Genomic DNA, 53,612 nt, shown 5'->3' with positions numbered 1-53,612 from the left:
GACAGGCATATTTTTTAAAGAGGTGTTCTTTTGTATTTGGATCAAATTCCACAGGTTTAAACCAAAGATTAATTGAAAAATCATCACTATTTCCAAATACTAGCTCGTTAGGTGTTGGTATCTCTATGAAATCATCAACACCATCAAAGTCATATGCACTATTCGGATCCCCAAAACGATCAGTCGTTAATGAAACTCCTCCAAATAGATTACCATCATTGTTGAATGTACTCTCATCATTTGCGTTTCCATTAAATGGATACCATGCAATGAGTCCGTTTGAAGGTACATTAGGAGGGAGGGTCTGACTATAAGCGAAAGAGCTGTTCAAGACAAATAAAAGTGAAAAAAGTAGCTTTAGTTTGGGCATAGCTTGGATATTACCTCCAAAACTAATGATTTGATATGTTTTATTGAAATTTATGCTTGTTATAAAAGAAACCCTCACCCAAAAGTATTGGATGAGGGCTAATTATTAGAATAATGATTGTTCAATTATTTAAAAGCATTAATTCCGGTGATATCCATACCAGTAATTAACAGGTGAATGTCATGGGTGCCTTCATAAGTAATAACTGATTCGAGGTTGGCCATGTGGCGCATAATGGGGTATTCATTCGTGATTCCCATTCCGCCCAGAATTTGGCGAGCTTCACGGCCAATATTCAGAGCCATATCTACATTGTTTCGCTTAGCCATAGAGATTTGTCCGGGAGTTGCTCTTCCTTCATCTCTGAGTTGACCAAGACGAAAAGTCAATGTTTGTGCTTTTGAGATTTCAGTAATCATTTCAGCTAACTTTTTCTGTTGGAGCTGGAAGGATGCTATTGGCTTGCCAAACTGAGTTCGTTCTTTAGCATATTTTAAAGCCGCATCATAACAATCCATAGCTGCGCCAATTGCTCCCCAGGCTATTCCGTAGCGAGCAGAGTTTAAACAGGAGAGTGGTCCGCCAAGTCCTTTCTTACCCTGGAAAATATTTTCTTTTGGGACTTTTACATCATTGAAAATCAATTCTCCGGTTGCTGAAGCACGCAGCGAATGCTTCCCTTTCATTTCAGGCGTTTCAAAACCTTCCATGCCTCTTTCTACAACTAAACCCTGAATTTCACCTTTTTCATTTTTTGCCCATACAACTGCGATATCAGCAAAGGGAGCATTTGAAATCCACATTTTAGCTCCGTTCAAAATCACATGATCACCATCTTCTTTGAAATTAGTAATCATACTGCCCGGGTCAGATCCGTGATCGGGCTCTGTGAGTCCAAAACAGCCAATCATTTCACCACTAGCAAGCTTTGGTAAATACTTCTTTTTTTGTTCTTCAGATCCGTACTTCCAAATTGGGAACATTACCAGTGAAGATTGAACTGAAGCCGTAGATCTAACTCCGGAATCAACACGTTCGAGTTCCTGCATGAGTAATCCGTAAGTGACCTGACTCAATCCGGGGCCTCCATATTCCTCAGGAATGTATGGACCAAAACAACCATGATCAGCAAGACCCTTTAGTATTTGATTTGGAAACTCTGATTTTTCGTAATAATCTTCAATGATTGGTGATACCTCTTGCTTTAACCAGGTTCTAAGTGAATCGCGCATGAGTTTTTGTTCATCGCTCAAAAACTCATCCATCATAAAATAGTCATGCGCTTCAAAATTATCAGCCATATTTTTGTTTTTTTCTTGTCTTAAAGTTGAGTTCAAAAGTATTTATTTTACCTCGTTTCATAACTTCATTGAGTTACTTTATAAATACTAAACTACTTTTGTAATGTGGTAACAAACAAAAACCCATATTGGTTGAGTCCGTCAAACGACACAGTTTTTGTTGGCATCATGCCCTGTGTTAAAAGCGGATCTGAAAATGAGCAACTTTTTCATCATACATTATCAGCCCCTAAAGATTCTGACTACAGTCATTTTTTTTCGCAGCGTACAACTTCGTTTACTGCCGATTGGATTTTCTTCCTCTTTCTTGGTATATTGTTTTTGTTGGCTTTCATGAGGCGATACAGTGGAAGGCAACTAAATGAAGTACTTACTTCTTTTTGGAATAGTCGCTTTTCAAATCAGTTGATTAGAGAAGAGGGAGCTTTTGTAGGAAATGTAAATGTTGTGTTGTTGCTCAATTCTTTTTTGCTTCTAGGTTTTTTTGGATTCAAACTCTGGCTTTTTATATATGGAGATAATCCCGGTGAACTTCCGGCTCTTGGAGTGTATGCCGTAATTTCAGCTTCTTTGGTTGTACTGTTTTTAGTCAAGTTACTCGTTCATCGGTTATTTGCAGGGCTTTTTCAGGTTGGTGATTATCTCAAAGATTACCTGTGGCATTATTTCCAGTTTTTTCAAATACTTAGTGTGGGGCTATTGCCAATAGCAATTATTAGTAGCTATACACCATCATTCACTAGCTTTACATGGTTAATTGTAGTGGTTTGCATTTTGTTAATCGTATTCATAATTAGGTTGCTAAAAACATTTTATCGATCTGTGGCTGAGTATAAAATTTCTCCTTTATACATTATTTTGTACCTTTGCGCCTTCGAAATTCTACCCTGGATTATTACTTGTAAGTGGCTATTGGAAGTCGTTTAATCTGGTAGTTGAGTAGGTAAACGCAAAAAATACGGAGGGATTCACGTTGAAAGTTAAAAGTATCTTAGTTTCACAGCCCAAGCCCGACAATGAAAGATCGCCTTATTTTGATCTGGCAGACAGGCTAAAGCTCAAGATTGATTTTAGGCCATTCATTCACGTTGAAGGTGTACCCGCGCAAGAATTCAGAAAACAAAAGGTTGGTATCCTCGAGCACTCGGCTGTAATTTTTACGAGTCGAAATGCTGTTGATCACTTCTTTAGAATGTGTGAAGAAATGCGCGTTAATGTGCCTGAGTCGATGAAATATTATTGTATTTCAGAGTCTACAGCATATTATCTTCAAAAGTATGTGGTGTACAGAAAGCGTAAAATTTTCCACGGAAAGCAACGCTTTGTCGAGTTGATGGATGTCATGAAACGCCACAAGAAGGAAAAGTTTCTTTTACCGTGTTCTGATATCCTCAAGAAAGATATTCCAAAATTGCTCGATAAAGAAGGTTATTCTTACACGAAAGCGGTTTTTTATCGCACTGTGTGTTCAGACCTCAGTGATTTGGAATCTGTAAAATACGATATGCTGGTATTCTTTAGTCCGGCTGGTATAGAATCACTCTTCAAAAACTTTCCCAACTTTGAACAGGGAGATACGCGCCTCGCAGTTTTTGGTCCCACAACGACTAAAGCTGTTGAAGATCGCGGTTTGAGAGTTGATATTCAAGCTCCAACGAAAAATGCTCCTTCCATGACAATGGCTATTGAGCAATACGTTAAAGAAAAGAATAAAAAGAAGTAAAAAGAATTACATTTACTTTTGAAGGGGTAACAGCTAGGCTCGTTACCCCTTTTTTGTATCATGGAACAAAGGCTCACAAAACAAGAACGTCTCAATAAGCAGGATGCCATTCAGGCACTCTTTAAGAAAGGCTCATCTATTAAAGAACGGCCTTTCAGGTCTTTGTTCATTATTGAAGAAAGTGAAGGTGAAATTCCTGTTCAGGTTTTGTTTGTTGTGCCCAAAAGAAAACTGAAGCTAGCTGTTGATCGTAACAGGATGAAACGGTTGATGCGGGAGGCCTACAGGAAAAATAAATCTACAGTTTATCAAACAGCTGCTTCAAATGGTAAAAAGGTTACTGTGGCTTTGATCTTTACAGGTCATAAACCCATCGGTTATTCAACAGTTGAAGATAAAATAATCCTAATTTTACAGCGTTTACAAAAAACGCTAATTAATGAAACCTCAAACGCTTGATATTCGCAAATAATAGAGCTATTTTAAAGTCATTTGAGGTAAACAAGTTTTAGATAAATGAAACGAGCGCTAAAAATTCTTTCCATTTCAATATTTTCAGCAGCACTGATCGGTAGCGGAATTCTTTTTACTGCCGGTAAATCTGCTGATAACTATTTCCAAATTGCTAAAAACATTGATATTTTCAATACGCTATACAAGCAAATCAATGTGTACTACGTGGATGAAACAAAACCGGGCAAGCTGATTAAGACAGCGATTGATGCCATGTTAGATTCACTCGATCCTTACACGGTTTTTTATCCTGAAAGTGATATTGAAGATTATAAATTCATGACCACTGGTCAGTACGGAGGAATTGGAGCATTGATCAGAACCGTGGATAATCACGTTGTAATTGCTGAACCTTACGAGAATTTTCCGGCCCAAAAAGCGGGCTTGAGAGCTGGCGACCGAATCATAACTGTTGATGGAGACACGGCTATTGGTAAAAATTCTTCTGAGATGAGTAAGGTTCTGAAAGGACAACCGGGCACGAAACTGGAAATGGTTGTTGATAGACCCGGATCTGACCAATACCTCGAAGTAGAAGTGATCAGGGAAGAAGTGAAAATCGATGAAGTCCCATACTACGGTAAAGTTAAAGAAGGGGTTGGATACATCAAGCTCAACAGCTTTACTGAAACGGCTTCTAGTAATGTGAAAAAAGCTCTTGTCGATTTGAAAGAAAACGAAGGAGTTAAATCTGTAATCCTCGATCTTCGAGGAAACGGGGGCGGACTCCTTCGCGAAGCTGTTAACATTGTAAACTTATTCGTGCCTAAAGGTACGGAGGTGGTTTACACAAAAGGAAAAAACGAAGAGTGGAACCGCAGTCACCGAACGATAAATGATCCGGTTGACCTCGAAATTCCTTTGACTGTATTGATCGATGGTTCTTCAGCATCAGCATCAGAGATTGTGGCCGGAACAATTCAGGATCTCGATCGCGGTGTGGTAATTGGGCAAAACTCTTTTGGTAAAGGACTTGTTCAGCAAACGAAAGATCTTTCTTACAACACAAAGATGAAAGTGACAGTTGCCAAGTATTATATCCCTAGTGGCAGATGCATTCAGCGACTCGATTATTCGCACAAAGATGAAGATGGAAAAGCAACTGAAGTACCTGATTCTTTGCGCAAAGAATTTGAAACTGAAAACGGCAGAACTGTTTTAGACGGAGCCGGAATTGAGCCTGATATCAAGGTTGAAAATCAAAAAGCGTCTCCTATTTTACAGGTGCTGCTTGGTAAAAGCCTCATTTTCGATTACGCCACGCATTTCAGAAATGAGAACGACACAATTCCGCAAGCTTCAACCTTCCAGTTGTCTGATAAACAATATGCCGATTTTGAAAAGTGGTTGAGCTCAAAAGAATACGAGTACACAACCCGGACAGAAAAAATGCTCGAAAAACTCGAGGAAGCAACGAAAAAAGAAAAGTACTACAATGAGATCAAAGATTCGTACGCTGAGCTCAAGCAAAAAATGCATCACAATAAAGCAAAAGACTTAAAAACTTTTCGCGATCAAATTGATAAAGTGCTGGAAAACGAAATTGCATCACGTTACTATTACCAAAAGGGAAGAATTCAGGCATCTCTCAACGAAGATGATGATGTGGCAAAAGCAATTGAGGTTCTGAACAATAACGAGAAGTACTCTGGAATCTTAACAGTTTCGGCTAAATAAGATGCTGTTTGGTTCAAAATGGCATAGAATAATAGATATCATAGCCCTTTCGCTCCTTTGCGTAGGGCTATTTTTTTCAAAAGCATTTGTCAGTATTGGCGCCATCACGTTTGCTGTCAACTGGTTTTTGAAAAAAGATTTACTGGTCAGAACCAAAAGCTTTTTTACCGATCGGCTTGCATGGATTCTCTTAATCGTATTTCTTCTCCATGTAATAGGGTTGAGCTGGACAAACGATTTTGATTACGCCCTCAAGGATTTGCGCATCAAGCTTCCATTACTTCTTTTTCCAATCGCATTTTCAACGTTCATGCGACTGTCAGATCTCGAAACAAAAATCATATTAGGTTTTTTTATTTCCAGTGCCCTGGTGAGCACCATTATCAGCTACAACCTTTATTTGACACAATATCCTGATCAGATTTCTGATATCCGCAACATCTCAAAATACATCTCTCATATTCGATTTAGCCTGCTGATCGTGATGGCGATTATTTTTATCGCTGAAGGAATTAGGCAGCGGTACATTTTAGGAAAATGGAGAATTATTGGCGCTCTTTTAATACTGTGGTTCGTTTACTTCCTAACTGTCATCAATGTGATTGGCGGATTTGTTGCTCTCGGGCTAGGAGCATTAACAGCGCTAATCTACTTTACACGAGAAGCTTCTAAAAAGCTGGCCATCTTTTTTTGGGGTGCATTTATTGTGCTGTTCATAGCAACAGGTTGGTGGATGTTCGATACGGCAAAGAACTACCTCACTGTGAAGCAGGATTTTGATTATTCGCAAGAATACACACCTTACGGTGATGTTTATGTGACAGACTTAGAAGATAAGCGAGTAGAAAACGGCTATTACATCACTCATTTTGTCGCTTACGGAGAATTGCGAAGAACATGGGAGAAACGCAGTGACGTTCCGTTCGACAGCCTCGATGCAAAAGGCCAGCGGATTGAAATGACGATGAAGCGATTCATTACATCAAAAGGACTCAAGAAAGACCGGGATGGAGTTATGGCTCTGACCGATGAAGAAATTAAAGCCATTGAAAACGGAGTGGCAAGTGTCCGTTACATGGATGCGAGCGGAATAGAACTTCGCTATCTCAAAATTTTGTTCGAGTTCAACAATTACCTGGAAGGATTTAGTCCGCAGGGAAACTCTCTCACGATGAGGCTCGAATACATGAAAACAGGTTGGCACATTTTTACTCAAAACCCACTTTTTGGAGTTGGAACTGGTGATGTTCAGGCTAGTTTTGACAAGGCTTATGATGAACTCAACTCCCCGCTAAAAGGAGATTACAGGCGCAGAGCTCACAACCAGTTTCTCACCTTCTTAATCACATTTGGAGCAATTGGTTTTGCTTTAGTGTTGTTCAGCTTTGTTGCACCTTTTTGGTCAGAACCTAACGCGCGATCATTGGTGTACATCCTTTTCTTTGTTGTTGCGATTTCTTCGATGTTGAGTGAGGATACTTTGGAAACGCAAGTAGGCGTTACATTCTTCGCGTTTTTCAACTCATTCCTGTTACAGGGTTTGCCGCGTCATTTTTCCAATAAAGATCGGTAGACTTCAAGCGTTTTTTGCGCTGTTGCTTCTTTAGTGAAGTTTTCGAGCAGTTTTGTAGCTCCCTCAATCATTTCCTTTTTCAAAGCTTCATCCTTGAGGTATCGCTCAATTTGGTCGGCAAGTTTTTCAGGGCTTTTTACCGGGGCGATTAATCCTGTTTTTTCATTTTGAACAATCTCTGGAATTCCGCCAGCTTCTGTAGCCACAACCGGAATTTCACACCCAAACGCATCGAGAATGGATGTCCCTAAACCTTCTGTTTTTGATGTGATGAGGAAAATGTCAAAATCTGATATGATTTCGAGAACATCTTTCTGGAATCCTGTCATGAAAATGTGATCAGCAATTCCTGAATTGTTGACGAGTTCTTGAACTTCACTTTTGAGCGGACCATCACCAACTATCACAAATTGGGCATCAGAGCCACGGCTAACGATTTCTTTAGCAGTTTCAATGAATGTTGGATAATCCTTGTGATCAGCTAGAGCTGCTACATTTCCGATTATTGGTTTATCTGGATTCAGCCCCAATTTTTCAATTAGAGGATGACTGATCTTGCGCTTCTCGTAGCGTGATTTATCAACTCCTGAGTAAACAGTTTTTAATAGAGACTTATCGCGAATTGAAGGAGCTGTAATCTCTTTGATCATGTCACTTACGCACAGTATGGCTCTGACCATTGGGTGATTGTACTTCCATTTTGAAAGCGGAGATTTTGAAACAGAAAAATCAACTCGCCTGCTTACGATTATAGGACAATCATTCCCAAAAAATGAAGCGGCCATTACAGCGAAAGTATGCGCGTGTGAGTCGTGAACGTGAATAATGTCGATCTTTTCTTTCCTGCAAACATGCTTTACAGCTTTTGCAAACAGTGGATTTACAGAAAAGCGTTCTTTAACCTCTGTGCATGGCCAGTTTTGACTTTTACAGCGTTTGGCCATTTCTCCATCTTTTGCGCAGAGAATGTGTTGATCAATGTCTTTTTTGAAGAGTTCTTCAGCTAGATAAGCGAGTTGTTGTTCCCCTCCACGCCACGATGTTGGCGTTGATATGTGCAATGTTTTGGGATTACGCACCACGCTGAATTTTAAGTAATTTGGAATATTTCAAATACGTAGCGTAGGCAGAATACCAGGCGATTTTGAATCCGGCTTTACCATCGAGTAGTCCGAGTCTCAATAAATATCCGCCAACAAATTTCGCAAACGGGTTGATGAACAATTTCAACCAATTTGATTTTTTACCTTTTTTGAAAGCGGCTTTGCTTGAAATATCAGTGAATTTGTGAATTTGCTTGAGATGCTGATCAAATGAATAAAAACTGTAGTGGAGTAAATGGCCGTCAAGTAACTTTTCAGAACTGCCTTTTTCTAACTCATAACGATCGTGCGGATTGAGGCCTGTCCATTTTCCCTTTCGTGAATCCCAAAGCCGCAGCTTGATATCCGGGTACCAGTTGCCGTGCCTGATCCATGAACCGCAATAGTTTGTCAGTCGCTTTACTTTGTAGCCATCAGCCGAAAAGCTTTCTTTGGCTTTAATAATGCTTTTTGTGAGCTCTTCATCTAACGCTTCATCAGCATCGAGTGAAAGAACATGCGGATATTTGGCTTGTGTAATCGCCCAGTTTTTTTGTTCAATGTGCCCATCAAATTTATGAGTGACAAAGCGAGCACCTTTTTCCTCACATATTTCTTTTGTGCGATCAGTAGAAAAGCTGTCAACCACCACAATATCATCAGCTACAGGCTTGAGCGAATCGAGGCAGCGACCTATGTTCTGCTCCTCGTTGAAGGTTATTATGACAGCACTTATCGGGGTCATTCCTGCAAATAAACACGTTTTACCCGACCTGAGACGCTTGTGAGCACTTCATACGGAATCGTTTCCATGATTTTGGCGAGTTGTTGCACTGTTTGGTTCTGACCAAAAACAATGACTTCATTACCTTCTTTTACATCGGTCAGATCCGTAATATCCAGCATGCACATATCCATGCACACATTTCCAATGATCGGAGCCGGTTGGTTGTTGATCAACATATTGGCCTTTCGGTTTCCCAGTCTACGATCGAGGCCATCAGCGTAACCGATGCTTACAGTTGCGATGCGCATTTTCTTAGAGGCTTTTTCTGCACGTCCGTAACCAACTGTTTCACCCGCTTCAATTTCGCGTATTTGTACAATCTCTGACCGAAGCGAAGAAATGTGTTTCAGCTTTGGTTGAAGTTCTTTGTCACCGGTAACTCCATAAATTCCGAGTCCGAGACGAACCATGTCGAATTGCGCATCGGGGAAACGGGAAATACCTGATGAATTGAGAATGTGTTTTTGAAAGCTGTAACCGAGTTCTTTTTTGAGCTTTTGTGCGATACGTTCAAACTTTTCGATTTGACCGAGAGTGAATTCGTTTTCATTTGGATCTTCGCTCACAGCAAGGTGCGACATCACAGAGGTTACTCTTACGCTCGGCTCTGACCGTAATTGTTCAATCAATTCATCAATTTGATGTTCCTCAAACCCGAGTCGGTTCATGCCGGTGTCAACCTTGATATGAATGGGGTAAGGGTTTTCAAATTCACTGGCTGATTTCTTCAACTTTTCAGTAAAAGCACGAAATCCTCGCAGATTGTAAATCTCCGGCTCAAGATTAAAACGGATCATCGCTTCGTAGCCGCTCTGCTCAGGACTCAAAACCATAATGGGCAACTCCACACCGGCAAGTCTCAGGTTGATGCCTTCATCCGGATAAGCGACCCCAAGATAATCGACATCATTTGCCTGGAGTAAATTTCCGATTTGCGTGATCCCACTTCCGTAAGCAGCGGCTTTCACCATGACCATCAACTTCACATTTGGCTTGAGAACACTGCGGTAAACATTGAGGTTGTGGATGAGGTTGTCGAGCGAAATATTCAATATTGTCTCGTGTGTCTTTTCCTGGAAAACGTAATCGAGTTTTTGAAAATTAGATTTTGACGATCCGGCAACTAAAATGAAATGCTCTTCAAATGTGAGCAGGTCTTCTTTTTCCAGCAACTCATCAACACCCTTATAAAATGCCTGATTCTCGTAATTGAATTGTGTTTTGTTGTTGCAAAACCCGGGACCAATTCCTATGAACCGCTCGATGATGTTTTGCTGTAAAATATTCGCGATCTCCTCAAATAGTTGTGGTTTAGGTTTTCCGGCAGGATCTGAAAGGATTACTGTTTTTTTAGCCTTTTTTCCCTGTTGCAAGAGAAAGTTCATGGATTTGCGAATATCGCTGAGATCTTCACATTTAAGGTTACTCACGAGAGTAGATCCGTAAATTCCAGACTTCATCTCCATGGCGTTTTCACGCATATCGAGAAGCTTGCTATTTTGTCGCGTTTTGAATTTCATAAAAACATTTTCGGCAAAGAGGCTGATAATCTTCTTTTTCGCCCAAATGAACGAGTGCCTCTGCTTTGCTTATACGGTTTGAGTGGTTGGCGAGGTTCCCGCATTTCACACAAACAGCATGAACTTTGGTAACGTATTCTGCAACAGCCATGAGGTTAGGGATCGGGCCAAAGGGATGACCTTTAAAATCCATGTCGAGTCCGGCTACTATAACTCTTGCACCTCTGTTAGCTAGTTGGATACAAACTTCAGTGAGTTCATCGTCAAAAAACTGGGCTTCGTCAATTCCCACAACATCAACGTTATCTGCTAAAATAGCAATGTTACCTGATGACGGAACAGGAGTTGAGCTAATCGAGTTTTCATCGTGGCTCACAACCTCTTCTTCGTGATAACGCGTGTCGATTTGTGGTTTGAAAATTTCAACCCTTTGTTTGGCAAATTCGGCACGTTTTAATCGCCTTATTAATTCCTCGGTCTTGCCCGAGAACATTGATCCGCATATGACTTCTATCCAACCACTTTTAGCGTGGTGATTGATCGTATCTTCTAAAAACATTAAGGATGATTAAAAAATCAACATAGGAGACACACAAATCTAACTAAATTTGCGTTGTACAAAGGTGAATATAATTGAACCAAAATGCCGATAAAAACAGAAGAATTAAAAGAGATTGCCCTAAAACAAATTGAGTTGCTCAACAGTGATGCTGATGTGTTGAAATCATCTCAGCAGTTGAGCGAGAAACAAATCGATGAACTTTTAAGTCATGTTCAGCAGGTTCAACAAAAATTATCGGTGTTGAAATTCATGTTGGAATTGCCTGATAGCGAAGAAGTGGTTGTCACCCAAAACGCTGTTGAGTCAAACAGCGAAAAAGAAGAAAAGTCTGTTCAAGACAAATCAATCATGCATCAGGTAGATGAATTTGAAGAATCAATTGCTGAGGATGCTGAAGAGGTGAAAGAAGAAGAGCAACGGTCAGAGCCTGAGTCCGAAACCAAAAGTGAAGAAAAGCCGGAAGAACAAAAGACAGAGCCGGTTGAGGAAAAGAAAGAAGAAATCGAAGAGGAACAGCCAAAAGCAGATTCTGAAGATTCGGCTGAGAAAACCGAAGATCGCTCTGAGGAAAAAAGTGAGAAAGTTGACGAAAAGTCGGCTGAGAAGGGATCTGACCAGGAGACAGAACAAAAATCAACAATTGAGGATTCAACGCCAACCAATAATTCACTTGCCGATTATCTCGGCAGCAAAAGAATCGATGACCTGAAAACGGCAATAGGGTTAAACGAACGCTTTTTGTTTTCAAATGAACTGTTTGATGGAAATATGGAAGCGTTCAACAGGGCATTGAGTGAATTGAATCATTTGGAAAGTTACGAACACGCTAATAATTACGTTGAAAAACAACTCAAGCCAACTTATGAGTGGGACATGGAAAGTGAGACAACAGTTGCTTTTATGTCGTTAATTCAACGTAGATTTATGTAAAATTTTAACCGCTTTATGGAGACTGAAAACAAGCTTAAAAACAAAGAACATTTTCGCCACTTGCTTAGTATAGCAATGGCTGACGGTATTTTAGATAAGGCAGAACTCGATTTTTTATTTAAAATCTCAAACCAGTTTTACATTACTCGTGAAGAGTTGAGTGAGATCATTCAAAAACCGAATGAGTTTCACGATGAAAACATCAAGCTCACTCAGCAAGATCGTGCTGAGCAACTTTACGATCTCGTGGAAATGATGAACCTTGACGGTGAAGCTGATCAACGCGAGAAAGAGCTGTGCATGAGTTTTGGCGTTGCGATGGGAGTTGATTCTGAAAAAATTGAAGATTTCATCAAAGCCATTGCTGATAAAATTGAGTCTGGCGAATCGAAAGAAGCAATCGTGAGCAGCTTAGTAGAAAAAGGCATCTAATATGGCCATTCTTTATTTGGTTCCCACACCAATTGGTAATTTGGAGGATATCACGGTCAGAGCCCTGTCAGTTCTCAAAGAAGTGGATTTGATTCTGGCCGAAGATACCCGTCAAACCGGAAAGTTGCTCAAGCACTTTAGTATTGACAAGCCGCTCAAATCTTTTCATCAGCACAACGAACACAAGCAAGTAGAAAAAGTAGTTGAGTTGTTAGAAGAAGAGCAAACACTAGCTCTGGTTTCTGACGCGGGAACTCCCGGAATTTCAGATCCCGGATTCTTACTCGTTAGAGAATGCGTAGCTCACGACATTGAAGTGCAAACGCTTCCCGGTGCAACAGCTTTTGTCCCGGCTTTGGTAAACTCTGGTTTGCCGTGCGACAGGTTTTTGTTTGAAGGTTTTCTTCCTCATAAAAAAGGGAGACAAACACGCCTAACCAAACTTGCTGAAGAGGAACGAACCATCGTTTTTTATGAATCACCTCATAGGTTGGTGAAAACACTCAAGCAACTCAGCGAGTTTTTTGGATCTGACCGAAAAGCAGCAGTTTGCAGAGAGTTGACTAAAATACACGAGGAAACCAAACGCGGCTCACTTGAGGAATTACATGAATATTACGATTCCAAAGGTGTTAAAGGCGAAATTGTAGTTGTTGTGGAAGGACTCGGCAGGAAGTCGTGAATAAAAAGCAAATAGCCATATTCTTTATATTGTTGGTACTGGCCTGCCTCAGCGGACCATTGAGTTTCCCGATTCCCGGAAGTGAAGTAGATATATCACTCCAAACACTTTTTCTTGTTTTACCGGCTTTTGTTTTCCCTTTGAAAACAGCGTTGTTTCTAGTGGTGAGCTATCTGTTTTTGGGTGCTTTGGAATTGCCCGTTTTCTCAGATGGGAAATCAGGAATTCCGGTTTTACTGGGTCCTCACATTGGCTTTTTTATGGGGTTTTTGATTTCAAACGTTGTTGCAAGTGTTCTGAAAAAGATACTTGGACAAAGGTTTTGGCCAATATTTATTAACTTTAGCATCAGTCAGTTTGCGACCTTAATTGTCGGGTTTATCGTATTGTCTATAATACAAGACAATCTTCAAATTATGCTCGAAAGCTTAACATTTATACCCGGCTTGCTGGTTAAGTCTTTGATTGGTTCTGGTTTAATTGCTTGCTTGAGAGCGAGAAACCTAATTTGGCACGAACATTGAACTATATGATGCAAAAGGAGGAAATCATGAAAAGAATAGGAATCGTTTTCGTGGTGTTATTTGGCCTCAGCATGCTTCATGCCCAAAAGCCCGAAATCAAAAGAATTGAACAGGGACTCAGTGAACTTCACAGAGTTGACTATCCTGTTTTCCAAAAAGGTGAGCGTATTGAATATCTCGTACATTATGGGATTGTTGATGCGGGTAAAGCTGTAATTGAAATTAAAAACGAAACACATTATTACGGAAGTCGCGAAGCACTCCACGTAGTAGGTAAAGGTAGAAGTGTTGGTGCTTTTGACTGGGTTTTTAAGGTGCGCGATACTTACGAGAGTTTTATCGATGCCAAAAACATTCATCCATATGAATTTAAGCGTGATGTAAGTGAAGGCGGATATGAGTTCAAACAACATTACAAGTTTGAACAGGACGAGAATAAAGTGAAAACTGAAAAAGGTGAAGTCAAACAAGTTCCTTACGGAATTCAGGACATGATTAGTGCATTTTACTTTGCCCGTACGCTCGATCTCAGTAAATATAAAAAAGGTGAAATAATCGTCCTGCAGGCATTTTTGGACGGAAAAATTGAACCTTTGAAAATCCGTTATACAGGTAGAGAAACGATTAAAACTAAAGCAGGTAAATTCAAATGTTTAAAATTTGAACCTATCGTTCAGCCCGGGCGAGTTTTTGATGAACCCGGAGATCTTACAGTTTACATTACTGACGATAAAAACAGAATACCGGTTCTCGCAAAAGCTGGAATATTAGTGGGCTCGGTAAAAATGGAACTCACTAATTACAGTCAACTAGCGCACCCGGTAGCGATAGTGAGTAAATAATTTTCACAATTCATTGTGAATCAAATTTAAAGCAGGTCTAATTTTTAGGCCTGCTTTTCGTTTTCTTTGGCTAAATGAGTTGTATATTCGCAGCCGTTTTAGCGAACCTAATCAATAGGAACTCGTAAATAACGCGAATTATCAGCCAAAATACCTGACATGGCGAAACATAAATTAGCTTACATCTTACTGGGAATCACAGTTGCCGTTTTTGCCGGCCTTCTTTTATTTTGTGAAAATAACAGTCAGAACCCACAAACCCTCGCACAATCGTCTCCCGTAGCAGATACGCTCACTCCAGACTCCAATGAACTCAACATGGAGTACGGAATGATTGCCGATTCTTTTTCTGTTTACAAAGGCAAGATTGAACGCAACCAGTTTTTAGCAGATATCCTGCTCAAGTACAATGTCTCATATCCTGAGATCGATCAACTCGTAAAAACAGCAAAAGATATTTTCGATGTTCGCGATATCCGTCACGGTCGTGATTACGCTGTGTATTGTAAAAAAGACAGCACAGGCAAGGCGGCTTGTTTCGTTTATGAGCCTAACCCCACAGAGTACGTGGTTTTTGATTTGAGAGATAGTATTTCTGTTTTCAAAGGACAAAAAGAGATTGAAGTTAGAACGAAAGAAGCATCTGGCGTTATTACATCATCGCTTTTCGAAACATTAGTCGATAATGATTTGAGTCCGGCACTTGCTTTGGAGTTAAGCGATATTTATGCCTGGACAATCGACTTTTACCGCATTCAAAAAGGCGATTATTTTAAAGTAGTTTTTGATGAGCATTACGTTGATGATGAATTCATTGGCGTAGGTAAAATTCATGCAGCAAACTTCAACCACATGGGTAATCCCTTTTACGCTTTCAGTTTCAATGATGGTGATTTTGAAGACTATTATGATGAAAATGGTGAAAGCTTACGCAAAGCATTTCTAAAATCTCCACTCAAATTTGGCCGATTGACTTCAGGCTACACGAAACGCAGATTTCACCCTGTTCAAAAGCGTTGGAAAGCTCACCTCGGAACCGATTACGCAGCTCCACGCGGAACGCCTATTATGAGTACCGGAGACGGAGTTGTGATCGCTGCTCAATACAGCAAGTACAACGGGAATTACGTGAAAATCCGTCATAATGGGACATACACTACTCAGTATCTTCACATGACCAAGATCAAGAGCGGCATTAAAACTGGTGTTAGGGTGAAACAAAAAGACATTATCGGCTATGTTGGCAGTACCGGCTTAGCAACAGGACCTCATGTTTGCTACCGCTTTTGGAAAAATGGAAGCCAGGTTGATCACAGACGCGAAAAATTACCACCATCAAAACCGGTTAAAGAAGAAATGCGCGATGAGTTTGAGCAGGAAATGCACAAACAAAAGCAGCAAATCGATAGCATCCCTATTGACACAGATGTGATTGAAGGTGAAAAACTAGCGTCTATTTAATTTCGGTCAAAACCTCAGTTAGCCGGTTGGGATAATCCGTTATAATTCCGTCAATACCCCAGTCGATCAGGTTGATCATGTCGTCTTTTTCATTTACTGTCCACGGAATTACCCGAATATTTTGTTCGTGTAAACTTTCAATGTCTTGAGCATCTAAAAGTTCAAAATCAGGACTGTAGATGTCAGGCTTAAAACCCAGATCAGCAATGTTTTCTTCAAATGGTTTCACATTCTCAATAAGTAGAGCGATTTCTACTTCAGGGTATTTCTCATGAGCGTATTGTAAAGTCCTAATGTCAAAAGACTGAAGCGTGAACCGATCAGTCAATCCGTGTTTTTTAATTGTTTGAATTAGTAACTCGGCAAACTCATTTGGCTCTGGGTGGTAAATGTTATCCGTTTCGGGAATGCATTTTGTTTCTATGTTAAAATGCACCGGAGGAGTATTGTTCTTTTCACTGAACGTTTCTGCCAGTTCAATAACTTCAGTCAGTGTAGGTTTATGGGTCGAGATTTTTTTCTGTTCGGGAAATCGCGGATTGAACTTTGTTCCGCAGTCGAAATCCCGGATCTGACCGTGATCCATTTTATAGATGTTTAGCTTGTCGCTATTTTGTGGAATTGAGTCTGGAATATCACAAATCTCCTTGCTGATATAGGGCTCGTGTGAAACAATCAACCTGTTATCACGCGATACCACAACATCCATTTCGAGTGTGGTGACGCCAATTTTCAGGGCTTTTTCAAATGCTTCAAGGGAGTTTTCCGGGAGTAAACCACGGCATCCGCGGTGACCCTGAACATCGAAGTTTTCGTTATTCATATTCGTGCAATTTAGCATTAGCGACATACAAATAGAGATGACGACAATAAATCTCATAATTTTGAAAATTGTTAGTGAAAGTACACAATAGGCATTAAGTGAATATGACCTCAAAAAGAAATATTTGGATAACGGGAGCTAGCTCAGGAATAGGAGAGGCTTTGTGCTTTGAATATGCTGAGCAGGGATGCAATTTAATCGTAAGTGCCCGGAGAGAAGAAAAGTTGAAAGAACTCAAAGAAAAGCTCTCTCAGTTTGATGTTGAGGTTATCGTTCAGCCATTGGATATTGCTGACATAGCTTCTCATCAAAGAATAGTTGATGAAGTAATCGTAAAGGTTGGGAGAATCGATGAGGTTTTGCACAATGCAGGAATCAGTCAGCGAGCTTTTGCTATTGAAACTGACCTTGAAGTAGATCGCAAAATAATGGATGTCAATTATTTTGGCACTATTTCATTGACCAAGGCACTGCTCCCGCATTTTATAGAAAAGAAAGGCGGAAAAATAGGTGTTACAACGAGTGTAACAGGAATGTACAGTTCACCTTACAGAACAGCTTATGCCGCCTCAAAACATGCTTTACATGGCTTTTTTGATGGTTTGAGAGCTGAGCATGTTCAGGATAATCTCCAGGTTACGCTTATTTGTCCTGGGTTTGTTCGCACTAATATTGCCAATAATGCGCTTACCGGAAAAGGAGAGAAGCTCAATAAAATGGATGATGCACAGGCAAATGGAATGAATCCTGGAGATGTGGCATCTAAGATCTATAAGGCTATGCAATCCGGTAAGAATGAAATTTACATGGGCGGACTCAAGGAAGTTTCAGGCATTTATGTGAAAAGATTTTTTCCGGCTCTCTTTGCAAAGGTTCTTTCAAAAGTTAAAGTGAGATAGTATGAAAGCAGTTTACCTCATAAAAAACGGAGATGCTAAAAAAGCATTTGAGCTAAGAGATCATAAAGTCGAGAGCCCGGGTGAAGGAGAGTTACTCATCAATGTTGAGTCATTTGGCCTCAACTACGCTGATGTCATGGCGCGAAACGGAATTTACAATGATGCACCGCCACTCCCTGCAGTTTTGGGCTACGAAACTGTTGGACGAGTTGAAGCAGTAGGTTCAGGAGCAAATGACTTTAAGAAAGGTGATCGCGTTTTGGCCTTTACTCAATTTGGCGGATATGCTCAGCAGTGCATTGCTGATAGCAGAACAACCGTAAGACTTCCTGATTCAATTTCAAATTCTGCCGGGGTCGCATTGGCTACCCAATATTGCACAGCTTATTACGCGGCAATCAGAATGGCAAATATTCAGCCACACGAAAGAGTGCTCATTCATGCTTGTGCAGGAGGTGTTGGTATTGCGCTCACCCAGCTCGCAAAATGGGTAGGCTGTGAGGTTGTTGGTACTGCCGGATCTGACCAAAAAATTGAGTTTTTAAAAGAGCAGGGCGTTGATTACCCCATTAATTATAGAAAAGAAGATTTTGCAACTTCGGTCAGAGCCAAACTGGGCGAGCACCCGGTTGACGTCATTTTCGATCCAATTGGCGGGAAAACATTCAAAAACGGCAACAAACTCGTTCGTTTTGGAGGGCGTCACATCATTTTTGGTGTTTCTACCTGGAGCGGAAGCAAGGGAAATGTATTTGACAAATTGAAACTCGCGTGGGATTTTGGTCTCATGCATCCGCTTCAGTTCTTGTTGAAAAGCAATGGAGTCATAGGCCTCAATATGTTGCGTATTGCTGAACAAAGTCCATCTGTACTTGGCGATGTGATGCAAAAAGTTGTTGACCTCGCAGATCAAAATATCCTCAAACCGCACGTTGGCGGTGAGTTTACAGCTAAAGAAATTGCCGATGCACATCACTTACTTGAAAGCAGAAACTCGATAGGAAAAGTAGTGGTAAACTGGTGATTTCAATTTGTATTGAAACATTTGAAATGCAGGGCTGTTTTATTGGGTACAGTCATTGAATAAAATGGATAGAGAAAAACAACATAAATTTACAAATAGTTGGATTCAACAATCAGAACCATATCTGATAGCCGGTCCTTGCAGTGCAGAGACTGAAGACCAGGTTATAGAAACGGCCCGTCAATTAGTTGAATCGAATAGACCTCAACTGTTCAGAGCCGGAATTTGGAAACCACGCACCAGGCCCAATTCCTTTGAAGGAGTTGGTGAAAAGGGGCTTCCCTGGCTAAAAAGAGTTAAAGAAGAGTTTGGTTTACCCGTTACGATTGAAGTCGCCAATGCAGATCACGTTGAAAAAGCACTCAAATACGGTATCGATGTCTTGTGGATAGGAGCCCGTACAACTGTGTCTCCTTTTGCTGTTCAGGAAATAGCCGAATCACTTAGGGGAGTTGATATTCCGGTCATGATTAAAAACCCCATTAATCCAGATTATGCATTGTGGGTTGGTGCAATTGAAAGATTGCTGAATACAGGAAACAATAAATTAGCAGCTATTCACCGTGGGTTTTCCTCAATCAGTTCAGAATACAGAAATACACCAAACTGGGAAATTCCCATCAAACTCAAAACTGACTTTCCCGACTTGAAAATTATTTGCGATCCCAGCCACATATCAGGCCAGCGCAATAAAGTTTTCAATGTTGCTCAAAAAGCACTCGATCTCGATTTTGACGGACTCATGATCGAAACTCACATATCACCTGATGATGCCTGGAGTGACGCACAGCAACAAATCACACCTCAGCAACTCATCGAAACAATGTCTTTGCTAACGGTAAGGAGCAATACGAGTAAATCAACAACTTTTCAGAACCAGCTCGAGCAACTTCGCAGTCAAATTGATGAAATCGATGCCGAGATATTGAAAGCACTGGCAAAAAGAAAAAAAATTGTTGGTGAAATTGGCTCCTACAAAAAAGATAATGACGTCACCATTCTCCAGCTCGAAAGATGGAGAGAAATTTTAGATACCCGCATTCCATTTGGTGAAGGTGAGGGACTCGACAGACAATTTGTTGAGCTGTTGCTCCAGTTGATTCACGATGAGTCTATTAAAGTTCAAACTGATATTCTCAATGAGCGCGTAATCCCTGATAATAAAGGGTGAACTATTGGTGAAGTGGAATTTTTATCAAAAAATTCAGTTTTGGTTTTGTCAGAGAAATAAAGTTGCCTTATATTTGTACTCAAGTAGGTGGTTAGTGGGGGGAGTCACTTAGCGTAATGCGGTGGCTCCCTTTTTTATTTTCAACTTATCCGGTAATTCAACCGGATTTTTTGTTTCTACAAGTTTTTGAAAATCTCGAAGAGCAATATGCCGAGGTAAGTCCCAACAGCATTTCCAAAGATCGCCATGGCAACACCTGGCGCAATGAGCTTTTGATTTCCAGTTGCGTTTGCTACAGGTCCAATGAAAGGCGGTCCAAAAACTCCGGCAGTAGAACTGATCATGAAATGATCGGTGTCGATTTTCAAAAGCCTGGAAAGTGATATATGCAGAATCAACATCACACCAAAAATGATGGCACACATAGCAAAACTTCTCCAGTCGCTACTCACTAGTTTATCAAATTGAGCGAGCGTTCCCATTCCAAAAGCAAAAATTAAGAGTAGGTAATCGGCAGTTTCATAAGTGAGAGGAAGCGCTCTCATTCGTTTATTAAATGAAAAGAGAATTCCGAGGCTGGATGCTCCAACCACTACAAACAATGCGTTTAATTCATTAAAGAACAAAAAGGACAGCCCTATTGTGACACCAACTGATCCAATTCCCCAAAGCAATGCTACAACTACATTTTTGAGATGTCCTTTAAAACTTTTTAATGTCACATTTTGAAATTGAAGCGGAACTTCTTTTTTCTTTTCACCTTTCTCTTTCGTTGGAAGAATCTTGCTGAGTAAAGGTCTGGCAACCGATACTAGCAAAAAGAAATAGCTACCACTCAAAATGACATCATAACCATTGAGTAAAACAAACATTTCATCACCCGCATTGAGCGCAATTCCAATAGCATTGAGGTTAGGTGTTCCGCCTGAAATTACACCACTGTACATGGATGCTATTGTAGGTGCATCAGCGAGTTCATTAAAAGCAAAAAAGCCAACAAATGATGCAATTGTCACAGAAATCAATAGCAATCCGTAAGATTTGAGCATCATGCCGGGGTTTTTGAGCCAGCCTTTAAAATCTGATGAAAAAAGGAGAAGCGGTAAGGCTAAAACTACCATAACTTCAATAATGGATCTTACCGTATCGTGAGCAACATATTCAGGAACGGTATTTCCGATTAATATTCCGGCTGCATAGCACAGTATGATGGCATTTAATGCCGGTATGCGCTGAGCGATTAATATTGCTACAGCAGGAAAAACCAAAAGAATTAGAATGTTGAGTATTTCCATATTTTAACCTTCAATGCCGCCAAAAATACATTCAAAATTTTTCATCTTTGAAGTAATGGAAAAAAGATGGCACTTTATACCACCGGAAGATAATGCGAAATCGCTCGAACTATCATCAGCGATAAACTGTCCGCTACCACTTGCAACAATTCTGGTAAATCGCGGAGTAACGAGCTTTGAAGAAGCGCGAGATTTTTTCAATCCGAACCTTGCAAATCTCCATGATCCGCTCATCATGGCTGATATGAAAACGGCTGTTGAGCGGGTTCTGACCGCGAAAAAAAACGGAGAAAGAATTCTCGTTTATGGCGATTACGATGTAGATGGTACAACATCTGTTTCCATGATGTACAGTTTTCTAAAGCCACATTTTGATAACATCGATTACTATATTCCAGATCGTTATACTGAAGGGTATGGAATTTCTAAAGCGGGGATTGATTACGCGTCAAAAAATGGTTTTTCGGTTGTAATAGCCCTCGATTGCGGAATTAAAGCCATTGAGCAAATGGAGTATGCTCGCGAAAAAGGAATCGATTTTATTATTTGTGATCACCACCGGCCCGGTGAAAAATTACCGGCAGCTTTAGCTGTTTTGGATCCAAAACGATCAGATTGTGAGTATCCTTTTAAAGAGCTTTCGGGTTGTGGAGTTGGGTTCAAGTTGATGCAGGGGTTATGTGCAATTGAACCGGAATTGGCAAATGCTAACCCTCCGGCAGATTTCATTGATTTGTTAGCTGTGAGTATCGCTTGCGATATTGTTCCGGTAAATGGAGAAAACAGGATTTTATTGCATCACGGATTGAGGAAAGTCAATGAAAATCCTTCTCCGGGTATTAAGCGACTGCTGGGTGAGCACGCCTCAAATGATCGCGAAATTACTGTTAGTGACCTGGTTTTTATTGTGGGGCCGCGTATCAATGCAGCCGGCAGAATGGAGCATGCTACAAAGGCTGTTGCGCTCTTGACGAATTCTGACGAGACTCAACTAACTGAGTTAGGATCTTTGATTAACAGTCAGAACCAGGAGCGGAAAGATCTCGACAGGGCTATAAATGAGGAGGCTCTCCAAATGATTGCTGAAGATAGCTGGTATGAAAATGCTGTGTCTACTGTCGTTTATAAGCCCGGATGGCACAAAGGAGTCATCGGGATTGTGGCTTCACGATTGATTGAAACCCACTACAAACCAACAATTGTCCTAACAGAATACGATGGAAAAGTAACCGGCTCGGCTCGTAGTGTGAGAGGCTTTGATATTTACGAGGCAATTGATGCCTGTAGTGAGATTATTGAACAATTTGGCGGCCATAAATACGCAGCAGGCCTTTCTATTTCTCCTGATAAGGTAGATGAGTTTAAAGAAAAATTTGATCAATCGGTTCGTGAGCGTATCAAAGAGAAACACAAGCAACCTGTTTTAGATATTGATGCTGTTTTAAGATTAGATGAAATCAATAACGGGTTTTATAAAATTTTGAGAAGAATGGGGCCGTTTGGACCTAAAAATATGTTTCCGGTATTTGCTACTCATTATTTGGATGATGCGGGATATTCAAAAGTAGTAGGTAGTGATGAGTCTCACCTTCGGGTTGTTGTGAAGAATGAAGATTCTAATGTTATGATTTCAGGTATTGCTTTTGGAATGGCTGATAAGATTGAAATTGTTCAATCAGGAGAGCCTTTTAGTATTGCTTACACAATTGAGGAAAATACATTCAATGGGAAAACATCACTTCAAATGAAGGTGAAAGATATCCGGTTTACGGATGAGCTACTCCAATAAAACCGTTTGCGTTGATGAAGTCCATTTTTTGTGATACATCGTTCTCATTGTATAGCTGAACGTTGCAATTTATTTCGAGACGTTTTGTGTTTTGACCAAAGCGATTTTGCTCGTAACTTTCAGTTTCAATGATCTCAAAACTTGCCCATCCAGGCTGCTCTTTCAATTGTGACGAATATTGTTCACCATTCTCATCCACATATTCCACAACTACTTCGTTGTAATCGTACTGATTGAATGAATATTGTTCAGAAACCGAATAGTTGAAGTTGCCAACAGTAAATGCCGATGTAGCAGATGAATCAACGAGTAGTGTCTTGCACATTACTGCTTCGCAGTTTACTGCATCAATGATTTTCAAACAGGCTGATACTGTATCCTGACCGCTAAAGTTTAAGTTGGGTTGTTGGTTGAGCGGCATAAAACCATTTCCAAAGTCCCACAGGTAAGTAAAAGGAGCAACACCATTTTCAATTGCGTTGACTGTTACATTTCCTCCTGATGAAAAACTGTAAGTAAAATCTGCATAACAACTTTTTGTTGGTGAAATGGTGTTACAAGTCGTTACACTCGTGTTGGAATCGAGGTTTGTAACGGTCATGCATGCTGTAATTGTTCCAACGGGAGCCTCAAAAAATACTGTCGGATTTTCAGAGGTGCTCGTTTCGCCATTACTAAATGTCCACTCAACTTTGTAGTTCCCGCCCGCAGGCTCAATGTTTGAATTGAAGCCAACATTATATCCTGCCAGGCTTGAATCTGAAGTGCTGCGATAAGTTTTTTGCTGCGGTGATAGCGCAGAGTCTATTTGGTTCTGACCATTACTGGCGCGAAACTTAAAAGTTAGGGAGTTGTCACATGGGGTTTCCAGTTCACAGTCAGAACCGGCTATTGTACCAATATAAGAATTGATACCAGCGCTATCTGGCTCGTAATTGGTGTGCATGAAGTTGTCGTTCACGCCAGCTTTCATGCTCATGGGATTTTCGCCCATTTGACCTTCCATATAAAACACTACATCGTTGCTGGATACTTCAGGAGTATCCTTGTCGCAGCTTATAAGGAATAGCGAAACGACTAATAGTGTAATGGATACAAATTTATTCATTAAAGATTCGCCAGATTGTATTTAGCGTAAATGCGCAAGTTGAGGTTGTTGTCAACTGCAGAGTGATTGTAGTAATCATCCTTTACAACATCAGCAAAACCGTAAGATCCGCGAGCACCTATGTTCAATCTATTGAGAACAAGTCTTTCATAACCTAACTGAACTGAATAATCTAACTTGTTAAAGCCATCGTTGTGACCGTACTCAGTTGAGGTTGATACTTGTTGGTCAAATTGCGTGTTGTGAATGTGCTCAACCGTGCTTTTGGAGTTGATGAGGTAGCTTACACCAACACCGGCTTTGATCACATTATTTCCCAATCTATAATTCGCAAAAACAGGCAACTCAAGATAAAGCATTACTTCGTGATTGATGTGGTAAATATCAGTAACCCGGCCAAAGCTGTACTCACCGCTCTCAATCGTTTTCGTAGTACTCACACCGCTTCGGTGTAGATAGAGTAAATCAGCTTCAACTGAGAAGTTTGGATTGATGAGGTATTCGTAACCAATTCCGCCAAATGGGTCAATGGCGTAATTTTTAGAATAGTCTCCGGTTTTGTAAGCATTGCTGGCCATACCACCACCGATTAGGAAAAACCTGTGTTTCACAACCGGAGTGAAATCCGGGATCTTATCGGTGTAAATTGTATTGTCAATTGAGTTTTCTTCAACTGAGCTGCTCAACAACTTTTCGAGAAGTGGAATTCCATTGAGTGAAAAGCTTCTCTTTTGTTGCTTTAAGCCAGCAGAAGAAGTGTTTTTTACATCAGATAGTGATTGTTCTTTAGAATACGTTTGCCCTGCAGCGGCCCTGTTGGGCTCGCTGTTTTTGGCAAATCGCATTTGACCAGCTCGCTTTTGGTTTCTTTTCGAAGTAGCGGAAAATTTTGCTTTAGTCTCTTCTTCCGCGAGCTGATCATCAGGATTTTGGTTTATCCCGGGGGTATTGTTGTCTTCATTGAAAGACTTATCATCAGAAAGCTTATCCTTACTTTCATTTGATGATTGTTCTTTTTGTTCAGTTTGTTGTTTTTCAGTGACTTGATTATTGGTGCCTGAATTCAGCACAAAGTAGCCACCAACAGAAAGAGAAACCAGTAGTAAAGCCGCAGCGGCAGCTTTCCACCAAACAAAGCCTCCCCTTGATTTGCCCTGCTCTTTATTGAGCATAGCTTCTGCTTTATCCCAGGCATTTGGGTTGAAGGAAACTTTGCGGTCTTTCAATCCTTCTTTAAATATTTCATCTAAATCCTTGCTCATGCTGTAATACTCTGCGAGTTACTTTCTTTATCCTTACTTTTTTCAATTTGCTCCTTCAACAGTTTTCGTGCGTTGGACACGTGCCACTTTGAAGTTCCAACCGATATTTCGAGCATATCGCTCACTTCCTTGTGGCTGTAGCCATCGATTACATGAAGGTTAAAAACCTTTTGTGTAACGTTTGGCAGATTGCGCAGCATTTGCTCTAACTCTTCAGCGTCAAAGCGAAGGTCTGCTTCATTCATTTCAACTTGCTTGTGGTGGTGATGGTCGTCAAAGTCGGTGTATTCTATGGTCTCCTGCTCCTTTTTTCTCCTTCTAAATTCATCTATCACTGTGTTGATCATGACACGCCTTATCCACGCTTCAAAGGGAATGCTTGAATTGTATTTGTCGAGCTTTGTGACGATTTTGAGAAACCCCATGTTAACAAGCTCTTCTGCATCCTCTTTGTTGCGCTCATAGCGTAAACATACAGCCATAAGAATTCCGTAACACTGCTTGTACAAATTAAACTGTGCTCTGCGATCTTCTTTTTTGCATAGCTGTATAAGTTCCTGATCAACGATCATTCATTTTTAACTCAAGGGCTGTCTCTACTTGTTAACACATTTTAGTAAACGGGTATTTTTTCACATTGGTTGGGTAAGGTTGTTGGTTTTAACAAACTTAGAATGGTTCTATTTTACTTATCGAATAACGACTGAACCGCGTCTTTGTGATAATTCCATTTTGATTTTGTCGAGTTCTCGTTGTTCTAGTAGGATATCATCAATGGGTTCCTCACTCTTGAAAGCGGTTTTCATTTTGTTTTGATTAGCTTGAATCATTTGGTTGATGCAAGCTAATTTGTATTTGTAGAGTGTTTTTTCAACATGATTGCCAACATGCTGTTCTTCGCGCTTCACAAATATGTTTTTCTTTTCCCAGTCGTGAAGTTCGTAGCGTTCAGCAAGTAAATCCACAACGAACTCTCTTATTTTATCGTTTTCGTGGTGGATAAAGTGCTGTTCATCAATTGCACCATCGCGTTCAGTCAATTCTGCAATTTCTTCAAAAATGGTGTCGTGGAGCTGATATTGAAATGTGAGTTCATCAGCGATGATCTCACTCACAAGAAACTCACCCACTGGAACTGATACATCTTCTTCTTTTTCACTTTCTTCTACAAATACGCAGGTGTTCATCAGTTCAGAGCCGTACTTCAGGATCAATCGCAAGATTTCGCGTTCCTGATTTTTGATCTCATCCTGAATGACAGGTTTTGTATTCTCTTCTAAGAAATTTTCTGGTTCAGACTCAGGTAGGTTTTTCTCCCGTTCCTCACGCTGCTGTTCACGTAGTTTTTCTCTGCGCTGTTGGTTGAATTGATTCCGCCTGATTTTATTCGTTTCAGCGATAATCGCTTTTTCGGGGACATCGAGCTTAGAGCTGCATTCCTGGATAAAAACGGCTCGTGAAATATGATCGGGTACTTGTGCGATGGAGTTCACAATATCGCGAATGGCCTGCGATTTTTTAAGCGGATCGTTTTCTACGTCTTTGAGGAGAACGTTAGTTTTAAATGTGATGAAGTCGGTTTGGTTCTGACCAACATAATCCAGCGTTTTTTCCTTGCCGTAATTTTTTGCGTACGAATCGGGGTCGTCACCTTCAGGCAACAACACCACTTTCACGTTCATGCCTTCCTGCAGGATTAGGTCGATACCGCGAAAGGATGCTTTAATTCCGGCCGGATCGCCATCGTAAAGGATTGTGACGTTTTGGGTGTAGCGCTTTATGAGTTTTATTTGACCTTCGGTCAGAGCCGTACCAGATGATGCTACCGCGTTTTCAATGCCGGCCTGGTGTAGCGAGATAACATCGGTGTAGCCCTCAACTAAAAAGCAGAGGTCGTTTTTGATGATGGAGTGTTTGGCCTGAAATATACCGTAGAGAATGCGGTTTTTCTTGTAGATGTCACTTTCGGGCGAGTTGATGTACTTTGGAACTTTAGGATCTGACCGTAAAGTACGGGCACCAAAGCCAACCGGCCTTCCTGAAAGATCGTGAATGGGGAAAATGACACGCTCGCGAAATCCATCGTATTTACCGCGATCGTTTTGTTTGATGAGCCCGGTATCGAGTAGGTATTCGTCTTTGTAGCCTTTTTCATCAGCCGTTTTGGTGAAGATGTTTTTACCGGGTGCGTACCCCAGGTCAAACTTTTTGATGATGTCGGTTTCGAACTGGCGCTCTTTGAAGTAGCTCAATCCTATTGCCTGCCCGTCTTCTGTTTCGTGGAGTTGGTCTTTGAAAAAGTCGAGTGCGAATTTTGTGACGATGTACAGGCTTTCGCGCTTGTTTTGCTCTTCGAGCTGTTCAGGAGTTTGCTCTCCATCTTCTTCAATAGTGATGTTGTACCTATCGGCCAGGAAGCGGAGTGCCTCAGGATACGACATGTGCTCGTGTTCCTGGAGGAAGGTGACTACATTCCCGCCTTTGCCGGAGCTAAAATCCTTGAAGATTTGCTTGGCAGGCGAAACCATGAAAGAAGGAGTCTTCTCATTGACGAATGGTGAGAGCGCCTTGAGGTTAGAACCGGCTCGCTTGAGGTGAAGGAAGTCACCAATGACTTCTTCAATGCGAGCGGTTTGCATGATTTCATCTATGGTCTTCCGCGCTATCACCGACTGGCTTTATTTAATATGACTTCGTTTTAAGTAGCTTTCCGTTTTTGTCCCAAAAGTGCCAGGTACCAGAACGTTTCCCGTTTTTGTATTCCCCTTCGTAGCGTTTTTGCCCATTATCAAAATAAACGGTTCTTTTTCCGCTGGCTTTATCATTTTTAAAAGAACCTTCGCTCTTGATTTTTCCATCCTGAAAGTAAGCTTTCCAGTTTCCGTTGCGTTTACCATCTGGCGTAACCGGGCCTTCCATTAACTTTTCTCCACTGTCGTAAAAATACTCTTTTTTGACCTGATAAACAGTGTCTTCTCTCATTTGATAATGGAGGACAACATGCTTTTTGCCGTTGGAATACGTTTTTTCGATTCTGGTAAAAGCCTCATAACTCTCCTCCGTATTGCAATTTGACAAAAGAGCAATACTCAATAAAGCAATACAAAAAAAGTTGAATAAATTACGCATCTTCAGCTACTACTTCCTGAACTTCAGGTAAATGTTCTTTAAAAAGATTTTCAATTCCAAATTTAAGTGTTTGTGTCGATGATGGGCAACCGCTACAAGCTCCACTCAATTTCACAGTAACTTTTCCTTCATCAAATGATTTGAAGTGGATAGCTCCACCATCTCCCTCAACTGCCGGGCGTACATATTCTTCAAGCAGGTTGATGATCTTTTCTTCCATCTCATTTTGCGGAGTGGAAGTTACTTTGATTTTTTCAGATTGATTGTCTTCGTTTTTGGTTTCGTGACCGGTTGTTTTGGGTGGTTTCGTGAAAATGGGCTGATCAGCACGGAGGTAATTGGTGAGGTATTCTCTCATTTCCATTACCACATCATCCCATTCGATGAAATCTTTTTTGGTTATCGATACAAAGTTGCTCGAAAAGAAAAGGCTCTCCACAAAGGGGAAAGTAAAGAGAACCTTGGCAAGTGGGGCATCCTGGCACTCTAGTTCTGAGTTGTATTCTACTGTTGCTCCATAAGGTACCAGAATCTTGTTGGCCACGAATTTCATCGTTTTAGGGTTGGGAGTGGTTTCAGCGTATATTGTAAAAGGAACTTCTTTTTCGCTCATGATTACGTTGTTTTAAGAATGCAAATTTAGTAAGTGATGGACAATTGAATACGTGATTTTAATGATTTAGGTTTTATTGGTTAAATAATCAAGACTTTCTGCCATCAATTATTTTTATTAGATTAGAATTTTCACCACAAGTAAGACATAATTATGAAAGGTATTAATCATTCTATTCTACAAATTTTAGTTGTTTTTGCCACAGTCATTTGCCCATTAGCGACTCTTTCCCAAAACACTCTTTTCCCAGACTCCAATGCTGTTTGGTCAGTATGGGAGGAGAAGTTTTACCTCAATGGAGATTCAGTTTTTGGCGGGACAGCGTACAACAAAGTTTACATGACAACAGACAGCGTGGTAACACCCGGGGTAAACAGTACTTTTGCCGGACTAATGCGCAGTGATAGCGCTTCTCAAAAAATATGGGGGATTCACCCTGACAGTACTCAGGAACACCTGATGTATGACTTTACAGCTGAGGTTGGGGATGATTTGGACATCTATTCACTAGATGGGAATCGCTATCAACTGGAGGTAATAAACAGAGATTCAATGTTGATTGATGGAGTATATCAAAATACTCTAGAATTAAAAGGGCCTATTTATGAAGGTGAGTTGTGGATTGAAGGAATTGGAAGTAATGCAGGACTAATATATGGTGGTGTTGTAGGTAATCAATTTTTTGATGTTCTTCATTTTCCTCAACTACTTTGCTTTGAACGCGATGGAAACCGGATTTACGAAAGTGATATTTACGATGAGGTAGGTTGTTATGCTTCTAAATACTGGAACTCGGTTGATGAGTTGAGTGGCTCAAAAAGTGAAGTTGAGGTATATCCAAACCCAACTTCTTCTAAGGTTTTTATTGAATCGAGTGAGCGATTTAAGTCATATAAAATCTACTCAATGACCGGCAAATTAGTTCAAAGTGGAGCATTGGAGCAAAACTCAATTGATGTGGCTCAACTCACAAAAGGAAGCTACTTTCTCAAACTCTCTGATGGATCTGATAGAAAAGCTGTTTCACAGTTGGTAATCAACTGATGTTTTAGTTTCTTAATATTGTCTTGAAACTTAAAACGAATAGAAATGGCATTGATAAAGTCGTGCAGAGGGTTTAAGCCCAAATTTGGAGAGGATTGTTATTTAGCTGAAAACAGCACCATAGTTGGAGATGTGGCGTGCGGAGATGAGTGCAGCTTTTGGTTTAACTCGGTTGTTCGCGGAGATGTTAACTCGATAAAACTCGGTAATCGCGTCAACGTTCAGGACGGAGCTGTCATTCACTGTACGTATGAAAAAACGCGTACGATTGTGGGCAACAATGTTTCCATCGGGCACAATGCTTTGGTTCACGGCTGCACGGTTGAGGATAATGTGCTCATCGGGATGGGAGCTATTGTGATGGATAATGCGCACATCCCGGAGAATGTTATCATCGCTGCAGGAGCTGTTGTTTTGGAAGGTTCAAAGCTCGAGAGCGGTAGTATTTATGCCGGTGTTCCTGCTAAAAAAGTGAAAGACTTGAGCGAAGAGTTATTCAAAGGTGAAGTGCAGCGTATCGCGCAGAATTATGTGAAGTATTCCGGTTGGTTTAAAGAGGGTTAACAGCAATCGCTCTTGTAGGCTTTAGTCTTCTTGCCAACTCAATCATGATTTCTTTTGAGCCTGTTGTGTACAATTGGTCAGATCCAAAAGACTTTTCGGCTAACGTGTTTAGCTCGGTCAATATCCGCTTTGTGTGTTTTGCTACCGCTTCACCTGAGTCAATAATCTGAACATTGTTCGGAACCAGGTTGTGAATGATGTCTTTGAAGAAAGGGTAGTGCGTGCAACCGAGCACGATTTGATCTGCGTTTTGTTCCAGCATTGGAGCGATGTAGCGCTCGAGTAGTTTTTTTGATTCTTCAGACTCGATGCGGTTTTCCTCGACTAACTTTACGAGTCCCTCACCAATTTGCATCACCGATTCAATATCGTTTCCAAACCTGCTGTAAGTATCGTGAAAGTGCGGACTATTCAAGGTTCCTTTTGTAGCTAAAATGCCTATACGGTTCGTTTTGGTGTTTTTTGTTGCGGGTTTCACAGCCGGCTCTACACCTACAAACTGAGTACTTTTATACTTTTCACGTAAGTGTTGAATAGCCTGGGTTGTAGCGGTGTTGCAAGCCACAATGATAATCTTGGAATTGTGGTTGAGTAGAAACTCTGTGTTTTTCTCAGAAAGATGAATAATCTCATCAGTCGGTTTGTTACCATACGGGGCGTTTATGCTATCACCCAAATAAAAAAACTGCTCACGAGGGAGCAGTTTTACAAGTTCGTTCCAGATGGTAAGACCACCCAGTCCAGAATCAAATATACCTACAGGTGCATTCAATTTACTGTATTCCTAAATGTTCTTTAACAGCCGGCAACAGGTTGTCTCCATCAGGGTAGTGGAGTAACATTCCGTTGCTTGTGTCAAAAACATAATCGTAACCTTTTTCTTCGGCAACAGCATCAATTGCTTTTTGAGCTTTGTCGAGAACAGGTTGTAAGAGCTCCTGTTCTTTTTCTGAAAGTGATTTTTGAGCTGTTTGTTGAAATTTATTGATACGTTTCTCCAACGAACCGATTTCTTCGACCTTGGATTCCTTAACCGGATCTGACCAAAGTGTTTGGTTAGACTGGTATTCTGATACTTTTGATTCGTACTCAGTTGACATGGTTGTCAATTGCGACTCGAGTTCTTTAGCGTACTTTTCCAGATCTGCCTGCACCTTTTGGCTTTCAGGCATTGCGGCTAATAGTTCATTCGAGTTTACATAACCAATCTTTTGTGCTAATCCACTTGTTGCTATTCCTGTAAGAAGTGTTGCAATTATGATAAAGGTTCTCATATTCTATTGTGTTTATTTAAAAATGGTTTACAAAATTATTCATCAGATGTTGATAAGCCTAACTTTCTTATGATAACATCACTTTTATCGTAGCGAGGGTCAGAAAAAAGTATATTTGAGTTGCCGGCACTTTTGTCGAAAATCACAGCATAGCTGCGGTCCCGAGCTAGTTCCTTTATGGCTTCAAATATCTCATCCTGTAGTGGTTGAATCAGTTCCTGTCTTTTTGTGAAGAGTTCGCCTTCCACCCCAAATTTATCACGTTGGTATTTTCGTGCTTCCTCTTCTTTTTCTTTTATTTCAGCTTCTCTTTTCTTGCGCATATCAGGAGTTAGCAAGATTTTTTCTGCCTGATAAGCTTTTTTCATTTTTTCTATTTCGGCATATTTAGCCTCAACTGTTTCCTGCCAGCGAGAACTCAATGCATCTAATTCTTTTTGAGCTTCTTTGTACTCTGGCATTTGTTTGAGTATATACTGAGCATCAACATAGGCAAAACGCTGAGCCTGCATACTCAAAGCCGTGGCGAAAAAGGTGAATATTAACAGTAACTTTTTCATAGTGATACTATAGTTGACCAAGATTTGTGCCAATTGTGAAATGTACCTGCGAGCGTTCCATTCCGCTACGGCCAGGAATGTCATCAAACCTGTACCCCCAGTCGAGTCCGAGCAAGCCAAACATTGGCAAATAAACTCTCACACCAACACCCGCACTTCGATAAACGTCAAATGGATTCCAGTCGTATAGATTTCCCCAACTGTTACCCATTTCAAAAAAGGTGAGACCGTAAATCATGGCCTGAGGGTTAGTTGAGAAAGGGTAGCGTAATTCTGTAGTGTATTTATTGATGAGAATTCCACCAACATTTTCTCCGTTTCCTACAGGTCTGCTGTTGACAACTGTTTGGTCATCATAACCACGAAGGGCAATAATTTCACGTGCATCGAGGTTGAATCCTGTCAGACCTGAACCACCTAAGTAAAAGCGCTCAAACGGTGCGTTTCCAACTTCAGGTGTATAGCGGAACAAGCCGCCAAAGCCAACTTTTGTGTAGAGCACAAACTTGTCAAATATTTTAGAATACCATTTAGAAGTAAACTTCCATTTGTGGTATTCGACAAACTTGAAGCGTTCTTTAGTAGATAATGTTGTGTAATCTTTGCCGTTAAACCATGAATATGGCGGTGTTAGCTGCGCAGAAATAGTTGTTTGAGATCCTGAAGTAGGGAAGTAGAGGTCATCCATTGAACTTCTCGAAAGCGAAATTTTATAGAAGATGTTATTAGCGTGACCTTCAGAGAAATTCTCGAATGTTCGCCATTGATTGACATCATAGTTTTGGTAAGCTATCTCCTGTTGAAGTTGGAAGTTGTCATCAGGCCATCTGAGTCTTTTACCTAACCCAATTGAAGCACCAAATATATTAAGTGACCTGCGGTTTTCACTTCCCATCTTTTCACCGTTACTCTGGATGGAATAGTATGTACTTACTGTAAGTGCATTTGGACGCTTTCCACCTAACCATGGTTCAGTAAAGCTGATATTGTAAGATTGATAAAAAGTCCCGTTCGTTTGAGCTCTAATACTCAGCGATTGCCCATCACCTGATGGGAGTGGTCGCCATGCCTCTTTATTGAATAAGTTGCTAGTTGAGAAGTTTGAAAAACGCAAGCCTAGCGTACCAACAATAAAACCGCCTCCCCAACCACCTGAGAGCTCAATTTGGTCAGATGGCTTTTCCACAACCTGATATTCGATATCAACTGTTCCGTCTTGCGGATTTGGAGTTGGAACAACATTCATTTGTTGCTGATCAAAATAACCGAGCATCGATAATTCGCGCTGAGTACGCATGATATCGCTTCGGCTGAATAGATCACCGGGCTTGGTTCTAATTTGACGCCTTACCACATGATCGTGCGTTTTTGTATTTCCTGATATCGTAACCTCGTCAATTCGAGCCTGTTTTCCTTCGTAAACTCTTAATTCAAGGTCGATAGAGTCGTTTTCAACTCTCGTTTCTACCGGTTCAACCTGGAAGAAAAGGTAACCATTATCCATGTAGAGTGAACTTACATCAAGTCCGGCCTGATTCATGAATAACCGTCTTTCGAGAATTGAAGGGTTGTAGATGTCTCCTCTTTCAATGCCTAAGATTCGAGATAAACGAGCAGTTGAATATTTAGAATTTCCAATCCACTTGATATTTCGGAAATAATATTGATCACCTTCATCAACTTTAATGTGAATGTTGACGAGTTTATCATTTACTTTTTCAACTGAGTCTGATACTATTTCAGCATCGCGATAGCCCATTTCCCTGTATGCGCTTATCAGCTTTTTCTTGTCTTCTTTGTATTTTGAGCGCAGAAATTTTGCATTCTTGAAAATTCTGAATCTTATTCTTTTTTGAAAGTAATTTAAACTGAGAGTGGAAAGTGTATCAGTATTTCCTTTCCAGGTTTCTTTTGCCAGACTTTTTAGAAAGTCATCCATTTTGTCAAATGGCTTGAAGACAGACTTCTCATGAGTTTCTTTCATAGCTCGCTTGAGCTTAGCGTCTCCAATTGCCTGATTACCATTAATGAAAATTCGATTGATTTTCACTTTTTTCTTCTTGTCAACTTTAATGATGACGAAGATGTGATTATCAAATAAAGTATCTTGTTTTTGAACTACTTCAACTTGAGTATTGAGATAGCCTTTATCGACAAAATGGTTGCGGATTTTACGTTTTGTATTTGCTACAACACTATTGGTAAGGATTTTCTCCTTGTAGAGATTTATTTTCTCTCGAATGTCATCCGCTTCAGATTTTTTAACACCTTCAATTCTAAATCTCGACATTCTCGGCTGTTCCTGAACGTAAAAGTCGAGCGAAATCCGTTCTCCTTCTATTTTTTTGTAAGATACCTGAATATCAGAAAACAGTCCCTGTTGCCACAGGTTTCTTATGGCGCTCGAAATTTCATCACCCGGTATTGTGACACGGTCTCCAACGGTCAGACCCGTAAGCAGAATGATGGCATTCTTGTCGAGCGACTGAGTGCCTGATATCGTGATATCGCTTAAGAGGTATTCTTTAGGAGCAGAATAATTGATGGATGATGACGATCCTGAACCTCTGTTAGATTGAAGTTGTAATTGAGCTATAGCCGGTGAAAAGGCGCAAGACACAATGAGCACAACTAAAGTAAATAGCGCTTTATTAAACTGCGTATTGTTCGCTCGTTTTGCCAAATCGTCTTTCTCTTTTTTGGTATTCCTGAATTGCTTGATGAAGATCGGGTTTCCTGAAGTCTGGCCAAAACTTGTTAACAAAGATTAACTCCGTGTAAGCCAGTTGCCACAGCAAAAAATTGGAGATGCGATATTCGCCACTGGTTCTGATCATGAGTTCAGGATCAGGATAATCTGCTGTAGCTAAAAATGACCCAAATACCTGTTCATCAATGTCGTCTATATCGAGTTTGTCTTCTTTAACTTTTCCAGCGATTTTTTTTGTTGCATTGAGTATTTCCCAACGGGCACTGTAACTCAATGCGAGAATTACACTCATGTGAGAGTTGTCTTTTGTGGCTTCAATCGCTTTGTTGAGCTCTCTTTGACATCTCCTGGGTAAGTTATCTAAATCGCCAATGGCCAATAAACGGATGTTGTTTTTATTTAGTGTATTGACTTCTTTGCTGATGGTATTCACCAACAATTCCATCAAGGCCTGAACTTCTAGTTTTGGTCTGTTCCAGTTTTCTGATGAAAAAGCGTAAAGTGTAAGGAATTTCACTCCCAGTTCTGCCGAACCTTCAATAGTATCACGCACTGCAGAGATTGCGTTTTTATGGCCAAAAACACGCGCTTTTCCCTGGCTCTTGGCCCACCTGCCATTTCCATCCATGATGATGGCGATATGCTCAGGTACTCTCTCCGGTATGATGCCTTTTACTTTCTCCATAAACAAAAAAATCGCCCATATTGACGACTTTCGCGCAAATATACTTTAACTATCTTGATTTCCACTGATTGAAGTGGCAATGATTTGGGTTCTTGTGTATGTTGTAAGTAAGTGTGATGCCAGCAAATGAAAACCAGTCAGTTGTTTGTGAATTTCCTCTTTGTGTTCCCCAGTTTGAACCATCTTTTCCCTGTTGTTTGATACTGCGGTCAGAGAGGTCAGCTCCTGTTTCGCTTAACTGTTGAGGGCTATCAGGGTACATGCCGCTAACATCATCGAGATAATCTGTAAAGGTTTTGCGCATTCCCCATTCTGTTGTTACGATGAGTCTATCTGATAATCTGAATTTAAAGCCGCCACCAAATGGAATAGCAATACTTGTTGTGCTGTATTCCTCAAGCTCTGTAGTGTAAGCACGCAATTCGTATTCGTTTTGTCCGATCCGGGCTTTTGGATTAAAGTTAAACACACTCAAGCCACCGTAAATGAATGGGGTGAATTTATCTGGTCCTTTGAAATAGCTTATTGGATCGTAAGGGTCAAAGTAGAGAAAGTTGAATTCCATTACGGCTGATGCCTCGTTAATAGATGAATAAAAACTGAGGTTTCGGTTTTGTTGGAATGGATCTGAAGAGTTACCATCATTCCCTGAAATATTACCGTGAGTGATGTTGAAGCGCATGGCCCATCGGCTGTTGAAGTTGTATCTTCCAGCGAGGCCCAAAGCTAGGTGAGTGTTTTCGAGAGGGAAGTAAGCGTTGGGGTTTAGGTCGCCCGTATAATAAGAAACTCCCCCAAAGACACCTAATTCAAGATACCGTTGGGGAAGTGCTTTAATTCCTATTATTAAAAAGACTACTATTAAAAGGCTGTTCTTCATTTTCAGTTCGCTAACGAAACAGCCGCAAAATTATTTTTAGAATCGAGTTCTGCCAGGTCCTTTTGACTTCATTTTGTAACTTAATGTTAAAAAGCCAAACATATAAGTATCCAATCTGTCAGGATTTCCTCTAGTGCCGTACTGTTCGCGTGTTAATCCTGATGGCGGGTTGCTGCTCAATCGCTTGTCAGCCATTTCAACAGCTTCTTGCCCGTATTCCGCTGCTAACACATCAGGGTTGTAATATTTTCCACTAACATCATCGAGGTAATCAGTTGTTGTCATGCGCAAACCGTACTCGAGACCGATTGACCACTGACGATCGATTGCGTACTTAAACCCAAACCCGATTGGAAACGCAATTGACACCTGTGAGTAATCATCGGGGCCGCCCGGTAAGCCTTGACCTTCAGTATTCAACGGAGCAAGTTTCACCCACTCGTTATCAGCGTTCTGACCCTGAGGATCGAAGTAAAAAGCTCCAATACCACCGAATAAGTATCCGGAGAAGCTTTCCAGAGTTTGCCCCCTCAATCCCGGTAAGCGGTAAACAGGACCAACTTTCTCTTTGATGAAGTAATATTCACCCTGAACAGAAAGTTCAATCACATCTGAACGGAAGTTCAGATTTCTGTTTTCACGACTTGGATTACCTGCGTATTCATCAGATCCGTAAATTCGGCCATAAGCCAAATTCCCTTTAAATGCCACGCGTTCAAGCACTCTGTACTTATACGAGGCCTTTAATGAGGGCCTGGATACAACGAACTGGAAATCGCCAAAACGAGTACCATCACCGGTAGTTGCTCCACCGAGGTCACCGAGATAGTTTGACGCTCCCACGCCAAGACTGATCTCATGCCTGTAACGCTTCCAGCGCTGCCCATAAGAATTTAAAACTGTACCAAATAATAAGAATAGAAGGAAGGCCTGAAGAATGTTTCTAGCCTTCATAATAATGGTTGTTTGTAAAAGAGTTTAAAAGGTAAGGTGCTACAAATATAGAGTTATTATTTGTAAATCAGCAAATTTTATTAGAATGAATTAAAATTTCACCTTTTTCTTCCTTTTAAAGATATTGAGTTTTAGCTTTTGATCTTTGGCTAATTTATAATTAAATGTGAAAAAGCCGGCAAAATATAAATCGTTTCTATCAGGGTTTCCGCGAATGCCACCGCTATTTCCTCTACTGTCAGACAGCCTTCGATCAGCCATACGAGCAGATTGAGACCCTACTTCTGATCTCAGTTCACTTTGATCGTAGTAAGTGGTGCTTACATCATCGAGATAATCTGTTGTGGTGAAACGAACTCCTGTTTCAAAACCAATGCTCATTTGCCGGTTGATGAGGTATTTGAAGCCAACACCAAATGGAAAGGAAATGGCGATTTTCCCATATTCTGATGGGCCACCTTCTAAACCCTGTCCTTCTGTTTTGAGTGGTCGCAAGTCAACCCAGCTTCCATTTATTTGTCCCTGTGGGTTGTAATAGAACGGAGCAATTCCACCAAAGAGGTAAAGGGAGTAGTCAAATCGCTTATCATCTCTGTAAGTAACTCCGGGGCCATTGTATTTTCCAAGAGGCTCTTCAACAATGTAATACTCAAATTGAGCTTTGAGCTCCATTATGTTTGATCGAAAGTTGAGGTTTCTGATTCTGCGTCCTTCGTTTTCTGAGAATTCATCGCTTCCGGTTACGTGTATAAAAGAGAATGTTGTTTTGAATGCTGTTCTGTCGCTGGTTCTCAGTCTGTACCCAAGCTGAGCAGAATAACGGATGGTTTGAAAGTCAATATCTTTCACGTAGCCGCCATCTCCGGTACCGCCACCAAGATCGGTAAGGCAACCGGCATATCCGGCCCCAACTATAAACTCGTTTTTATAATAGCGCCATGAATTTTGCGCACAAAGGTTTACAGTCAGGAACGCGAATACCAAAAGGGATATGAGGTATTTTTGGTTCACTGTTAGGCTTAAGGTGCGCCAAATCTACAAAATTATTAACGTTGATGTGTTAATTTCTTTTGTCGAGTCCCCAGTTTAGCTTATTGCGAAGTGTTGTGAGATAGGTGTGATTTTTTAATGTTATGAGATTGAGTTTTTTAGGGAAAAGTGAAATGTAGAGATCTGTATTGTGATCAATTTTATGAATACGCGAGTCAAGGCTTACCATATAATTGTTGATCCTTCCCTCAATACTCAATCGGATCTGACTATTATCAGGGATTACAATTGGTCTTACATTGAGGTTGTGTGGAGCAACAGGGGTAATGATGAAATTCTCAGATCCAGGCATAATAATGGGGCCGCCACAGCTCATGGAGTAAGCAGTTGAGCCGGTTGGTGTGGCAATGATCAATCCATCAGCCCAGTATGTGTTGAGGTATTCATCGTTGAGCCAGGTTTTGACGATGATCATGGATGAAGTATCGTTCTTGTGAACAGTGAATTCGTTGAGGGCAAAATTGTCAGATCCAAATAAATCGCCTTCTGTTTTGAGCTGGAGCATCGCTCTTTGCTCGATTCCGTATTCGTGGTTTTTGAGTTGGACAAGAGCCTCTTTGAGATCTGACGATGAAATGCGTGATAGAAATCCCAGCCTACCGGTATTGAACCCGATAATTGGAACAGAGCTCCCGGCAACTTGCCTGGCCGATTCTAAAAAAGTGCCGTCTCCCCCAATACTCATGAATACATCTACTTCTATGGGAATATTTCTGAAGTTAGTGAAAACGCGAATATTGCTGGTTGAAAAGTGGTCTTTTATAGCATCGTGAAAAGGCTCACAAACAAAAATATTCACATTCCATTCGAGCAATGTATCGATTAGGAATTCGATTTGTTCAATGTGTTCTTTGTTGACTGTTTTCCCGTATAGTGCAACTGCTTTCATTAAATCGGTTTTACAAAATGTAAGAAAAAGCCGTTTTCTCCTTCAATATTAAACGAGTATTCGGTTCTGATGATTAAATCGTAGTAGGTAACAAAATCGAGCCCGGCTCCATAACCAACGAGCCATTTGTTAGCGAGGTTGTTATTTGTTTGATAGCGAAGTTCAGATCCGTAACCTACATCTATGTAAGCATTTGTATAGACAGCCAAAGGTATGGTTTTGAATTGTTCCAGCGGAATAAAGTCGATCCGCTTTATTTTAGGCTTGAGAAGGTGAAACTTGATGTTGTTGCGAGATAAAAAATAATCCTGCGCATCAATTACGTAGAGTTCATAGCCGCGCACAAAATCGTTGTACCCGAGTCCGCTTTGTAGCATGTATGGTGGATTTTCCAGGAAGTTGAGATAAGAGTATAGTCCGTTTGATAAGGTAAAGCGTTCCCCAATCGGTTGGTGGTGGTGAGCTTCCATTCTTGCTGTGAGTACATCAAGTCCTTCATCGTTGACAATGCCAAATCCCTTTTTCATGATATTGGCGTGGAGCATCAAACCATTGAGCGGATAATTGATGTAATCTCTTTTATCAAATTTGATGTCGTAACTGAAACTGAAAAACTCAGATTTTGATCTGTTTTCAGGAAGTAGCTCAAAGGGCTGACCTAGCTCCTGGAGTGTGTCGGTTACTGAAATGTGATCGTAAAAGAGCGTGAAATGCTGTCGGGTGTAAAGTTTATCCCGCCAGGTGAAACGCATATTCGCATAGGAGTTTCGTCTTTGAGGTGTTTCAATTTCCTTGTAAAAGAGTCTTTTGTTTTCGCTACTCCCGTAGTTGACTTCTTTATTCATTGAATAACCGGCTTCAAACTTGAGGCCGAACTTTTTTTCGCGATCTAAATAAGGAATTCCATAGGCTAAGCTCAGTCGCTCCTGGTAACCGGCTTTCCCTGTCAGAACCAGTGTTTCGTTTCTGCCTCTAAAGTTGTTCCATACAAGACGCATACCGTAAGATAGCCGATCAAAATCCTTGTTTTGCCACCACACATTGAAGTTCCGGTCGGCATTTTCAACGAGCGGAAAAGGCCAAATGTACCAGCGCTCAAAAACGAATATGGAAAAAGCTACTGAGTTGTCTTCAAACTCGGGGATAATGGATACATAGTTGAAAAGAGTGGTGTTGAATATATTATCCTCTGATCGCTCGATGTTGTAGCTCAATTTTTCAAGTGATAACGTATCGCCAACTTTGAAAGTGAGCTCGCGTATAATGATCTCGTTTTTCGTTACGTCATTGCCGTTGACCTCAATACCTGTCACGCGGTATTGATTTTGCTGGGCTCTGACCGAAACAGAAAGCAGAACGACAAACAGTATATTTAGCAACCAAAAACGCAAACCGCCTTACTAAATGTTGAGGTAATTCATCAGGTTCTCGTAGCGGTTTTGTAGATCATCATTTTCATTGTTTTGGTAAAATCTTGCCGCAATGGTGTATTCGTATCGCTCAAAAGTTTGAACTACGGCCGATAAATCTGATTTGTTGATTTTCAACGCCACGTGAATCTTTCGAGAATCAGGATGATTGCGGATGTACATTCCCAGTATTTTAGCATTGTTGCTCTCAACGATATTGGCAATTTCAGAGAGTGAATAATCGATAATATTCATTTCGAGTTCAAGAATTCCACCATGATCCTGGAACAACGCTAACTGACTGATGATTTTCATGAGGTGGTAAATGGAAATGGAGCCAATAAATTGCTGTTTTTCACTCACAACGGCTATGCAACTACTGTTGCTTTCTCCCATCTGCTTGATTACCGTAAAAATATGATCGTTTTCCTTTACTGAAAAATCGACAAGAGTTGATTTGTAAGACTCTACGGGAGCGTCCCAGTCGTCAACATCGAAAAGGGCTGTTTCGCTGAGCATCCCCACGAGTTGGTTCTGACCATTAATTACAGGAAGATGCGTCATGCGAAATTCATCCATTAATGTGCTGGCTTTTTGCCCGTTATCACTCGGTGATATTTCCGGTACATCGTCAGATATGAGTTCTTTTGCTATCATGAACTATCGTTGATTTGAATTGCTTTACTTTTGAACGCTCAACAGCCAAAATTAGCCTTTTTAATGACGCGATTAAGTGTAAATATCAATAAGGTTGCCACAATTCGCAATGCGCGAGGCGGCAACATACCCAATGTTTTTCAGGTAGCAATGGATTGCGAGCGTTTTGGCGCTCAGGGAATCACGGTTCATCCACGACCCGATGAACGCCATATTCGTTACAGCGATGTTCGTGAAATTGCTCCTCATGTAAAGACGGAATTTAACATTGAGGGTTATCCAACCCGTGATTTTTTGGATTTGGTAACTGAGGTTAAACCGGCTCAGGTTACACTTGTTCCCGATCCACCGGATGTACTTACATCTAATGCCGGCTGGGATACAATCAAGTACAAAACACTCTTGCAAGATGTGGTGGCTGAGTTGCACGAGAACAACATCCGTGCGAGTATTTTCATCGAAACGGATGCCAAAATGATTGAAGCGGCACCGGAAACGAAAACTGACAGGATTGAACTTTACACTGAGTCGTATGCAGTTGGTTTCGGTCAGAACCGTGAGCAAGCGGTGAATCCTTTTGCTGAAAGTGCTGAGCTGGCTCATTCACTCGGACTCGGAATTAACGCGGGCCACGATCTCAATCTCGATAATCTGGAATACTTTGCTCAAAATGTACCGCACCTCAATGAGGTATCGATCGGGCATGCATTGATTTCAGATGCTTTATACTTTGGGCTGGAAAATACGATCCAGCTTTACTTGCGAAAACTACAATCGGCTTAATACGTTTCTTGAAAGATGGAATTGAATTTTAAAAAGTACGGAGACTCAGGTGAACCACTCATCATCATTCATGGATTATTGGGAATGCTGGATAACTGGTCCAGTCACGCTCGTTTTTTTAAAGATCAGGGTTACAGAGTTTATTTAGTTGATGCCCGTAATCATGGCCGTTCACCGTGGAGTGACGAAATGAATTACGAGGTCATGATGGAGGATCTCAAAGAGTTTTTAGATAGCTTGGGTATCAATGAAGCACATCTGCTGGGCCACTCAATGGGCGGGAAGATTGTGATGAAATTTGCTCAGAATTACGCCTACCGCGTGAAGAAACTTATCGTGGCTGATATTTCTCCAATGTCTTATCCGGTCCATCACGAACTTATTTTAAAAGGTTTGCGCAATGTTCCGCTCGATAAAATTGAAAAACGGACAAAAGCTGATGAATTTTTAGCAGAGTACATCAAGGTAGTTGGTATTCGTCAATTCCTGATGAAAAGTCTTCACAGAAAGAAAGACAAAACATTTGGCTGGCGATTCAACCTGGATGCCATTGAAGCCAATATCGAAAGAATGGGTGATGCCGTGATGGATTCACGCTATCAGGGCAAAACACTTTTCATTCGCGGTGGAGCGTCAGATTATATCAAGGATGATCAACTTGACGAACTCAAAGTTAGCTTTCCCAACAGCGAAATTAAAACCATTGAAAGAGCAGGTCACTGGCTTCACGCTGAAGAACCCAAAGTCTTTGACGAATACGTTATCGATTTTCTCGATTAATCGAAGTCGAGTGTCAGTTTAAAAATGGTTTAAAAATTAGATTGCTACTCAACCAAATCTTCCCTCACCCAAACTGTTTCACCTGTCCATAAAGCAATCATTCCCTGTCCTTTTTGAATGCAGAGACTATCTAATTTATCATTGGCTGTTTTTTGAGGGTTTGTATAAATTATGCTATTTGTATAAATAGTCTCATTGATTTGTACTCTCTCAAGGTCATTTTCTAAGTATGAAATGCTTTCTTTTAAACTCTTGCTGAAATATTTAGCCCCAATTGTAAGTGTACTTTTGATTTCATAGTAACATCCTCTATTATTGAACTTATTTCTTTGGTAGCCATAATGCGTTTCTGTATAAATACTGATTGTATTTTTTAGATTTCTGTATTCTTGCTCTGTAAAAGGTCTACAGATGCATGTTCGATGATCTAAACATGTTTTTTCATCCTCACCTGTCTTCATGTCTTGCATAGATAAATACAGATTTATCTCTCCAAAATCCTCATTCACAAATGTTAAGGAATCTTGAGAGTCTGGAGAAATCAGTATATCATGGAATGGGTTATCCTGTGAGCTGTATGCTTTACAAGTCCATGTTTCTCTTTCACATTTCTTTCCAAACATGAGTAATACAAATAATATACTGGCTATAAGTTTCATAGTGTGTTAGCTTTTATTCAACCAAATCCTCCCTCACCCAAACATCTTTACCTATCCATAGAGCAATCATTCCCTTTCCTTTTTGGATGCAAAGGCTGTCTAAAGTTGCACTCTTATCCACATTTCTATACATAAAACAATTTGAGTATTCACTACCACTAATTTCTTTTGATTTAAGATTGTTTTCAATGTAAGAAATGCTGCTTCCTAACCCCTTATCTATGTATCTAATACCTCTTGATACTTGACTTTTAATTTCATAGTAACAATTTCTTGATTGAAATTTATTTCTATTGTATGAAAAATATGATTCATTGTAAATATTGATAGTATTTTTTAGGTTTCTATACTCTTGTTCTACATAGGGAATACATAAACATGTTCGATGATCTAAACATGTTTTTTCATCTTCTCCAGTTTTCATGTCTTGCATAGATAAATACAAATTTATCTCCCCCAAATCTTCATTTACAAATGTTAAAGAATCTTGAGAGTCAGGTGAAACTAGTATATCATGGAATGGATTATCCTTAGAACTGTATGCTTTGCAGGTCCATGTTTCTCTTTCACATTTCATTCCAAACATGAGTACTACACAAAACAATACAGCTATATATTTACTAATCTGATTCATTTCACAATGATTTTGTTGGTGTACTGATTATTGTTGGTAATGACTTTAAAAATATAGCTTCCAGGGAGAAGATTTAAGCCATTAATGTTAATTGTAGCTTTGTAATCATCTATTATGGTTCTATCTTGAATTAACTGCCCGGTAACACTAAATACTTTAATCGTCTTAATCTTTTCATTTTTTGATTCAAACATTAAATATTCTTCGGTTGGGTTAGGGAACACTCTTATGAATTCATTCTCATTAAAGTCTGAAGTAGATAAATTTCGTTTCCCATCACTTTCACAGATCACAAGATCAACCTCTACAGGTTCATACGTACCATTTCTCACAACACCATGATCTGTAAAGGAGCCTGTATTTGAATCATAATAGAACGTAGCATGAGCACCAGAGTTAATAACCATTGGCTCCTCCTTTGATAAAGCTCCGGGAACTCCAACAAATGGCCACTGGGCAGCCTGTGAAGGATATTGATACATGAAAAACTGGTGTTTTCCGGCTGACACTTCTTGTGCTGAAAATGAAGCATCCCAGTTGAGTTCATAATTTTCAAGCCACATTTTATCATCACCGATTTCTCTATTTAACACACGAACTTCTTTACCGGTATCCATGTGATATTGTTTATCATTCCTGAAAATGTGTGTATGACTCCAATTATTCCCTGTTTCGTATTCATTATCTATTGGAGTAAAATCACCATATAAATTTTAAAGTTACGAAAACGACAATAAAAATCAACACTTTACAATAATTAGGTACTTATTAAATATCTTATAATTGTGCTCTCTCCCTTATTGAGTCTTGAATAGCCGCAGGAAAGAGTTTTGTTAAAAAAGCTTATTTTTAACATTAAATTAACTTAACAGGTTATCTTCCTCCTACCCAATTAATCACGTTGATTATTCTATCCTAATTGATTTAACACGATCAACAAGTGACAATTTGTCGGCAAGACACACTTGGCAGAATCATTGATAAATAAGACAGCACAAATTTTAAGGATATGAGCAAGAAGGATAAAAAGAAACAAAATACTGATAACGAGAAGGATATAAAAAACGAAGAGCAGTCAGCTCAAAACGAACAAACTGCAGAAAAAGCAGTTGACGAGAAAGAGACTGACAATTCGAACGGCTCTGACCAAAAAGAAGAGAAAAAAGAGCCGACATGGGAAGATAAATACAACGAGCTCAACGACAGGTATCTCCGCCTCTACTCTGAGTTTGAAAACTTTAGAAGAAGAACAGCAAAGGAACGCGTTGAGATGATGAACAATGCCGGATCTGACATGATCAAAGAAGTGCTTCCTGTCCTCGATGACATGGAACGCGCTATTGAGTCGAATAAAGATTCTGACGACATTGAATCGATCAAGGAAGGATTTAACCTGGTTCACAACAAGCTATTTAAAACCCTTGAGGGAAAAGGCCTTAAGCCGATGAATAGCATTGGTGAAAAATTTGATCCGGAAACTGCTGATGCTATCGCGAAAATCCCGGCACCTGAGAAAAAGATGAAGGGAAAAGTAGTTGACGTGGTTGAAAAAGGGTATTACTTAAATGATAGCATCTTGCGCTACGCAAAAGTAGTTGTAGGAGAGTAAAGCAAACTATTTATGTCGAAAAGAGACTATTACGAAGTATTAGGTGTTTCAAAAGACGCTTCTGAATCTGAACTGAAAAAAGCTTATCGCAAATTAGCACTCAAATACCACCCCGATAGAAACCCGGGTGACGAAGAAGCTGAAAACAAGTTTAAAGAAGCGGCTGAAGCGTACGAAGTACTTGGAAATAAAGAAAAACGACAACGATACGATCAATTTGGTCATGCCGGTGTTGGCGGAGCTGCCGGAGGCGGTGGCTTTGGCGGTGGCGGCATGAATATGGACGACATATTCAGCCAGTTTGGTGATATCTTCGGTTCTGCCTTTGGTGGCGGAGGCAGTGGCTTTGGCGGTGGTGGTGGCCGCGCCAGAGTTCGCAAGGGAAGTAACCTGCGCATCAGGGTACAACTATCGCTTGAAGATATTGCTCACGGTGTCAAGAAAAAGATCAAAGTCAAAAAGCTTGTCAATGCTCCGGGCAACTCATATAAAACATGCCCAACCTGTAATGGATCGGGTCGTGTGACGCGCGTTACCAATACTTTCCTTGGACAAATGCAAACGGCTTCTACCTGCCCTACTTGTGGCGGACAGGGAAAATCGCTCGACAACAAGGCTTCCGGATCTGACCAAAACGGACAGTTGCGCAAAGAAGAGGAGCTCGAGATCGAAATTCCGGCTGGTGTTGAAGAAGGAATGCAACTTACAGTTCGCGGAAAGGGTAACGAAGCGCCAATGGATGGAATTCCGGGCGATTTACTCATCGTGATTGAAGAGAAAAAACACGAGCATTTAGAGCGTGAAGGTCAGAACCTTCATTATGACCTGTTCCTCAATTTTGCTGATTTGGCCCTTGGCGAAACAGCACAGATACCGACAGTTGACGGAAAAGCAAAAATCAAAATTGCTGCCGGGACAAATGCCGGAAGGATCTTGAGGTTAAAAGGAAAAGGATTGCCGAGCGTGAATGCTTATGGAAAAGGTGATTTGCTCGTGCACGTTAATGTGTGGACGCCTAAAAACCTCACATCTGAAGAGAAAAAAATACTCGAAAAATTACGCGAATCGGAGAACTTCAAACCCAGCCCAACGGGTAAGGAAAAGAGTTTCTTCGGCAGAATGAAGGAGTATTTTAGCTAAAAAAATTAACCCCGTAGAAGAAATGATAGATTCACTTCTTCTACGGGGTTAATACATATTAATTCCTTTATTTAGGTTAGTATCCTATTTAGTTTTTAACAACCTTCTTCATCATAGTACCACTTGACGTTTTAAGATTGAAAAAGTAAAGTCCATTTTCAAAAGTATCAGTACTAATCTCTGCCTCACTTGCATTAATCTCCCTTTCAAGAACCAAACGTCCCTGAGCATCATAAACACTTATTGATTCAATGGGTGAGTTTTGGCTCTTTACAGTAAGATTGTTTTTTACCGGATTAGGATAAACGGATATTTTAGAGCTATTAGAAGCATTGTTAACCGACAAAGAACTATAGTAGTCACATGGTTTAGACCAAGTTGATTTAACATATTCCAATGCAGTATCTTTGTAGCATCTTAAAAAAGGATTAGGAACTTCTGGAATAGTTACGAACCCAGTAATGATTGGAAATAACTCACAATCACTATAGTAATTAATTCCCAATAACCTTGTATAAGTAAAAAACTCAATACCTAAATATCCAGAAGGATTAATCACTTCTACCTCATAAGAATTGACAATTTCTCCATTTATGGTATCAGGATTAATATTGCTTATCACACCATCAAATCGAATGATTGTATCGCGTTCTAATATGTAAGGTTCAGTCGTATCGTACTTGTAAGTTTTCACATCAAAAAACGTAGAATCCCCTTCATCCACTGTGAAATCCATTGCTTTTCTAAATTCACCACTGTACCAATAAAAAATGATATCTGCGGAGTCCAGAACAAAAAGCTCATCAATTAATGAGTCTGCTCCGTTGTAAGCTTTGATATATCTGCAATTTTCACCTTGAAAAACTGAATCTTTTACTACGTTATAATAATGGTACCCTGCAGTCCCATCAATAGAAAAATGCCACTCTGCTCCAATGGGAGCGAAGTTGGTTTGAGAATTAGCGTTAAAGTTTAAGATTATTATTCCTAGTAGTGTAATTAACTTTTTCATGAGTTAGATTTTTTCAAATAAATCAGTTAACGAAGTTCAACAAAATAAAAAAAATATCAAAACACTACAGTGATTAAATACTGTTTTACTTGAAACAAAAAAAGCTATCCTTCTTATTGAGTCTTGATTTGCCGCATACAAGAAATTGAAAGAAAAAACTTCATCATAACTGAGATAAAAGTTTAATAATGATAGCTCAACTTCTTTTTCATTATACCCCCAATTTGAAATATGTACTTAATTTTAGCCGCACAATTAAAGTGCGGCTTTTTTTATGGATACACTTTTAGATGTAAAATCAGTAAGTAAGTGGTACGTCAACTACAAAGCGTTGAACAATGTATCACTTCAGGTTCCCAAAGGCAGTATTTTCGGTTTGCTGGGACCAAACGGAGCGGGTAAAACCACGCTCATCAGAATTATCAATCAGATCACAGCTCCCGATGAAGGAGAAATCCTCTTCAATGGTGAATCGCTAAAGCAAAAGCATATTGCGCAAATAGGGTACTTACCTGAAGAACGCGGACTTTACAGCAAAATGGAGGTGGGTGAACAAGCACTCTACCTCGCCCAGCTCAAAGGTATGCCTAAAGTTGAAGCGATGGAAAAGCTGAAAAAGTGGTTCATCAAATTCGGGATTGAAGAATGGTGGAACAAAAAAATTGAGGAGTTATCAAAAGGGATGGCTCAAAAAATCCAGTTCGTGGTAACAGTTGTCCATGAACCGGAACTACTCATTTTAGACGAACCATTCTCAGGTTTTGACCCTATCAACACCAACCTCATCAAAGATGAGATTATGAAAATGCGCGATAATGGAACAACCGTTATTTTCTCAACGCACAACATGGGATCGGTAGAGGAAATTTGCGATCGTATTGCGCTGATCAATAAATCTGAAAAGATTCTTGAAGGTCCGGTTGCTGATATCAAAGAAGAACACAAGCCGCATATTTTCAAGCTCACATTCAAAGGCAACATGATTAAATTCACCAATGCATTGTGGACCGGCTTTGAGCTTGTAGACCACAAAGAAATTGGCGAAAACACCTTTGAAGCGAATGTGAAGATCAAAGAAAACAGCACTCCTAATGATTTATTGAGTGCACTCATTCCAAACGTGGAAATTCTCTCAATGAATGAAATTATGCCAACGATGAATGAAATTTTCATCCAACAGGTTACCGAAAAGAACGAAGATGTTGAACTTGAAAACGAGGAGGCTTAATCATGGGGAAGATTGGATTGATCATACAGAGAGAGTACCTCACTCGGGTTAAGAAAAAGTCGTTCTTGTTAATGACTATCCTCGGGCCGCTCTTGCTGGCCGGAGTTGTGGCGTTAGTGGCTTATCTCGGTTTTCAGGACGACAAGGAATACGATATCCTCGTAGTAGATGACTCAGGTGGTGCTTTTAGTAGCCTGGAAGGTGGTGATAACTATACTTTTCATTTCATTGACGGACTGGGAATTGAAGAAGCTAAGGATTCATTCAAGGATTCAGAATACAGCGTTATCCTCCACTTACCGGATGGTATTCTCGCTCAAAAAAGACCTATCCTCTATTTCAAGGAACAGCCGAGTATGTCGGTGGAGAAAAGTATTGAAGCGCGTATTGAAAATCTTGTAGAGCGTGAAAAACTCAAACTCTACGACATCAGCTATGCCGATTACAAACGAATCAAAACTGAGTTCAGCCTCACCATGATCAAATTCACAGAATCTGGTGAGGAAGAAACGGTAACCCGCGAAAAAGCACTTGTTGGTTTCTTCTTTGGTTTAGCTGTTTACCTGTTCATTTTCCTATACGGGGTACAGGTGATGCGCGGTGTAATTGAAGAAAAGAACAACCGCATCGTGGAAGTGATTATTTCATCTGTGAAACCGTTTCAGTTGATGATGGGGAAAATTGTAGGAATCGCACTTGTCGGACTCACACAGTTTGTTCTCTGGATCGTCTTATCTTTTACTTTCATAACGGTTACGCAACAAGTCCTTTTCCAGGATAAAATGGAATCGATAGCGCAACAACAAGTTCAAAAGTCAACAGAAATTTCTAAACAAACTGCCCCCAAACAAATGCAGGCTGATGTAGACTTTTCGGATCTGACCAATCCTAATCACATCGTAAACCGCATCAACTGGCCGCTCATGTTGAGCCTGTTCCTCTTCTACTTCATTGGAGGTTATTTGTTGTACAGCGCGCTGTTTGCAGCAATTGGCTCGGCAGTGGATAACGACACCGATACGCAGCAATTCATGTTGCCCGTCACAGCTCCGCTCATCGTGGCTTATTTCATCGCTTTTACGCTGATGGAAAACCCTGAGAGTGATGCGGCATTTTGGGCCTCGTTGATTCCGTTCACTTCACCCATTATCATGATTGAACGCGTTGCGATTGGCCTTTCACCAAACGAATACTGGGAACTGGGACTGTCGATGGTTCTGCTCGTTTTGGGCTTCATCTTCACGACCTGGCTGGCCGGAAAAATCTACCGCACAGGCGTTCTCATGTACGGCAAAAAAGTGAATTACAAAGAACTGTGGAAATGGATCCGTTACCATGATTGATCTCACGGCTATTATCGACATGGGCTCAAACACCTTCAACCTGTTGGTTGTTAGGGAAAACGAGGACGGTACTCCGCTTTATGTTTACAAGACAAAAAAGCCCGTGAAATTGGGTCAGGGAGGTATCGGTCAGAACCGAATCGCAGATGACGCCATCGAGCGTGCTCACGAGGCAATCGAGAGTTTTGTCTCCGTAGCAAAAGGTTACGAATGCACTACCATAAAAGCATTTGCCACATCGGCTATACGAAGTGCTGAGAATGGATCATCTGTCATTGATCAGTTGAGTAAAGAGTACGGACTCAATATTGAAGTGATTGACGGATTGCGCGAAGCACAGCTCATTTACAAGGGAGCACGTGCAGCAGTTGAGCTGACAGAGAAACCGGCTCTGATCATGGATATTGGCGGAGGTAGTGTGGAGTTTATCCTCGCCAATAGAGAAACCGTTTTTTGGCAAAACAGCTACGACCTGGGAATTACCAGATTGCGCGAAAAATTTAATATCCCTGATAAAATTGAAAAAATCGATCGTGAAAACCTGGAATTCTTCCTCGATCAAACGACCAACGAACTATTTGAATCGCTGGCACAATACCCGGCCAATACGCTTATCGGGGCGAGTGGCTCGTTTGAAGCTTTTGCCAAAATGATTGAAGCGCAAAAGGAAAATGCTTTTGATGAAAAGGCATCCTCGTATGAATTCGGAGACGAATTTCAGCCACTGATCGATGCGCTTATCGGCTCTGACCGTGAAAAACGTGAAAGCTGGCCCGGACTGGAAGAAATGCGAATTGATACCATTCACATTGCGGCTTGTTTGGTACGGTATTTATTGGATAAAAAGACATTTGAACACCATTGGCTCTCGCAGTTTGCGCTGAAAGAGGGGGCGTGGTTTGAAATAAAAGCACAAGAACATGGCTGAGATTTTAGTAGTTGATGACGAACGCAGTATTCGCAATACGTTGCGCGAGATTTTGGAGTATGAAAAGTTCAAGGTTGAAGAGGCTGAAGACGGACAAAAAGCACTCAACATTCTCAAGAAAAAAAGTTTTGACTTGATGCTGTGTGACATCAAAATGCCCAAAACGGACGGAATGGACCTGCTCGAACTGTCGATGAAAGTTCACCCGGATATGCCGGTTGTAATGATCTCAGGTCACGGAAACATCGAAACAGCAGTTGATGCGATCAAAGCCGGAGCTTACGACTTCATCGAAAAACCGATCGACCTCAACCGTTTGTTAGTAACGGTGCGCAATGCGCTCGATAAGAGCAGCCTGGTTGAGGAGACTAAAACACTCCGCAAGAAAATATCTGGTAAAAAAGAATCTGACATAATTGGAGAATCAAAAGCGATTGCTGAAGTAAAAGAAATGATCGAAAAGGTTGCTCCTACTGATGCTCGTGTTCTCATCACCGGCTCCAACGGAACGGGGAAAGAGCTCGTGGCTCGCCAGCTTCACGCTCACAGCGAAAGAAACAAAAAACCGTTTGTTGAAGTCAACTGTGCGGCTATTCCGTCAGAACTCATCGAGAGCGAACTCTTCGGTCATGAAAAAGGCGCGTTTACCTCTGCCGTGAAGCAGCGCAAAGGAAAGTTTGAACAGGCAGAAGGAGGCACACTCTTCCTCGATGAAATTGGAGATATGAGCTTGAAAGCACAGGCTAAGGTATTGAGAGCTTTACAGGAAAGCAAGATCAACCGCGTTGGTGGTGATAAAGACATCAAAGTTGATGTACGTGTCATCGCTGCAACGAACAAAAATCTAAAAGAGGAAATCGAGGAGAAAAACTTTAGGGAGGACCTTTACCACAGGCTGAGTGTTATCCTGATCGAAGTTCCTGCTCTCAATGATAGAAAAGAAGACATTCCCCTCCTCACCGATCACTTTTTGGATAGTATTTGCAAGGAACAGGGAATCGCTAAAAAGTCGATGGATAAAAAAGCACTTAACGAACTCCAAAAACACGACTTTTCAGGAAACATCCGCGAACTCCGCAACATCATAGAACGACTCGTCATCCTTTCTGGTAAATCGATTACGGCCGGTGATGTGAAGAAGTATTGTTGATTGAAAAGAGGGTGTATCAAAAGGCATCATAAAATAAAAATGACTGATGATTGGAGAGTTTTAATCCAACTACATCAGCCATTTACATTTTAAAGGTTTGCCTTTTAAAACCAAAAAACCTTAATTTTTTGGTTTTGATACTCCCCCTTTACGTAATTAGTTTGACAGTACTAATTAAAACTGTATTTCCTTATAAGAATCAACCCTTTTTCCATTTTCATTAGAAACAACTACTAAAAACCCGTTTAGCGGTTTGAGTTTCATGCTGCGAGAGCATGTTTAATATGATTGATAGGTCTGCCGTTATTGTGGTTAATAAGCTGCAAAGCTGTAATAGCAGTCGTTTTGCATACCATTCTTGTTGCCAATCCGTTGAATTTTTTTGCGTAATTTCTTTTGATCATCATATGGTCGCACAATTGAGAAAAGAGTGTTTCAATTCTTTTTCGTGACTTTTTGAACACAAAAGGAAAAGGTTCAAATTCTTTTTGATTGCTTCTCATAGGGGTTTTGAGTTCGATCCGGTGATTTGTAAATAAATCGACTTGCTGATTTGAACTCAGGTATCCTGCATCCCC

Annotated in this window: 54 protein-coding genes and 1 pseudogene; 25 read left to right on the top strand and 30 right to left on the bottom strand. The window is 40.5% G+C overall.

The window, feature by feature from the left end; all coding sequences use genetic code 11:
- Together RI557_RS04970 and RI557_RS04965 are read right to left on the bottom strand one after the other, a co-directional pair.
- Positions 1 to 370: hypothetical protein (locus tag RI557_RS04970; protein WP_310682534.1), on the bottom strand; the 370-nt coding region annotated here is incomplete at its 3' end.
- A gap of 125 nt (positions 371 to 495) precedes the next feature.
- Positions 496 to 1,671: an acyl-CoA dehydrogenase family protein gene (locus tag RI557_RS04965; protein WP_310668206.1), complete on the bottom strand. Its 1,176-nt coding sequence runs from the start codon at positions 1,669 to 1,671 to the stop codon at positions 496 to 498.
- A gap of 105 nt (positions 1,672 to 1,776) precedes the next feature.
- Here RI557_RS04965 and RI557_RS04960 point away from each other — a divergent pair, with 105 nt between their 5' ends.
- The 5 genes from RI557_RS04960 to RI557_RS04940 are packed head-to-tail and all read left to right on the top strand — an operon-like array spanning position 1,777 to position 7,157.
- Positions 1,777 to 2,598, top strand: coding sequence for a DUF4271 domain-containing protein (locus RI557_RS04960; protein ID WP_310668205.1), 822 nt, complete (start codon positions 1,777 to 1,779; stop codon positions 2,596 to 2,598).
- Positions 2,599 to 2,644: 46 nt separating this feature from the next.
- Positions 2,645 to 3,394: a uroporphyrinogen-III synthase gene (locus tag RI557_RS04955; RefSeq protein WP_310668204.1), complete on the top strand. Its 750-nt coding sequence runs from the start codon at positions 2,645 to 2,647 to the stop codon at positions 3,392 to 3,394.
- Between the two features lie 60 nt (positions 3,395 to 3,454).
- Positions 3,455 to 3,853: a ribonuclease P protein component gene (locus RI557_RS04950; RefSeq protein WP_310682532.1), complete on the top strand. Its 399-nt coding sequence runs from the start codon at positions 3,455 to 3,457 to the stop codon at positions 3,851 to 3,853.
- A 57-nt stretch (positions 3,854 to 3,910) separates the two neighbouring features.
- Positions 3,911 to 5,584, top strand: coding sequence for a S41 family peptidase (locus tag RI557_RS04945; protein ID WP_310668202.1), 1,674 nt, complete (start codon positions 3,911 to 3,913; stop codon positions 5,582 to 5,584).
- Position 5,585: 1 nt separating this feature from the next.
- Positions 5,586 to 7,157 (top strand): O-antigen ligase family protein, encoded by a 1,572-nt coding sequence (locus RI557_RS04940; RefSeq protein ID WP_310682530.1) that lies wholly within the window; start codon positions 5,586 to 5,588, stop codon positions 7,155 to 7,157.
- Here the strand turns inward: RI557_RS04940 and RI557_RS04935 are convergent.
- The 4 genes from RI557_RS04935 to RI557_RS04920 are packed head-to-tail and all read right to left on the bottom strand — an operon-like array spanning position 7,133 to position 11,105.
- Entirely contained in the window at positions 7,133 to 8,236 is a 1,104-nt protein-coding gene (locus RI557_RS04935) for a glycosyltransferase family 4 protein (RefSeq protein WP_310682528.1), read from the bottom strand. The two genes, RI557_RS04940 and RI557_RS04935, sit on opposite strands and share 25 nt — an antisense overlap.
- Positions 8,229 to 8,984: a glycosyltransferase family 2 protein gene (locus RI557_RS04930; protein WP_310682526.1), complete on the bottom strand. Its 756-nt coding sequence runs from the start codon at positions 8,982 to 8,984 to the stop codon at positions 8,229 to 8,231. Before RI557_RS04930 ends, RI557_RS04935 begins: the two co-directional genes overlap by 8 nt.
- Positions 8,981 to 10,546 carry an alanine racemase gene (gene alr / locus RI557_RS04925; RefSeq protein WP_310682524.1) on the bottom strand — a complete coding sequence of 522 codons (1,566 nt, stop codon included), beginning with the start codon at positions 10,544 to 10,546 and terminating at the stop codon, positions 8,981 to 8,983. The genes RI557_RS04930 and alr overlap by 4 nt, the downstream gene beginning before the upstream one ends.
- Positions 10,521 to 11,105 (bottom strand): thymidine kinase, encoded by a 585-nt coding sequence (locus tag RI557_RS04920; RefSeq protein ID WP_310682522.1) that lies wholly within the window; start codon positions 11,103 to 11,105, stop codon positions 10,521 to 10,523. The genes alr and RI557_RS04920 overlap by 26 nt, the downstream gene beginning before the upstream one ends.
- A gap of 84 nt (positions 11,106 to 11,189) precedes the next feature.
- On the opposite strand from RI557_RS04920, the gene RI557_RS04915 reads away from it, so the two are divergent.
- The 6 genes from RI557_RS04915 to RI557_RS04890 all read left to right on the top strand — a co-directional run bounded on the left by RI557_RS04915 (position 11,190) and on the right by RI557_RS04890 (position 15,979).
- Positions 11,190 to 12,038: a hypothetical protein gene (locus RI557_RS04915; RefSeq protein WP_310682520.1), complete on the top strand. Its 849-nt coding sequence runs from the start codon at positions 11,190 to 11,192 to the stop codon at positions 12,036 to 12,038.
- A 15-nt stretch (positions 12,039 to 12,053) separates the two neighbouring features.
- Complete coding sequence (locus tag RI557_RS04910; protein ID WP_310682518.1) at positions 12,054 to 12,470, top strand: hypothetical protein; 417 nt, start codon at positions 12,054 to 12,056, stop codon at positions 12,468 to 12,470.
- 1 nt (position 12,471) lies between these two features.
- A complete protein-coding gene (rsmI, locus tag RI557_RS04905; protein ID WP_310668194.1) occupies positions 12,472 to 13,152 on the top strand; it encodes a 16S rRNA (cytidine(1402)-2'-O)-methyltransferase in 681 nt (226 codons plus the stop codon).
- Positions 13,149 to 13,676: a biotin transporter BioY gene (locus RI557_RS04900; protein WP_310668193.1), complete on the top strand. Its 528-nt coding sequence runs from the start codon at positions 13,149 to 13,151 to the stop codon at positions 13,674 to 13,676. Before rsmI ends, RI557_RS04900 begins: the two co-directional genes overlap by 4 nt.
- A 26-nt stretch (positions 13,677 to 13,702) precedes the next feature.
- Positions 13,703 to 14,518 carry a DUF3108 domain-containing protein gene (locus RI557_RS04895; RefSeq protein WP_310668192.1) on the top strand — a complete coding sequence of 272 codons (816 nt, stop codon included), beginning with the start codon at positions 13,703 to 13,705 and terminating at the stop codon, positions 14,516 to 14,518.
- 159 nt (positions 14,519 to 14,677) lie between these two features.
- Positions 14,678 to 15,979, top strand: coding sequence for a peptidoglycan DD-metalloendopeptidase family protein (locus tag RI557_RS04890; RefSeq protein WP_310682514.1), 1,302 nt, complete (start codon positions 14,678 to 14,680; stop codon positions 15,977 to 15,979).
- Here the strand turns inward: RI557_RS04890 and RI557_RS04885 are convergent.
- A complete protein-coding gene (locus RI557_RS04885) occupies positions 15,972 to 16,802 on the bottom strand; it encodes a glycerophosphodiester phosphodiesterase (RefSeq protein WP_310668190.1) in 831 nt (276 codons plus the stop codon). The two genes, RI557_RS04890 and RI557_RS04885, sit on opposite strands and share 8 nt — an antisense overlap.
- A 104-nt stretch (positions 16,803 to 16,906) precedes the next feature.
- Between RI557_RS04885 and RI557_RS04880 the strand changes: the two genes are divergently transcribed.
- The 3 genes from RI557_RS04880 to RI557_RS04870 all read left to right on the top strand — a co-directional run bounded on the left by RI557_RS04880 (position 16,907) and on the right by RI557_RS04870 (position 19,896).
- A complete protein-coding gene (locus tag RI557_RS04880) occupies positions 16,907 to 17,701 on the top strand; it encodes an SDR family oxidoreductase (RefSeq protein ID WP_310668189.1) in 795 nt (264 codons plus the stop codon).
- A gap of 1 nt (position 17,702) precedes the next feature.
- Positions 17,703 to 18,725 (top strand): zinc-binding dehydrogenase, encoded by a 1,023-nt coding sequence (locus tag RI557_RS04875; protein WP_310668188.1) that lies wholly within the window; start codon positions 17,703 to 17,705, stop codon positions 18,723 to 18,725.
- A gap of 64 nt (positions 18,726 to 18,789) precedes the next feature.
- Positions 18,790 to 19,896 (top strand): chorismate mutase, encoded by a 1,107-nt coding sequence (locus tag RI557_RS04870; RefSeq protein ID WP_310668187.1) that lies wholly within the window; start codon positions 18,790 to 18,792, stop codon positions 19,894 to 19,896.
- Between the two features lie 176 nt (positions 19,897 to 20,072).
- Here RI557_RS04870 and RI557_RS04865 read toward each other — a convergent pair whose 3' ends face one another.
- Complete coding sequence (locus RI557_RS04865; RefSeq protein WP_310682511.1) at positions 20,073 to 21,191, bottom strand: DUF819 family protein; 1,119 nt, start codon at positions 21,189 to 21,191, stop codon at positions 20,073 to 20,075.
- Between the two features lie 55 nt (positions 21,192 to 21,246).
- Here RI557_RS04865 and recJ point away from each other — a divergent pair, with 55 nt between their 5' ends.
- The gene (gene recJ, locus RI557_RS04860) at positions 21,247 to 22,980 is read left to right on the top strand and encodes a single-stranded-DNA-specific exonuclease RecJ (protein WP_310682509.1); all 1,734 of its coding nucleotides are present in this window, start codon (positions 21,247 to 21,249) and stop codon (positions 22,978 to 22,980) included.
- Here the strand turns inward: recJ and RI557_RS04855 are convergent.
- The 6 genes from RI557_RS04855 to RI557_RS04830 all read right to left on the bottom strand — a co-directional run bounded on the left by RI557_RS04855 (position 22,958) and on the right by RI557_RS04830 (position 29,092).
- The gene (locus RI557_RS04855; RefSeq protein WP_310682507.1) at positions 22,958 to 24,088 is read right to left on the bottom strand and encodes a PKD domain-containing protein; all 1,131 of its coding nucleotides are present in this window, start codon (positions 24,086 to 24,088) and stop codon (positions 22,958 to 22,960) included. The genes recJ and RI557_RS04855 overlap by 23 nt on opposite strands.
- The gene (locus tag RI557_RS04850; protein WP_310682504.1) at positions 24,088 to 25,350 is read right to left on the bottom strand and encodes a porin family protein; all 1,263 of its coding nucleotides are present in this window, start codon (positions 25,348 to 25,350) and stop codon (positions 24,088 to 24,090) included. Before RI557_RS04850 ends, RI557_RS04855 begins: the two co-directional genes overlap by 1 nt.
- A complete protein-coding gene (locus tag RI557_RS04845) occupies positions 25,347 to 25,922 on the bottom strand; it encodes an RNA polymerase sigma factor (RefSeq protein WP_310668182.1) in 576 nt (191 codons plus the stop codon). Before RI557_RS04845 ends, RI557_RS04850 begins: the two co-directional genes overlap by 4 nt.
- 117 nt (positions 25,923 to 26,039) lie before the next feature.
- Positions 26,040 to 28,019 (bottom strand): DNA primase, encoded by a 1,980-nt coding sequence (dnaG, locus tag RI557_RS04840; RefSeq protein WP_310682502.1) that lies wholly within the window; start codon positions 28,017 to 28,019, stop codon positions 26,040 to 26,042.
- Positions 28,020 to 28,032: 13 nt separating this feature from the next.
- Positions 28,033 to 28,443: a hypothetical protein gene (locus RI557_RS04835; RefSeq protein ID WP_310682500.1), complete on the bottom strand. Its 411-nt coding sequence runs from the start codon at positions 28,441 to 28,443 to the stop codon at positions 28,033 to 28,035.
- 28 nt (positions 28,444 to 28,471) lie between these two features.
- Entirely contained in the window at positions 28,472 to 29,092 is a 621-nt protein-coding gene (locus RI557_RS04830) for a NifU family protein (RefSeq protein ID WP_310682498.1), read from the bottom strand.
- A gap of 153 nt (positions 29,093 to 29,245) precedes the next feature.
- Between RI557_RS04830 and RI557_RS04825 the strand changes: the two genes are divergently transcribed.
- Positions 29,246 to 30,136 (top strand): T9SS type A sorting domain-containing protein, encoded by an 891-nt coding sequence (locus RI557_RS04825; RefSeq protein WP_310682496.1) that lies wholly within the window; start codon positions 29,246 to 29,248, stop codon positions 30,134 to 30,136.
- Positions 30,137 to 30,181: 45 nt separating this feature from the next.
- Positions 30,182 to 30,700 (top strand): gamma carbonic anhydrase family protein, encoded by a 519-nt coding sequence (locus RI557_RS04820; protein ID WP_310682494.1) that lies wholly within the window; start codon positions 30,182 to 30,184, stop codon positions 30,698 to 30,700.
- Here RI557_RS04820 and murI read toward each other — a convergent pair.
- The 11 genes from murI to RI557_RS04765 all read right to left on the bottom strand — a co-directional run bounded on the left by murI (position 30,687) and on the right by RI557_RS04765 (position 41,768).
- On the bottom strand, positions 30,687 to 31,472 hold the full coding sequence (murI, locus tag RI557_RS04815; protein ID WP_310682492.1) for a glutamate racemase: 786 nt from the start codon (positions 31,470 to 31,472) through the stop codon (positions 30,687 to 30,689). The genes RI557_RS04820 and murI overlap by 14 nt on opposite strands.
- Position 31,473: 1 nt before the next feature.
- Positions 31,474 to 31,974 carry an OmpH family outer membrane protein gene (locus tag RI557_RS04810; protein ID WP_310668868.1) on the bottom strand — a complete coding sequence of 167 codons (501 nt, stop codon included), beginning with the start codon at positions 31,972 to 31,974 and terminating at the stop codon, positions 31,474 to 31,476.
- A 35-nt stretch (positions 31,975 to 32,009) separates the two neighbouring features.
- The gene (locus RI557_RS04805; RefSeq protein WP_310668867.1) at positions 32,010 to 32,534 is read right to left on the bottom strand and encodes an OmpH family outer membrane protein; all 525 of its coding nucleotides are present in this window, start codon (positions 32,532 to 32,534) and stop codon (positions 32,010 to 32,012) included.
- A 7-nt stretch (positions 32,535 to 32,541) separates the two neighbouring features.
- On the bottom strand, positions 32,542 to 35,298 hold the full coding sequence (gene bamA / locus RI557_RS04800; RefSeq protein ID WP_310682490.1) for an outer membrane protein assembly factor BamA: 2,757 nt from the start codon (positions 35,296 to 35,298) through the stop codon (positions 32,542 to 32,544).
- The gene (locus RI557_RS04795; protein ID WP_310668865.1) at positions 35,186 to 35,929 is read right to left on the bottom strand and encodes an isoprenyl transferase; all 744 of its coding nucleotides are present in this window, start codon (positions 35,927 to 35,929) and stop codon (positions 35,186 to 35,188) included. Before RI557_RS04795 ends, bamA begins: the two co-directional genes overlap by 113 nt.
- A gap of 49 nt (positions 35,930 to 35,978) precedes the next feature.
- On the bottom strand, positions 35,979 to 36,809 hold the full coding sequence (locus RI557_RS04790) for a DUF6089 family protein (protein ID WP_310668864.1): 831 nt from the start codon (positions 36,807 to 36,809) through the stop codon (positions 35,979 to 35,981).
- A 36-nt stretch (positions 36,810 to 36,845) separates the two neighbouring features.
- Complete coding sequence (locus tag RI557_RS04785) at positions 36,846 to 37,763, bottom strand: DUF6089 family protein (RefSeq protein WP_310668863.1); 918 nt, start codon at positions 37,761 to 37,763, stop codon at positions 36,846 to 36,848.
- Between the two features lie 90 nt (positions 37,764 to 37,853).
- Positions 37,854 to 38,747: a DUF6089 family protein gene (locus RI557_RS04780; protein ID WP_310682488.1), complete on the bottom strand. Its 894-nt coding sequence runs from the start codon at positions 38,745 to 38,747 to the stop codon at positions 37,854 to 37,856.
- A 76-nt stretch (positions 38,748 to 38,823) separates the two neighbouring features.
- Positions 38,824 to 39,702 (bottom strand): NAD kinase, encoded by an 879-nt coding sequence (locus tag RI557_RS04775; protein ID WP_310668861.1) that lies wholly within the window; start codon positions 39,700 to 39,702, stop codon positions 38,824 to 38,826.
- Positions 39,702 to 41,093 (bottom strand): BamA/TamA family outer membrane protein, encoded by a 1,392-nt coding sequence (locus RI557_RS04770; protein WP_310668860.1) that lies wholly within the window; start codon positions 41,091 to 41,093, stop codon positions 39,702 to 39,704. The genes RI557_RS04775 and RI557_RS04770 overlap by 1 nt, the downstream gene beginning before the upstream one ends.
- 9 nt (positions 41,094 to 41,102) lie before the next feature.
- Complete coding sequence (locus tag RI557_RS04765) at positions 41,103 to 41,768, bottom strand: CBS domain-containing protein (RefSeq protein WP_310668859.1); 666 nt, start codon at positions 41,766 to 41,768, stop codon at positions 41,103 to 41,105.
- Positions 41,769 to 41,831: 63 nt separating this feature from the next.
- On the opposite strand from RI557_RS04765, the gene RI557_RS04760 reads away from it, so the two are divergent.
- Entirely contained in the window at positions 41,832 to 42,551 is a 720-nt protein-coding gene (locus RI557_RS04760) for a pyridoxine 5'-phosphate synthase (RefSeq protein ID WP_310668858.1), read from the top strand.
- A gap of 15 nt (positions 42,552 to 42,566) precedes the next feature.
- A complete protein-coding gene (locus RI557_RS04755; RefSeq protein ID WP_310668857.1) occupies positions 42,567 to 43,331 on the top strand; it encodes an alpha/beta fold hydrolase in 765 nt (254 codons plus the stop codon).
- Positions 43,332 to 43,375: 44 nt separating this feature from the next.
- Here RI557_RS04755 and RI557_RS04750 read toward each other — a convergent pair whose 3' ends face one another.
- From RI557_RS04750 to RI557_RS04740, 3 genes are read right to left on the bottom strand one after another with little or no spacing between them, the layout of a single operon-like run.
- Positions 43,376 to 43,990 carry a hypothetical protein gene (locus RI557_RS04750; protein WP_310682486.1) on the bottom strand — a complete coding sequence of 205 codons (615 nt, stop codon included), beginning with the start codon at positions 43,988 to 43,990 and terminating at the stop codon, positions 43,376 to 43,378.
- 13 nt (positions 43,991 to 44,003) lie between these two features.
- The gene (locus tag RI557_RS04745) at positions 44,004 to 44,624 is read right to left on the bottom strand and encodes a hypothetical protein (RefSeq protein WP_310682484.1); all 621 of its coding nucleotides are present in this window, start codon (positions 44,622 to 44,624) and stop codon (positions 44,004 to 44,006) included.
- Positions 44,621 to 45,241 carry a T9SS type A sorting domain-containing protein gene (locus RI557_RS04740; protein ID WP_310682482.1) on the bottom strand — a complete coding sequence of 207 codons (621 nt, stop codon included), beginning with the start codon at positions 45,239 to 45,241 and terminating at the stop codon, positions 44,621 to 44,623. Before RI557_RS04740 ends, RI557_RS04745 begins: the two co-directional genes overlap by 4 nt.
- A gap of 392 nt (positions 45,242 to 45,633) precedes the next feature.
- Between RI557_RS04740 and RI557_RS04735 the strand changes: the two genes are divergently transcribed.
- Together RI557_RS04735 and dnaJ are read left to right on the top strand one after the other, a co-directional pair.
- Positions 45,634 to 46,233, top strand: coding sequence for a nucleotide exchange factor GrpE (locus tag RI557_RS04735; protein WP_310669032.1), 600 nt, complete (start codon positions 45,634 to 45,636; stop codon positions 46,231 to 46,233).
- Positions 46,234 to 46,245: 12 nt separating this feature from the next.
- Positions 46,246 to 47,373 (top strand): molecular chaperone DnaJ, encoded by a 1,128-nt coding sequence (gene dnaJ / locus RI557_RS04730; protein ID WP_310669031.1) that lies wholly within the window; start codon positions 46,246 to 46,248, stop codon positions 47,371 to 47,373.
- 88 nt (positions 47,374 to 47,461) lie between these two features.
- Here the strand turns inward: dnaJ and RI557_RS04725 are convergent, their stop codons facing one another.
- Positions 47,462 to 48,385: a T9SS type A sorting domain-containing protein gene (locus RI557_RS04725; protein WP_310669030.1), complete on the bottom strand. Its 924-nt coding sequence runs from the start codon at positions 48,383 to 48,385 to the stop codon at positions 47,462 to 47,464.
- A 274-nt stretch (positions 48,386 to 48,659) separates the two neighbouring features.
- On the opposite strand from RI557_RS04725, the gene RI557_RS04720 reads away from it, so the two are divergent.
- From RI557_RS04720 to RI557_RS04705, 4 genes are read left to right on the top strand one after another with little or no spacing between them, the layout of a single operon-like run.
- Positions 48,660 to 49,613: an ATP-binding cassette domain-containing protein gene (locus tag RI557_RS04720; RefSeq protein WP_310669029.1), complete on the top strand. Its 954-nt coding sequence runs from the start codon at positions 48,660 to 48,662 to the stop codon at positions 49,611 to 49,613.
- A gap of 2 nt (positions 49,614 to 49,615) precedes the next feature.
- Positions 49,616 to 50,956 (top strand): ABC transporter permease, encoded by a 1,341-nt coding sequence (locus tag RI557_RS04715; RefSeq protein WP_310682480.1) that lies wholly within the window; start codon positions 49,616 to 49,618, stop codon positions 50,954 to 50,956.
- Positions 50,949 to 51,884, top strand: coding sequence for a hypothetical protein (locus RI557_RS04710; protein ID WP_310682478.1), 936 nt, complete (start codon positions 50,949 to 50,951; stop codon positions 51,882 to 51,884). Before RI557_RS04715 ends, RI557_RS04710 begins: the two co-directional genes overlap by 8 nt.
- On the top strand, positions 51,877 to 53,034 hold the full coding sequence (locus RI557_RS04705; protein WP_310682476.1) for a sigma-54 dependent transcriptional regulator: 1,158 nt from the start codon (positions 51,877 to 51,879) through the stop codon (positions 53,032 to 53,034). Before RI557_RS04710 ends, RI557_RS04705 begins: the two co-directional genes overlap by 8 nt.
- Positions 53,035 to 53,294: 260 nt before the next feature.
- Here RI557_RS04705 and RI557_RS04700 read toward each other — a convergent pair.
- Positions 53,295 to 53,612 (bottom strand): annotated as a pseudogene (locus RI557_RS04700) (IS982 family transposase); the annotation flags it as partial.

The organism is Salibacter sp. (assembly GCF_031581065.1).
Classification (GTDB): domain Bacteria; phylum Bacteroidota; class Bacteroidia; order Flavobacteriales_G; family Salibacteraceae; genus Salibacter.
This window is presented reverse-complemented; position numbering and strand designations above follow the sequence as displayed.

Coding starts and splice junctions, on each gene's coding strand:
- RI557_RS04965 (WP_310668206.1), bottom strand. CDS start 1,671: ATGGCTGATAATTTTGAAGCGCATGACTATTTTATGATGGATGAGTTT.
- RI557_RS04950 (WP_310682532.1), top strand. CDS start 3,455: ATGGAACAAAGGCTCACAAAACAAGAACGTCTCAATAAGCAGGATGCC.
- RI557_RS04945 (WP_310668202.1), top strand. CDS start 3,911: ATGAAACGAGCGCTAAAAATTCTTTCCATTTCAATATTTTCAGCAGCA.
- RI557_RS04940 (WP_310682530.1), top strand. CDS start 5,586: ATGCTGTTTGGTTCAAAATGGCATAGAATAATAGATATCATAGCCCTT.
- RI557_RS04930 (WP_310682526.1), bottom strand. CDS start 8,984: ATGACCCCGATAAGTGCTGTCATAATAACCTTCAACGAGGAGCAGAAC.
- alr (WP_310682524.1), bottom strand. CDS start 10,546: ATGAAATTCAAAACGCGACAAAATAGCAAGCTTCTCGATATGCGTGAA.
- RI557_RS04920 (WP_310682522.1), bottom strand. CDS start 11,105: ATGTTTTTAGAAGATACGATCAATCACCACGCTAAAAGTGGTTGGATA.
- RI557_RS04915 (WP_310682520.1), top strand. CDS start 11,190: ATGCCGATAAAAACAGAAGAATTAAAAGAGATTGCCCTAAAACAAATT.
- RI557_RS04910 (WP_310682518.1), top strand. CDS start 12,054: ATGGAGACTGAAAACAAGCTTAAAAACAAAGAACATTTTCGCCACTTG.
- rsmI (WP_310668194.1), top strand. CDS start 12,472: ATGGCCATTCTTTATTTGGTTCCCACACCAATTGGTAATTTGGAGGAT.
- RI557_RS04895 (WP_310668192.1), top strand. CDS start 13,703: ATGAAAAGAATAGGAATCGTTTTCGTGGTGTTATTTGGCCTCAGCATG.
- RI557_RS04890 (WP_310682514.1), top strand. CDS start 14,678: ATGGCGAAACATAAATTAGCTTACATCTTACTGGGAATCACAGTTGCC.
- RI557_RS04885 (WP_310668190.1), bottom strand. CDS start 16,802: ATGAATAACGAAAACTTCGATGTTCAGGGTCACCGCGGATGCCGTGGT.
- RI557_RS04880 (WP_310668189.1), top strand. CDS start 16,907: ATGACCTCAAAAAGAAATATTTGGATAACGGGAGCTAGCTCAGGAATA.
- RI557_RS04875 (WP_310668188.1), top strand. CDS start 17,703: ATGAAAGCAGTTTACCTCATAAAAAACGGAGATGCTAAAAAAGCATTT.
- RI557_RS04870 (WP_310668187.1), top strand. CDS start 18,790: ATGGATAGAGAAAAACAACATAAATTTACAAATAGTTGGATTCAACAA.
- RI557_RS04865 (WP_310682511.1), bottom strand. CDS start 21,191: ATGGAAATACTCAACATTCTAATTCTTTTGGTTTTTCCTGCTGTAGCA.
- recJ (WP_310682509.1), top strand. CDS start 21,247: ATGGAAAAAAGATGGCACTTTATACCACCGGAAGATAATGCGAAATCG.
- RI557_RS04855 (WP_310682507.1), bottom strand. CDS start 24,088: ATGAATAAATTTGTATCCATTACACTATTAGTCGTTTCGCTATTCCTT.
- RI557_RS04850 (WP_310682504.1), bottom strand. CDS start 25,350: ATGAGCAAGGATTTAGATGAAATATTTAAAGAAGGATTGAAAGACCGC.
- RI557_RS04845 (WP_310668182.1), bottom strand. CDS start 25,922: ATGATCGTTGATCAGGAACTTATACAGCTATGCAAAAAAGAAGATCGC.
- RI557_RS04830 (WP_310682498.1), bottom strand. CDS start 29,092: ATGAGCGAAAAAGAAGTTCCTTTTACAATATACGCTGAAACCACTCCC.
- RI557_RS04825 (WP_310682496.1), top strand. CDS start 29,246: ATGAAAGGTATTAATCATTCTATTCTACAAATTTTAGTTGTTTTTGCC.
- RI557_RS04820 (WP_310682494.1), top strand. CDS start 30,182: ATGGCATTGATAAAGTCGTGCAGAGGGTTTAAGCCCAAATTTGGAGAG.
- RI557_RS04810 (WP_310668868.1), bottom strand. CDS start 31,974: ATGAGAACCTTTATCATAATTGCAACACTTCTTACAGGAATAGCAACA.
- RI557_RS04805 (WP_310668867.1), bottom strand. CDS start 32,534: ATGAAAAAGTTACTGTTAATATTCACCTTTTTCGCCACGGCTTTGAGT.
- RI557_RS04795 (WP_310668865.1), bottom strand. CDS start 35,929: ATGGAGAAAGTAAAAGGCATCATACCGGAGAGAGTACCTGAGCATATC.
- RI557_RS04790 (WP_310668864.1), bottom strand. CDS start 36,809: ATGAAGAACAGCCTTTTAATAGTAGTCTTTTTAATAATAGGAATTAAA.
- RI557_RS04785 (WP_310668863.1), bottom strand. CDS start 37,763: ATGAAGGCTAGAAACATTCTTCAGGCCTTCCTTCTATTCTTATTATTT.
- RI557_RS04775 (WP_310668861.1), bottom strand. CDS start 39,702: ATGAAAGCAGTTGCACTATACGGGAAAACAGTCAACAAAGAACACATT.
- RI557_RS04765 (WP_310668859.1), bottom strand. CDS start 41,768: ATGATAGCAAAAGAACTCATATCTGACGATGTACCGGAAATATCACCG.
- RI557_RS04760 (WP_310668858.1), top strand. CDS start 41,832: ATGACGCGATTAAGTGTAAATATCAATAAGGTTGCCACAATTCGCAAT.
- RI557_RS04755 (WP_310668857.1), top strand. CDS start 42,567: ATGGAATTGAATTTTAAAAAGTACGGAGACTCAGGTGAACCACTCATC.
- RI557_RS04750 (WP_310682486.1), bottom strand. CDS start 43,990: ATGAAACTTATAGCCAGTATATTATTTGTATTACTCATGTTTGGAAAG.
- RI557_RS04745 (WP_310682484.1), bottom strand. CDS start 44,624: ATGAATCAGATTAGTAAATATATAGCTGTATTGTTTTGTGTAGTACTC.
- RI557_RS04740 (WP_310682482.1), bottom strand. CDS start 45,241: ATGGATACCGGTAAAGAAGTTCGTGTGTTAAATAGAGAAATCGGTGAT.
- RI557_RS04735 (WP_310669032.1), top strand. CDS start 45,634: ATGAGCAAGAAGGATAAAAAGAAACAAAATACTGATAACGAGAAGGAT.
- dnaJ (WP_310669031.1), top strand. CDS start 46,246: ATGTCGAAAAGAGACTATTACGAAGTATTAGGTGTTTCAAAAGACGCT.
- RI557_RS04725 (WP_310669030.1), bottom strand. CDS start 48,385: ATGAAAAAGTTAATTACACTACTAGGAATAATAATCTTAAACTTTAAC.
- RI557_RS04720 (WP_310669029.1), top strand. CDS start 48,660: ATGGATACACTTTTAGATGTAAAATCAGTAAGTAAGTGGTACGTCAAC.
- RI557_RS04715 (WP_310682480.1), top strand. CDS start 49,616: ATGGGGAAGATTGGATTGATCATACAGAGAGAGTACCTCACTCGGGTT.
- RI557_RS04710 (WP_310682478.1), top strand. CDS start 50,949: ATGATTGATCTCACGGCTATTATCGACATGGGCTCAAACACCTTCAAC.
- RI557_RS04705 (WP_310682476.1), top strand. CDS start 51,877: ATGGCTGAGATTTTAGTAGTTGATGACGAACGCAGTATTCGCAATACG.